57 protein-coding genes, 1 tRNA gene and 1 pseudogene (1 of these 59 running past the window's edge) are annotated in these 57,671 nt (G+C 33.8%); 30 read left to right on the forward strand and 29 right to left on the reverse strand.

Annotated elements, in window-relative coordinates; all coding sequences use genetic code 11:
- From ED556_RS11365 to ED556_RS11375, 3 genes and pseudogenes are all read left to right on the forward strand, one after another.
- Positions 1–1,539 (forward strand): annotated as a pseudogene (locus tag ED556_RS11365) (hypothetical protein); the annotation flags it as partial.
- A gap of 7 nt (positions 1,540–1,546) precedes the next feature.
- Positions 1,547–2,683 carry a gliding motility-associated C-terminal domain-containing protein gene (locus ED556_RS11370; RefSeq protein WP_296323768.1) on the forward strand — a complete coding sequence of 379 codons (1,137 nt, stop codon included), beginning with the start codon at positions 1,547–1,549 and terminating at the stop codon, positions 2,681–2,683.
- A 47-nt stretch (positions 2,684–2,730) separates the two neighbouring features.
- The gene (locus ED556_RS11375; RefSeq protein WP_296323773.1) at positions 2,731–3,498 is read left to right on the forward strand and encodes a M48 family metalloprotease; all 768 of its coding nucleotides are present in this window, start codon (positions 2,731–2,733) and stop codon (positions 3,496–3,498) included.
- A gap of 49 nt (positions 3,499–3,547) precedes the next feature.
- On the opposite strand, the gene ED556_RS11380 is transcribed toward ED556_RS11375, so the two are convergent.
- Positions 3,548–3,943, reverse strand: a complete 396-nt coding sequence (locus tag ED556_RS11380) for an ankyrin repeat domain-containing protein (RefSeq protein ID WP_296323776.1) — start codon at positions 3,941–3,943, stop codon at positions 3,548–3,550.
- A gap of 256 nt (positions 3,944–4,199) precedes the next feature.
- Between ED556_RS11380 and gpmI the strand changes: the two genes are divergently transcribed.
- The 4 genes from gpmI (at position 4,200) to ED556_RS11400 (ending at position 7,803) form a co-directional block, all read left to right on the forward strand.
- Positions 4,200–5,717: a 2,3-bisphosphoglycerate-independent phosphoglycerate mutase gene (gene gpmI / locus ED556_RS11385; protein ID WP_296323778.1), complete on the forward strand. Its 1,518-nt coding sequence runs from the start codon at positions 4,200–4,202 to the stop codon at positions 5,715–5,717.
- A gap of 3 nt (positions 5,718–5,720) precedes the next feature.
- Positions 5,721–6,134: a BT0820 family HAD-type phosphatase gene (locus tag ED556_RS11390; protein WP_296323780.1), complete on the forward strand. Its 414-nt coding sequence runs from the start codon at positions 5,721–5,723 to the stop codon at positions 6,132–6,134.
- A 68-nt stretch (positions 6,135–6,202) separates the two neighbouring features.
- Entirely contained in the window at positions 6,203–7,021 is an 819-nt protein-coding gene (map, locus tag ED556_RS11395; RefSeq protein ID WP_296323784.1) for a type I methionyl aminopeptidase, read from the forward strand.
- Positions 7,021–7,803, forward strand: coding sequence for a class I SAM-dependent methyltransferase (locus ED556_RS11400; RefSeq protein ID WP_296323788.1), 783 nt, complete (start codon positions 7,021–7,023; stop codon positions 7,801–7,803). Before map ends, ED556_RS11400 begins: the two co-directional genes overlap by 1 nt.
- Here ED556_RS11400 and ED556_RS11405 read toward each other — a convergent pair whose 3' ends face one another.
- Genes ED556_RS11405 through ED556_RS11415 form a run of 3 tightly spaced genes read right to left on the reverse strand, consistent with a single transcriptional unit; the run spans position 7,804 to position 10,046 of the window.
- Positions 7,804–8,787 carry an FAD:protein FMN transferase gene (locus tag ED556_RS11405; RefSeq protein WP_296323789.1) on the reverse strand — a complete coding sequence of 328 codons (984 nt, stop codon included), beginning with the start codon at positions 8,785–8,787 and terminating at the stop codon, positions 7,804–7,806.
- A gap of 6 nt (positions 8,788–8,793) precedes the next feature.
- Positions 8,794–9,171 (reverse strand): Na(+)-translocating NADH-quinone reductase subunit F, encoded by a 378-nt coding sequence (locus ED556_RS11410; RefSeq protein WP_296323790.1) that lies wholly within the window; start codon positions 9,169–9,171, stop codon positions 8,794–8,796.
- 23 nt (positions 9,172–9,194) lie between these two features.
- Positions 9,195–10,046, reverse strand: coding sequence for a DUF4846 domain-containing protein (locus ED556_RS11415; RefSeq protein ID WP_296323792.1), 852 nt, complete (start codon positions 10,044–10,046; stop codon positions 9,195–9,197).
- Between the two features lie 65 nt (positions 10,047–10,111).
- Here ED556_RS11415 and ED556_RS11420 point away from each other — a divergent pair, with 65 nt between their 5' ends.
- The 3 genes from ED556_RS11420 (at position 10,112) to ED556_RS11430 (ending at position 12,555) form a co-directional block, all read left to right on the forward strand.
- Positions 10,112–11,551: a DASS family sodium-coupled anion symporter gene (locus ED556_RS11420; RefSeq protein WP_296323794.1), complete on the forward strand. Its 1,440-nt coding sequence runs from the start codon at positions 10,112–10,114 to the stop codon at positions 11,549–11,551.
- Between the two features lie 6 nt (positions 11,552–11,557).
- Positions 11,558–11,941 (forward strand): cupin domain-containing protein, encoded by a 384-nt coding sequence (locus ED556_RS11425; RefSeq protein WP_296323795.1) that lies wholly within the window; start codon positions 11,558–11,560, stop codon positions 11,939–11,941.
- A 161-nt stretch (positions 11,942–12,102) separates the two neighbouring features.
- Positions 12,103–12,555 carry a Na(+)-translocating NADH-quinone reductase subunit F gene (locus tag ED556_RS11430; protein WP_296323797.1) on the forward strand — a complete coding sequence of 151 codons (453 nt, stop codon included), beginning with the start codon at positions 12,103–12,105 and terminating at the stop codon, positions 12,553–12,555.
- A 60-nt stretch (positions 12,556–12,615) separates the two neighbouring features.
- Here the strand turns inward: ED556_RS11430 and nqrF are convergent, their stop codons facing one another.
- Genes nqrF through ED556_RS11460 form a run of 6 tightly spaced genes read right to left on the reverse strand, consistent with a single transcriptional unit; the run spans position 12,616 to position 18,694 of the window.
- Positions 12,616–13,926, reverse strand: a complete 1,311-nt coding sequence (nqrF, locus tag ED556_RS11435) for an NADH:ubiquinone reductase (Na(+)-transporting) subunit F (RefSeq protein WP_296323800.1) — start codon at positions 13,924–13,926, stop codon at positions 12,616–12,618.
- Between the two features lies 1 nt (position 13,927).
- On the reverse strand, positions 13,928–14,650 hold the full coding sequence (nqrE, locus tag ED556_RS11440) for an NADH:ubiquinone reductase (Na(+)-transporting) subunit E (protein WP_296323803.1): 723 nt from the start codon (positions 14,648–14,650) through the stop codon (positions 13,928–13,930).
- Between the two features lie 25 nt (positions 14,651–14,675).
- On the reverse strand, positions 14,676–15,320 hold the full coding sequence (locus ED556_RS11445; RefSeq protein WP_296323806.1) for an NADH:ubiquinone reductase (Na(+)-transporting) subunit D: 645 nt from the start codon (positions 15,318–15,320) through the stop codon (positions 14,676–14,678).
- Position 15,321: 1 nt separating this feature from the next.
- Positions 15,322–16,068 (reverse strand): Na(+)-translocating NADH-quinone reductase subunit C, encoded by a 747-nt coding sequence (locus ED556_RS11450; RefSeq protein WP_296323808.1) that lies wholly within the window; start codon positions 16,066–16,068, stop codon positions 15,322–15,324.
- A gap of 2 nt (positions 16,069–16,070) precedes the next feature.
- On the reverse strand, positions 16,071–17,342 hold the full coding sequence (locus ED556_RS11455; protein ID WP_296323811.1) for an NADH:ubiquinone reductase (Na(+)-transporting) subunit B: 1,272 nt from the start codon (positions 17,340–17,342) through the stop codon (positions 16,071–16,073).
- Complete coding sequence (locus ED556_RS11460; protein WP_296323814.1) at positions 17,342–18,694, reverse strand: Na(+)-translocating NADH-quinone reductase subunit A; 1,353 nt, start codon at positions 18,692–18,694, stop codon at positions 17,342–17,344. The genes ED556_RS11455 and ED556_RS11460 overlap by 1 nt, the downstream gene beginning before the upstream one ends.
- Positions 18,695–18,849: 155 nt before the next feature.
- On the opposite strand from ED556_RS11460, the gene ED556_RS11465 reads away from it, so the two are divergent.
- The 3 genes from ED556_RS11465 (at position 18,850) to apaG (ending at position 21,998) form a co-directional block, all read left to right on the forward strand.
- Positions 18,850–20,097, forward strand: coding sequence for a type IX secretion system plug protein domain-containing protein (locus tag ED556_RS11465; protein WP_296323816.1), 1,248 nt, complete (start codon positions 18,850–18,852; stop codon positions 20,095–20,097).
- An 80-nt stretch (positions 20,098–20,177) separates the two neighbouring features.
- Positions 20,178–21,554, forward strand: coding sequence for an aminotransferase class V-fold PLP-dependent enzyme (locus tag ED556_RS11470; protein WP_296323819.1), 1,377 nt, complete (start codon positions 20,178–20,180; stop codon positions 21,552–21,554).
- Positions 21,555–21,611: 57 nt separating this feature from the next.
- Entirely contained in the window at positions 21,612–21,998 is a 387-nt protein-coding gene (apaG, locus tag ED556_RS11475; RefSeq protein WP_296324542.1) for a Co2+/Mg2+ efflux protein ApaG, read from the forward strand.
- On the opposite strand, the gene ED556_RS11480 is transcribed toward apaG, so the two are convergent.
- Positions 21,995–23,002, reverse strand: a complete 1,008-nt coding sequence (locus tag ED556_RS11480) for a DUF6695 family protein (RefSeq protein ID WP_296323820.1) — start codon at positions 23,000–23,002, stop codon at positions 21,995–21,997. The genes apaG and ED556_RS11480 overlap by 4 nt on opposite strands.
- Before the next feature lie 169 nt (positions 23,003–23,171).
- Between ED556_RS11480 and pruA the strand changes: the two genes are divergently transcribed.
- Both pruA and ED556_RS11490 read left to right on the forward strand, forming a co-directional pair.
- Positions 23,172–24,797, forward strand: a complete 1,626-nt coding sequence (pruA, locus tag ED556_RS11485) for an L-glutamate gamma-semialdehyde dehydrogenase (protein ID WP_296323821.1) — start codon at positions 23,172–23,174, stop codon at positions 24,795–24,797.
- A gap of 105 nt (positions 24,798–24,902) precedes the next feature.
- Positions 24,903–26,654, forward strand: a complete 1,752-nt coding sequence (locus ED556_RS11490; RefSeq protein ID WP_296323823.1) for a T9SS type A sorting domain-containing protein — start codon at positions 24,903–24,905, stop codon at positions 26,652–26,654.
- A 29-nt stretch (positions 26,655–26,683) separates the two neighbouring features.
- Here the strand turns inward: ED556_RS11490 and rsmG are convergent, their stop codons facing one another.
- Positions 26,684–27,310 (reverse strand): 16S rRNA (guanine(527)-N(7))-methyltransferase RsmG, encoded by a 627-nt coding sequence (gene rsmG / locus ED556_RS11495; RefSeq protein WP_296323825.1) that lies wholly within the window; start codon positions 27,308–27,310, stop codon positions 26,684–26,686.
- A 141-nt stretch (positions 27,311–27,451) separates the two neighbouring features.
- Here rsmG and ED556_RS11500 point away from each other — a divergent pair, with 141 nt between their 5' ends.
- Together ED556_RS11500 and ED556_RS11505 are read left to right on the forward strand one after the other, a co-directional pair.
- Positions 27,452–28,555, forward strand: a complete 1,104-nt coding sequence (locus ED556_RS11500; RefSeq protein ID WP_296323828.1) for an acyl-CoA desaturase — start codon at positions 27,452–27,454, stop codon at positions 28,553–28,555.
- A 21-nt stretch (positions 28,556–28,576) separates the two neighbouring features.
- On the forward strand, positions 28,577–29,761 hold the full coding sequence (locus ED556_RS11505; protein WP_296323830.1) for a pyridoxal phosphate-dependent aminotransferase: 1,185 nt from the start codon (positions 28,577–28,579) through the stop codon (positions 29,759–29,761).
- Here the strand turns inward: ED556_RS11505 and ED556_RS11510 are convergent.
- The 5 genes from ED556_RS11510 to trkA form a co-directional block, all read right to left on the reverse strand.
- Entirely contained in the window at positions 29,742–30,005 is a 264-nt protein-coding gene (locus ED556_RS11510) for a hypothetical protein (RefSeq protein WP_296323833.1), read from the reverse strand. The two genes, ED556_RS11505 and ED556_RS11510, sit on opposite strands and share 20 nt — an antisense overlap.
- Before the next feature lie 2 nt (positions 30,006–30,007).
- Positions 30,008–30,274, reverse strand: coding sequence for a hypothetical protein (locus ED556_RS11515; protein WP_296323836.1), 267 nt, complete (start codon positions 30,272–30,274; stop codon positions 30,008–30,010).
- A gap of 92 nt (positions 30,275–30,366) precedes the next feature.
- A complete protein-coding gene (locus ED556_RS11520; RefSeq protein WP_296323839.1) occupies positions 30,367–30,618 on the reverse strand; it encodes a hypothetical protein in 252 nt (83 codons plus the stop codon).
- A gap of 166 nt (positions 30,619–30,784) precedes the next feature.
- The gene (locus ED556_RS11525) at positions 30,785–32,278 is read right to left on the reverse strand and encodes a potassium transporter TrkG (protein ID WP_296323844.1); all 1,494 of its coding nucleotides are present in this window, start codon (positions 32,276–32,278) and stop codon (positions 30,785–30,787) included.
- A gap of 12 nt (positions 32,279–32,290) precedes the next feature.
- Positions 32,291–33,640 (reverse strand): Trk system potassium transporter TrkA, encoded by a 1,350-nt coding sequence (gene trkA / locus ED556_RS11530; protein WP_296323847.1) that lies wholly within the window; start codon positions 33,638–33,640, stop codon positions 32,291–32,293.
- A gap of 133 nt (positions 33,641–33,773) precedes the next feature.
- On the opposite strand from trkA, the gene ubiE reads away from it, so the two are divergent.
- Complete coding sequence (gene ubiE, locus ED556_RS11535; protein ID WP_296323852.1) at positions 33,774–34,505, forward strand: bifunctional demethylmenaquinone methyltransferase/2-methoxy-6-polyprenyl-1,4-benzoquinol methylase UbiE; 732 nt, start codon at positions 33,774–33,776, stop codon at positions 34,503–34,505.
- Positions 34,506–34,509: 4 nt separating this feature from the next.
- Entirely contained in the window at positions 34,510–35,223 is a 714-nt protein-coding gene (locus ED556_RS11540; RefSeq protein ID WP_296323855.1) for a porin family protein, read from the forward strand.
- Here the strand turns inward: ED556_RS11540 and ED556_RS11545 are convergent.
- Positions 35,216–35,944 carry an RNA methyltransferase gene (locus tag ED556_RS11545; RefSeq protein WP_296323859.1) on the reverse strand — a complete coding sequence of 243 codons (729 nt, stop codon included), beginning with the start codon at positions 35,942–35,944 and terminating at the stop codon, positions 35,216–35,218. The genes ED556_RS11540 and ED556_RS11545 overlap by 8 nt on opposite strands.
- Positions 35,945–36,125: 181 nt before the next feature.
- Between ED556_RS11545 and ED556_RS11550 the strand changes: the two genes are divergently transcribed.
- The 3 genes from ED556_RS11550 (at position 36,126) to accD (ending at position 40,869) form a co-directional block, all read left to right on the forward strand.
- On the forward strand, positions 36,126–38,636 hold the full coding sequence (locus tag ED556_RS11550) for a BamA/TamA family outer membrane protein (RefSeq protein ID WP_296324545.1): 2,511 nt from the start codon (positions 36,126–36,128) through the stop codon (positions 38,634–38,636).
- Positions 38,637–38,743: 107 nt separating this feature from the next.
- A complete protein-coding gene (fbaA, locus tag ED556_RS11555; protein WP_296323863.1) occupies positions 38,744–39,811 on the forward strand; it encodes a class II fructose-bisphosphate aldolase in 1,068 nt (355 codons plus the stop codon).
- Positions 39,812–40,011: 200 nt separating this feature from the next.
- Positions 40,012–40,869 carry an acetyl-CoA carboxylase, carboxyltransferase subunit beta gene (gene accD / locus ED556_RS11560; RefSeq protein WP_296323866.1) on the forward strand — a complete coding sequence of 286 codons (858 nt, stop codon included), beginning with the start codon at positions 40,012–40,014 and terminating at the stop codon, positions 40,867–40,869.
- A 59-nt stretch (positions 40,870–40,928) separates the two neighbouring features.
- Here the strand turns inward: accD and ED556_RS11565 are convergent, their stop codons facing one another.
- Positions 40,929–41,774: a hypothetical protein gene (locus tag ED556_RS11565; RefSeq protein WP_296323869.1), complete on the reverse strand. Its 846-nt coding sequence runs from the start codon at positions 41,772–41,774 to the stop codon at positions 40,929–40,931.
- Between the two features lie 262 nt (positions 41,775–42,036).
- Between ED556_RS11565 and rpsO the strand changes: the two genes are divergently transcribed.
- From rpsO to ED556_RS11580, 3 genes are all read left to right on the forward strand, one after another.
- Complete coding sequence (rpsO, locus tag ED556_RS11570; RefSeq protein ID WP_296323872.1) at positions 42,037–42,306, forward strand: 30S ribosomal protein S15; 270 nt, start codon at positions 42,037–42,039, stop codon at positions 42,304–42,306.
- Between the two features lie 179 nt (positions 42,307–42,485).
- Positions 42,486–44,729: a polyribonucleotide nucleotidyltransferase gene (locus ED556_RS11575; RefSeq protein ID WP_296323877.1), complete on the forward strand. Its 2,244-nt coding sequence runs from the start codon at positions 42,486–42,488 to the stop codon at positions 44,727–44,729.
- Positions 44,730–44,803: 74 nt separating this feature from the next.
- Positions 44,804–45,763 (forward strand): hypothetical protein, encoded by a 960-nt coding sequence (locus tag ED556_RS11580; RefSeq protein WP_296323879.1) that lies wholly within the window; start codon positions 44,804–44,806, stop codon positions 45,761–45,763.
- A gap of 89 nt (positions 45,764–45,852) precedes the next feature.
- Here ED556_RS11580 and ED556_RS11585 read toward each other — a convergent pair whose 3' ends face one another.
- Positions 45,853–46,389 carry a hypothetical protein gene (locus ED556_RS11585; RefSeq protein WP_296323881.1) on the reverse strand — a complete coding sequence of 179 codons (537 nt, stop codon included), beginning with the start codon at positions 46,387–46,389 and terminating at the stop codon, positions 45,853–45,855.
- Between the two features lie 136 nt (positions 46,390–46,525).
- Here ED556_RS11585 and ED556_RS11590 point away from each other — a divergent pair, with 136 nt between their 5' ends.
- The 5 genes from ED556_RS11590 to rpe all read left to right on the forward strand — a co-directional run bounded on the left by ED556_RS11590 (position 46,526) and on the right by rpe (position 50,958).
- A complete protein-coding gene (locus ED556_RS11590) occupies positions 46,526–47,521 on the forward strand; it encodes a hypothetical protein (protein WP_296323883.1) in 996 nt (331 codons plus the stop codon).
- A 59-nt stretch (positions 47,522–47,580) separates the two neighbouring features.
- A complete protein-coding gene (locus tag ED556_RS11595) occupies positions 47,581–48,537 on the forward strand; it encodes a hypothetical protein (RefSeq protein WP_296323884.1) in 957 nt (318 codons plus the stop codon).
- A 306-nt stretch (positions 48,538–48,843) separates the two neighbouring features.
- Positions 48,844–49,707: a sigma-70 family RNA polymerase sigma factor gene (locus ED556_RS11600; protein ID WP_008270568.1), complete on the forward strand. Its 864-nt coding sequence runs from the start codon at positions 48,844–48,846 to the stop codon at positions 49,705–49,707.
- A 181-nt stretch (positions 49,708–49,888) separates the two neighbouring features.
- Positions 49,889–50,299, forward strand: coding sequence for a BLUF domain-containing protein (locus ED556_RS11605; RefSeq protein WP_296323886.1), 411 nt, complete (start codon positions 49,889–49,891; stop codon positions 50,297–50,299).
- The gene (rpe, locus tag ED556_RS11610) at positions 50,296–50,958 is read left to right on the forward strand and encodes a ribulose-phosphate 3-epimerase (RefSeq protein WP_296323889.1); all 663 of its coding nucleotides are present in this window, start codon (positions 50,296–50,298) and stop codon (positions 50,956–50,958) included. Before ED556_RS11605 ends, rpe begins: the two co-directional genes overlap by 4 nt.
- On the opposite strand, the gene wecB is transcribed toward rpe, so the two are convergent.
- The 9 genes from wecB to ftsZ all read right to left on the reverse strand — a co-directional run.
- Positions 50,948–52,048: a UDP-N-acetylglucosamine 2-epimerase (non-hydrolyzing) gene (wecB, locus tag ED556_RS11615; RefSeq protein WP_296323892.1), complete on the reverse strand. Its 1,101-nt coding sequence runs from the start codon at positions 52,046–52,048 to the stop codon at positions 50,948–50,950. The genes rpe and wecB overlap by 11 nt on opposite strands.
- 188 nt (positions 52,049–52,236) lie before the next feature.
- Positions 52,237–52,542 (reverse strand): hypothetical protein, encoded by a 306-nt coding sequence (locus tag ED556_RS11620; protein WP_296323895.1) that lies wholly within the window; start codon positions 52,540–52,542, stop codon positions 52,237–52,239.
- A 136-nt stretch (positions 52,543–52,678) separates the two neighbouring features.
- Positions 52,679–53,425, reverse strand: a complete 747-nt coding sequence (locus ED556_RS11625) for a LytTR family DNA-binding domain-containing protein (protein WP_296323897.1) — start codon at positions 53,423–53,425, stop codon at positions 52,679–52,681.
- Entirely contained in the window at positions 53,418–55,163 is a 1,746-nt protein-coding gene (locus ED556_RS11630) for a tetratricopeptide repeat-containing sensor histidine kinase (protein WP_296323900.1), read from the reverse strand. Before ED556_RS11630 ends, ED556_RS11625 begins: the two co-directional genes overlap by 8 nt.
- A gap of 53 nt (positions 55,164–55,216) precedes the next feature.
- Positions 55,217–55,639, reverse strand: a complete 423-nt coding sequence (locus tag ED556_RS11635; RefSeq protein ID WP_296323901.1) for a hypothetical protein — start codon at positions 55,637–55,639, stop codon at positions 55,217–55,219.
- A gap of 145 nt (positions 55,640–55,784) precedes the next feature.
- Positions 55,785–56,609 (reverse strand): zinc-dependent peptidase, encoded by an 825-nt coding sequence (locus ED556_RS11640; RefSeq protein WP_296323903.1) that lies wholly within the window; start codon positions 56,607–56,609, stop codon positions 55,785–55,787.
- A 100-nt stretch (positions 56,610–56,709) separates the two neighbouring features.
- Positions 56,710–56,783, reverse strand: a tRNA-Arg gene (locus ED556_RS11645).
- Positions 56,784–56,797: 14 nt separating this feature from the next.
- Positions 56,798–57,247 (reverse strand): GatB/YqeY domain-containing protein, encoded by a 450-nt coding sequence (locus tag ED556_RS11650; RefSeq protein WP_296323904.1) that lies wholly within the window; start codon positions 57,245–57,247, stop codon positions 56,798–56,800.
- 117 nt (positions 57,248–57,364) lie between these two features.
- Positions 57,365–57,671: the 3' end of a cell division protein FtsZ gene (gene ftsZ / locus ED556_RS11655; protein ID WP_296323906.1), read on the reverse strand. 1,613 nt of this gene lie beyond the right edge of the window; the window shows 307 of its 1,920 coding nt (coding positions 1,614–1,920); the start codon falls outside the window, past its right edge; the stop codon is at positions 57,365–57,367.

Genomic DNA, 57,671 nt, shown 5'->3' on the forward strand with positions numbered 1-57,671 from the left:
GGTGATACTGGAGCACAAGGACCACAAGGCGATGTTGGGCCTCAAGGACCACAAGGTGACGTTGGGCCACAAGGACCGCAAGGAGATTTTGGACCACAAGGACCACAAGGTGATACAGGGCCACAAGGTGATACCGGAGCACAAGGACCTCAAGGTGATACTGGTCCGCAAGGACCGCAAGGTGATGCCGGAGCTCAAGGTCCGCAAGGTGATGTTGGGCCACAAGGACCTCAAGGTGATGTTGGGCCACAAGGACCTCAAGGTGATACTGGTCCGCAAGGACCGCAAGGTGATACCGGAGCTCAAGGACCGCAAGGTGACACTGGCCCGCAAGGGCCACAAGGAGATGTTGGTCCTCAAGGGCCGCAAGGTGACACTGGCCCGCAAGGGCCACAAGGTGATACTGGAGCACAAGGTCCTCAAGGCGATGTTGGGCCTCAAGGACCGCAAGGTGACGTTGGGCCGCAAGGGCCTCAAGGAGATGTTGGTCCTCAAGGGCCGCAAGGTGATACTGGAGCACAAGGACCACAAGGCGATGTTGGGCCTCAAGGACCGCAAGGTGATATTGGTCCGCAAGGACCGCAAGGTGATACTGGTCCGCAAGGACCGCAAGGTGATACCGGAGCTCAAGGGCCACAAGGTGATACTGGAGCACAAGGTCCTCAAGGTGATACAGGAGCACAAGGTCCTCAAGGCGATGTTGGGCCTCAAGGACCGCAAGGTGATACTGGAGCACAAGGTCCTCAAGGCGATGTTGGGCCACAAGGGCCACAAGGTGATACTGGACCACAAGGGCCACAAGGTGATGTTGGGCCTCAAGGACCGCAAGGTGATATTGGAGCACAAGGTCCTCAAGGCGATGTTGGGCCTCAAGGACCGCAAGGTGATATTGGTCCGCAAGGACCGCAAGGTGATACTGGAGCACAAGGACCGCAAGGAGATCCAGCGACTAACATAACTACAACTTTGACTCAAAATACTACAACTGGAACTATCACATATACCAATGAAGAAAGCAATACGGCTACTGCTCAAGTTGTTGGTGCCGAAACAAATAATCAAATAGAGGTTGGAGCGAATGGCGGAGCTTATTTAGGACCAACTGTTTATGTCGGTTCATTTATAATAAATAACACAGGTAGTGAAGTTATAAATGGATTACCATTTAGACCATCACAAATAACCTTTGTTGCACATGCTAATGTTGAAAATTTTGGTTTGGATAATGACAATCAAGTTGGAAATAATAACAGTGGTATCGCCAATGCATATGGTACTATGAATGGTTTTGCAAGAGATGATGGAGGCCCAAGACCAATACAAGGTGTAATTTATGTTGGAGGTAGTGGAAATTCAATTAATGATATCTCTAGATTCTCATCAAATTTATTATGTATTGGATTAAGGTATAGTAACCAAAATGGTGATGCTATAGGTAGAACTTTAGCGGAGCTTACATCATTTGACAGTGATGGATTTACCCTAAATGTCACAAATTTATCAGATAATGTCCTGGTGTTCTTTACTGCCTATAAATAAAATCATTATGAAAAAAAGGATTATTTTATTTTCTCTTTTATCATCTTTAGTAGGTTTAGGTCAACAGGCTTTTCAAAATTCTGGCAACATACAAATACATGCTGAAGGAGAAGTTGGTTTTCATATTGATTTGATTAATAATGGCATTTTTAATGAAAATCTAGGCACAACCGGATTTTATAACACCACTGCTCCATTATCGATTTCTGGTAGAGAAATTCCTCGTTTTTATGATATGGAAGTAGATGTCATTGACAATCTTTTTCTCGACATAAATACTGAAGTTAGTAATAGCTTGGCCTATTTAAATGGTGATATTGTTACACCTCGAAATACGCCTACTATTTCTTTAGATTTTTTAGAAAATGCTTTTTTCATATTACAAGAAGCTGCAAAGAAAACTGATGGTTATGTGAGTTTTAATGGCAATAGAATATTCAGTTTTCCAATTGGTGATGATAATAAAATAAGACCCTTGATTACTACCAATACTACTCCTAACACAGTTGTTAAAGCAGCATATTTTAATGAAGATCCTAATTTTCCTTCGGTATTTACTTCAATATTTGACACGAGCAGAGTGGAATCCGTAGTAAATAGAGTAAGTACGCTTGAATTTTGGGATTTTGACGGACCAAATAATTCTGTTGTTACATTAACTTGGGATAACGAAAGTGAAATAGATCAACTCGTAACCAATCTTTTAAGTCTAAGAATTGTTGGATGGCATATTCAAGATCAAGAATGGAAAGATTTAGGAAACTCAAACTTTACTGGTACCCTTAATACAGGAACTATAAGTTCGTTTGTTTTTAATCCTTCGGATTATGAGATCCTGACTTTAGGATCTTTAGTCACTATTGACGAGTTAGAGGTCTTTAGCTTTTCCCCAAATAATGATGGCGCAAATGATACTTTTGTAATTAGAGGAATTGAGTCTTTTCAAAATGAACTAAAAATATACAATCGCTGGGGTAATATTGTTTTTGAGACTACTAATTATCAAAATGATTGGGACGGCATATCTAACTCAAATAGAAGTATTAGACAAGGAGAAAAATTACCAGTAGGAACTTATTTTTATACACTTCAAATTAAGAGTCCAAATAGAACCACAACTGGCTGGATTTATATTAATTACTAATTTCTTTATGTAACTTTTTGTATTTTGAAATACTAAATCGATAATCAATGAGAAGAGGTAACTTTAAAGTAAGATTATTTATTGGCTTAGCTGTTGTGGCTTTTGCGTTTATTAGAAAATGCAGCCAAGAAGAGATAAATCCTTATACAGGAAAAAAACAAGCAATATCCTTATCGCCAGAACAAGAAATTGCTATAGGCTTACAAAGTGCACCAAGCATGGCTCGTCAGCACGGTGGATTGCATCCAGATAATAGATACCAAGCACTGGTAGACAACGTGGGTAATAAGTTAGTTAATAATAGTATCGCAAAAAACACACCATACAAATACGAGTTTCATTTGTTGGCAGATGAACGGACCATAAATGCATTTGCCCTGCCTGGCGGACAAATTTTTATTACTTATGCGTTATTCGCCAAATTGCAAAATGAAGATCAATTAGCCGGTGTACTTGGTCATGAAATTGGGCATGTCCTCGGAAAACACTCCAATGAACGTATTACTAGTGCTAATTTCTGGAAAGTTATTGCCATGGGTGGTTCAGCAATAGACTTAGGTGGAGTAGCTCAGCAATATGGCCAAGGACAGCTTTTAAAAAATGGCCGCGGCGATGAATTAGAAAGTGACGAGTTAGGCGTTCATTTTATGATTGAAGCAGGTTACAATCCAGAGGAAATGATTGGCGTTATGGAGATTTTAAAATCAGCTGCTGGACCTAACAGAGTCCCTGAGTTTCAAAGTACGCATCCTGACCCAGAAAACAGAATTGAAAAAATTAAAGAGGCCATTAATAAATACAGAAAAGCATCCTAAAAAAGGATGCTTTTCTCACTAACTAACTCAAATAACTGCCTATGTTTACTTAGGCATTTCTTCTTTTAAAACGCTTTAAAAAATCTGCTGCATCTACTGCATTAGTTTTTTCAGCGTGTCTTAATGCTGTAAAGCCCTTATCGCATGTTTCGTGAATTTCAGAACCTGCTGTGATTAAAACTTTTATAGCTTCTACTCTATTAAATTTTGCAGCATAATGAATTGGCAACATGCCATTTGATTTCTGATTGACATCTACTCCATTTTTAATTAACTGCTTTAGCATTACTAAATCGCCTTTTGCAGCAGCAACACATATTGGGCTTACTTTGGTTTCGTTACTTACAACTTCAATTGTATCTGGAGTAGTTTCTAAATTTGTAGCATTTACGTTTACAACTGATAAGCCTAATGCCAAGGCTAAAACTGTTACTGTTTTTTTCATGATTAAAGTTTTTTGATTGAATGAATTATTTTACACCTAAAAGACGACTATCTTTTAAATCTGTTACATCATAAAAACATAAATAACAGTTCTTTAACGATTAGGAAACATATATGTTAAGGCATTCATAATTAATGAGATTAAGAAAATGATATGCGCTCAAAAAGGTAAAACATAAATAATATGATATTTTTTGTGTCTTCAAATTTGATATACTACTCTATATGTTATCTTTGAAATTCAACTTAAAATAACCATGAACAAAAAAGTCATTTTAATGATTTTGGATGGCTGGGGAATGTCTCCAGACCCAAAAGTTTCTGCTATCGACAATGCCCAAACCCCATTTATAGATTCGTTGTACAATTTATATCCACATGCCACTTTACGCACTGATGGGCTGCATGTTGGACTTCCTGAAGGACAAATGGGAAATAGTGAAGTTGGCCATATGAATCTTGGCGCCGGTCGTATTGTGTATCAGGATTTAGTTAAAATTAACCTCGCTGTTAAAAATGATACATTAAAAAACGAAGCGGCATTGGTCGAAGCATTTAAATATGCAAAGGCTAATAACAAGGCTATTCATTTATTGGGTTTAGTTAGTGATGGTGGTGTTCACTCGCATATTAATCATTTATTTGGGCTATTGGATGCCACTATGGTACACGCACTTGACAATGTTTATGTCCATGCATTTACAGATGGTAGAGATGTAGATCCAAAATCTGGATATGGTTTTATTTCAGAATTACAAGAGAAATTGAATGAATCAAATGCTAAACTTGCAACTGTTACTGGCCGCTACTATGCTATGGATAGAGACAAGCGTTGGGAACGTGTAAAAATAGCATACGATGCCATTGTAAATGGTGTTGGAGAGCAATCTTCACATGTTTTAAACTCTATAGAATCTAGTTATGAAGATGATGTTACCGATGAGTTTATTAAACCCATTGTTTGTGTTGATTCTGAAAATAATCCAATAGGATTGCTAAAAGATGATGATGTCGTAATCTTTTTTAATTTCAGAACAGATCGCGGACGTCAACTTACAGATGCGCTCTCACAAAACGATTTTCATGAATATGGAATGCATAAGCTCAATTTACATTATGTAACTATGACTAATTATGATGAAAGTTTTAAAAATATATCTGTAGTTTTCAATAAAGAAAATTTAACAGAAACACTTGGCGAGGTTCTTGAAAAACATAACAAAACACAAATTCGGATTGCTGAAACTGAAAAATATCCACATGTTACCTTTTTCTTTTCAGGAGGACGAGAAGAACCTTTTGAAGGCGAATCCAGAATATTAAGAAACTCGCCAAAAGTTGCTACCTATGATTTGAAACCTGAAATGAGTGCTTATGAGCTTAGAGATGCATTGGTTCCTGAACTTAAAAAAGGGGATGTTGATTTTGTCTGCTTAAACTTTGCAAACGGTGATATGGTTGGGCATACTGGAGTTATGGAAGCTGCAATTAAAGCTTGTGAAGCTGTTGACAAATGTGTTGCTGATGTCATTTCTACAGCCTTAGAAAACAACTATACAACCCTATTAATTGCTGATCATGGCAATTGTGAAACCATGGTTAACCCAGATGGTTCTCCACATACAGCACATACAACAAATCCAGTTCCGATAATTTTAATAGATAAAGACTTAGAAAACATTAAAGATGGAATTTTAGGCGATATCGCACCAACAATTTTAAAATTAATTGGTGTAGAACAACCTAAATCCATGACACAGTATGCATTAGTTTAATTTATGGCTTTTAAAGAGAAACTCATAATAGCAATTGATTTTGATGGTACCATTGTTGAAGATACTTACCCTAACATTGGCAAACCTAAACTATTTGCTTTTGAGACTTTAAAACGCTTGCAAGAAGATGGACATAGACTAATTTTATGGACGTATCGCAATGGCAAAAAACTACAAGAAGCCATTGAATTCTGTAAAAACAATGGCATAGAATTTTATGCCATCAACAAGAGTTTTCCTGAAGAACAATTCAACCAGGAAAGAAGCCCTAAAATACATGCGGATTATTTTATAGACGATAGAAATATTGGTGGATTTATAGGTTGGGGAAAAGTGTACCAACTCTTAACAAATGAGACTCCAAACTTAGAATCTGAATCTAAAAAAAAGGGGTTTTTCTCTTTTTTCAAAAAATAGTTAACCTTCTTATTATCAAAAAAAGAACACTGTTATTTTAGTATCTTTGCGCTCCAATACCTCATAAAATGATTGTTGTAAAAACAAGAGAAGAAATAGAATTAATGCGAGAAGCTGCACTAGTGGTTTCTAAAACTTTAGGTGAAATCGCGAAAGCTGTTAAGCCAGGCGTTACGTCATTAGAGTTAGACAAAATAGCTGAAGAATGTATCCGTGACCATGGTGCTATTCCAGGCTTTTTAGGACTTTACGATTTTCCTAACACGCTGTGCATGAGTCCAAATAGTCAAGTCGTGCATGGTATCCCTAATGATACACCATTACAGGAAGGCGATATTATTTCTATTGATTGCGGTGCTATAAAGAATGAGTTTTACGGTGATCACGCTTATACATTTGCCGTAGGTGAAATTGATGCTGAAATGGAAAAATTACTCCAAGTCACAAAAGAATCTCTGTATGTTGGTATTAGAGAATTTAAATTAGGAAATCGTGTTGGAGATGTAGGTTTTGCAATTCAAAAATATTGCGAAGCTCATGGATACGGTGTTGTACGAGAATTGGTTGGTCATGGTCTTGGACGAAAAATGCATGAAGATCCAGAAATGCCTAACTATGGTAGACGTGGTCGTGGAAAAAAATTTATTGAAGGTATGGTTGTGGCAATAGAGCCAATGATAAACATGGGCACTCATCGTATTAAGCAGCATCGAGATGGATGGACAATTACTACTCAAGACAATAAACCTAGTGCGCATTTTGAGCATGATGTGGCTATCGTAGATGGCAAACCAGAGTTACTGTCTACATTTGCATATATTTATGAAGCTTTAGGTATAGTAAGTACTGAAGAAGATGAGTTTAGACAAAAAGCTTTAGTGCTTTAATGAAACGTCTTTTTAAACTAATATTAAACACTATTCCAAGACCTTTATTAATTAGGTTAAGTTATATTGCTAGGCCAATTTTAGCTGTTTTATTAAAAGGAAATACATTTTTAGACCCTATAGATGGTAAAAGCTTCAGAAGTTTTTTGTCTTATGGGTACGGAAATCAACGCAATAATGTATTATCACCTTCAACATTATCTCTAGAGAGGCATCGATTACTTTGGCTTTACCTTAAAAAAGAAACACGCTTTTTTAATTCTGAAATAGATTCTGATTCAAAGCTAAAAGTACTTCATTTTGCACCAGAACAATGTTTCTTAAAGCGGTTTAGAAAATTAAAGCATATAGACTATACTACTACTGATTTATTATCTCCGATTGCTGATGTTAAAGCTGATATCTGCGACTTACCATTTGAAGATAATAGCTATGACATTATTCTCTGCAATCATGTCTTAGAACATATACCTGATGATACTAAAGCCATGCAGGAATTGTATCGTGTAATGAAACCCAATGGTTGGGGTGTTTTTCAAATTCCTCAAGACTTAGAAAGAGAGACTACTTTTGAAGATAATTCTATTACCGATAAAAAAGAACGCGCAAAAATCTTTGGTCAATACGACCATGTGCGTGTATATGGCCGTGATTATTTTGACAAACTTCGTTCGATAGGTTTTAAGGTAAAAGAAGTTGATTACACATCCAATTTTTCATCAGAAGATATGGCTAAATATTGCCTCGCCAAAGGCGAAATTATTCCTGTAGTATTTAAGTAATTACTGAGGGAAATTATTTAACCCTTTTGATTTAAATCCTCCTGAGTCGTCCAAATAAATAAAATAAACTTTAAGCTCTGGGTGATGCTCTAAAAACTTCTCTGTTTTTTCAACACCCATAGCCTGAAATGTAGTTGCATAACCATCGGCTAGCATAGCATTTGGCGCAATTACCGAAACGCTTAACACGTTTGTTTTTGTTGGATATCCGGTTTTAGTATCAATAATATGGGCGTATCTAACCCCGTTTTCATCTATTTTAAATTTTCTATAGGTACCAGACGTTGCCATACCTTTATTTCCTATTGTAATGGCTTTAGAGTACGATTGTGATTCATCAAAATTTGGATCTTCAATTCCAACACGCCAACCGTTTTCTTTTTCCTTATTTATCCCAGAAGCTCTTAAGTCTCCACCAATATCAACTAAATAATTTCTAACACCTTTAGACTCTAAAAAATCTGCAATAACATCTATGCCATAACCTTTAGCAATTGCATTAAAATCTAAGTACGCATTATCTGGTCTAATAAATTTCTTCGTCGTTTTAAATACTCTATCAAAGCCAACATCTTTCATTAGTTCAGCTATTGTAGCACTATCTGTTAAAAACTTATTTTCGTCCGGTCCAAAATTCCATGCATTTACAACATTGCCAATAGTTGGGTCAAAAACACCTTTAGACTCTTTAAATATTTTCTTTGACGCATTAAATACTTTAGTGAAATGTTCATCGACCTCAACAGGTTCGTTTCTATTCCATTTTGAGATATCTGAATCCGGAATATACGTAGATAATGAATTATTAATTACTGTAAATAAGCTATCAATTTGTTTTTGGTAATTGGTATTTGTTTCAGAATAGTATTGAATATTAAATCCCGTTCCAAAAACTGGCCCACTGTATTTTATATTTTCTGGTTTGTCTTCTTTACAAGAGCCTATAGTAAAAACTAAGACTAGAAGTACTAAAAATTTTCTCATAGTTGTTTAATTAAGATTAGCATCAATGACTTGGATGCCGTTATATTCAATTAAATAGTCTTCATTCAGATAAATTGGTAAATCCTCACCATTTGGATTGCCCAAACCTACTCCAGCATACAACACCTTAGCATTTTTTTCAAAGGCATGCTGCTTAAAGGTTTCCATCCAAACTATATCGTAATTATTGGGATTGTCTGGCAATAAAACAGCCCTTACAATTACAAAAAACCAATCACCGTTTTTATCAATACAGACAAATTGAGGATGCTTCTTGAGTTTGCTATTGATAGCCACAAATTCGAAACCACGAGATTCCAAATCCTTGCCTACATGGTTCATCGCTAAATTATGTAACTCTTGTTTTGAGAGTGCTTTGCTCATTTTTTTTCCAGAGAAGTGATTATCTATTTAAACCTTACAAACTTTGATTTTGTAAAGGTAAAACCTGGGACAGATATTTCCGAATTTAATTGAAGTTTATACCATGGCGAAATAGTAGTATCGTCTAAGTTTCTTAAAAGATGAATACTTTGCGCAGGTGTATTGCCTTGTAATAATAAAAATAGACGCTCTCCTTGGTTATTTTGCACAATATCTGCTATCATAACTATATGGCCTGGAAAACCACCAACAACAAGCATATCTCCAATCTTTAAATCATTAATTGAATTGACTTCATTCAACTCATTATTTAACGACATGGTACCAGAATAGGTGTAAATTAAATTAAGGTATTTATAAAAATTGGTTTTTGAATTATCTACTCTGGCAGTTTTGTGAAACGTCACTTTGTTTCCATTAATTTTTGGGCGATAGCCTTCTGCATATTTCTTCCATGAGCAGTAGTGACCACTAGTAAATTGAAACCCAATTTCACCTTTCTCGTTGGTACTCCAAAGGTATTCACTTCTTAAACGGATAAGCGCATCTGCACATTGTTGTAGCCCATTATTTGGAACATCAATATCAAGCACACCTACATGACCAAGTTGATAGAAATAAGGTGTTCCGTCATAATTTATAACCTTAGCGCCGTATTTTTGTAACTTTTGGTTTCTAATATAATTTTGAAACGAAACAGAATCGTAAGCAACTCTTTTATATCCTTCAGGAGTTTTTACTCTATCAATTATGGTATTGCCATTTTTATTGATGTAACTTGGTGAAGTCACAATAGCCAATGTTGTTTGCCTTATTGGCTTAAACTGCAGTGCAACAATTACTATTGTTGAGACAGCTATTATAAAGATTATCATTTTTTTCATTAGAATGAATAACGCAGAAAGTCTTAAGTTTCGTATTAAATTTCTATTTTTAGAACATGAGTCGTTACCCATATTCTAAACGCTTAGGCCTTATTGTTGGCCCATTACTTTTTTTATTCATTCATTTTTCATCAATAGAGCTCATTTCTCAAACAGCAGATACCGTAATTGCAACAGCTGTTTGGATGGTAATTTGGTGGATTACTGAAGCTGTTTCAATTTCTGTAACAGCATTATTGCCATTGCTGCTTTTCCCATTATTTAAAATTATGCCAATGGCAGATGTTGGAAGTAATTACGGAAGTCCAATAGTTTTTTTGTTTTTTGGTGGTTTTGTCTTAGCACTTGCTTTAGAAAAGGTAAACCTCCACAAACGTATAGCTTTGACTATTATAAAGCTTACTGGAACATCACCTAATCAAGTTATATTGGGTTTTATGATTGCAACAGCCTTTATGAGTATGTGGATTAGTAATACAGCTAGTACAGTTGTTATGCTACCTATTGCCTTGTCAGTTATAAATCTATTGGTTAATGACGACGATGGTTTTACCAAAGCAGATAAAAATTTTGCGCTAAGTGTAATGCTCGGAATAGCGTTTTCGGCAAACGCAGGTGGTATCGCTACAGTAATTGGAACGCCACCAAACTCAGTACTAATTGGTCTTCTAGAAAATGAATATAATATTGAAATATCATTTGTAAAATGGATGTCTTTTGGGTTACCGTTATCCGCTCTATTAATTACTATAATCTATCTGGTGTTAGTAAAACTTCTGTTTCCATGCAAAGGTCTGGTATTTGGGACATCTGCTTTAATTATATCCAAGGAATTAAAAAAATTAGGACCATTAAGTTCAAAAGAAAAGCACGTGCTCATCGTATTTTCTGTAATTGTTTTATTATGGATATTGCGAAGTGTCATTAATTCTATACTTCCTAATTTAGGTTTATCCGATACAATGATTAGCGTATTTGGTGCAATTGCACTATTTGCAGTTCCTCACAGTTTAAAAAAAGGAGATTTCGTAATAGAGTGGAAAGATACTTCTAAGTTAGCTTGGGGTATTTTGATTCTCTTTGGAGGTGGACTTGCTTTAGCAAAGGGAATGTCGGCAAGTGGTATAGTAGATATTATCGCAACATCCATATCTAATGCAAATATTAGTATACTCGTTACAGCATCCTTGCTTATAATTCTTATGCTATTTATGACAGAATTAATGAGCAATGTTGCTCTTACAGCAGTTTTAGCGCCTGTTATAGCTGGTATTGCTATTGGTTTAGAGATTCCTATACTACACTTATTAATTCCGGTTACAATAGCGAGTAGTTGTGCTTTTATGCTGCCAATGGCTACACCACCAAATGCAATTGTATTTGCCAGCGGTTTTATTAAGGTAAATCAAATGGCCAAAGCTGGTGTTATTCTTAATCTTATTTCAGTAGTATTACTCATCCTTCTATTTCAGTTTGTAATGCCGCTTATTTTCTAAAATAAAATGAAACCAAAAAAGTACGTGCTAGTTCTGTGTATAGCTTTTGCAATTTTTAGTGTTAAAAGTTGTAACAATGAATCATCTCTTCCCGACCCATTAGAGGCAGGTTGGAATGGCAAAAAAGTTTGCGAAGTCCTAGAGGAAAATGAAAACTTAAGAGTCCTTAAATGTACGTTCCCACCAAATGTGGGGCATGAATTGCATTATCATGAACCGCACTTTGGCTACACTCTAACTGGTAGTAAATTTAGAATTACTGATAGTACAGGAACTCGTGAAGTTAACGTACCTTCTGGTTATAGTTTTAACAAACCTGAAAAAACTTGGCATGAAGCCTTAAACATTGGTGATAGTACTGCTACATTTTTAATTATAGAATATAAATAATGAACGGATTTGATGTTGTAATGATTATTGCAATTATCCTTTTCGCAAGATTAGGAGTACGATTAGTTGCGCGATACATTAAAATGAAAAAGGAAAATGATACTAAAAGCAATCTTTAGATAGATATAGTTTTTGTATCTTTTCTCTTGAAAAAGAAAATTATGAATACTACTCATCGCTTTGAAGCAGCAATAAAAAAACTATATGAGGCATTTCATAACAACATGCTTAACCCAGAATGTTGTAAACAATGTGCCGTTGGAAATATCTTAGATAATACCGAAAGCTGGAAATATTTCTCTGACGATCATGGTTCTACAAACCTTAATTATATAGGAAGATTTCATCAAAATATCGGAAGGCGATTTAATGGCTATACACCTCTTGAGCTTTTAACTATTGAGTCTATTTTTTTAAAAGCTTGTGGTTATGCCATTCCACTCCATTATAAAAATGAAAAGCCAAAAAATACCACAGATAAAGAAATTCTTTTTAAAGGCTTAACTGCTGTGGTTTCACATCTATGCAGAATAGATGGTATTGCAAATATTATGGACTACTCCAAATTATTTGAATACGAAAAAGATAAAGCTAAATACGAGCTTGCAATATAAATTTCAATAAAAAAGCCTACTTGTTTCCAAGTAGGCTTTTTTTTTATGATATAATAGATTCTATCCTCCGAAATCATCAAATCTGATATGCTCATCTGGAATACCAAAGTCCTCACCCATTTTCTGTACCGCTTGATTCATTAATGGTGGACCACAGAAGTATAATTCTATATCTTCAGGTGCATCATGATGATTTAAGTAATTATCAATTACACAGTTATGAATAAAGCCAACAAAACCATCTCCAGCTTCATCATTAATATCTGATTTCACTTTCCAATTATCTTCTTCTAAAGGCTCAGATAAAGCCATGTAGAATTTAAAGTTAGGGAAATCTTTTTCTAATTTTCTAAAGTGCTCAATATAGAATAACTCACGTTTTGATCGTCCACCATACCAATATGTTACTTTACGACCAGTTTTTATAGTTCTAAATAAGTGGTATAAGTGTGAACGCATCGGCGCCATACCTGCACCACCACCAACGTAAAGCATTTCACTTTCAGATTCATTGATAAAGAATTCACCATAAGGGCCAGAAATTGTAACCTTATCTCCAGGTTTTTGAGCAAATATATAAGAAGATGCTACACCAGGATTTACATCCATCCACGAATTTTTAGAACGATCCCATGGCGGTGTTGCAATACGCACATTAAGCATGATTTCTCTTCCTTCTGCTGGGTAAGACGCCATAGAGTAAGCTCTCTCTACAGTTTCAGAGTTTTTCATTACTAAAGGCCATAGACCAAACTTATCCCATTCTGCCTGAAATTTATCAGCAGTGTCATGTTCTTCTGGGTGAGCAGTAATATCTATATCCGAATATTTTATTTCGCATGGAGGTATTTCAATTTGAATATACCCACCAGCTTTATAATTCATATCCTCAGGTATTTCAACAACGAATTCCTTAATAAAAGAAGCTACATTATAATTTCGGACTACAACAGCTTCCCATTTTTTAATTCCAAAAACTTCTTCAGGAATAGTAATCTCCATGTCTTGCTTTACTTTAACCTGACATGCTAAACGTGCCCCGTGTTGTAATTCTTTTCTTGAAAAGTGAGGTGTTTCTGTTGGTAATGCTTCACCACCACCAGAAAGTACATGACATTCACATTGAATACAAGTTCCACCACCACCACATGCAGATGGTAAGAAGACTTTGTTATTACCTAGTGTAGATAATAATGTACCTCCTGAAGCTACCTCAATTTCTTTTTCACCATTAATTTTAATCTTAACTGGTCCTGAAGGCGATAGTTTTTGTTTTACAACTAGCAATAAGCTAACTAAAACAAGTGTTATCAATAAAAAGGCTGCTACAGTAGCTAAAATTGTTCCTGCTGTTCCTGCTGCTAAAATCATATTAATTAATAGTTTTAGTATTTTCTGCTAATTTCTTAGCATTCTCATTTTGTTCTTCTTCAATATTCAATACTTCTTCAGTCTTTGGAGCTGCTTCTTCATCACCGCCAGTTAACATTCCACCAAAACTTAAGAATCCAATTCCCATCAAACCAGTAATAATAAATGTAATTCCTAATCCACGTAAAGGAGCAGGAACTGCACTATATCTTATTTTTTCACGGATAGCGGCAATAGCTAAGATTGCTAAAAACCAACCTATACCAGAAGAAATTCCATAATTTAATGCTAAACCAAAGGTTTCGATTTCTCGAGATTGCATAAATAATGAACCTCCTAAAATTGCACAGTTTACTGCAATTAATGGTAAAAATATACCTAGAGAATTGTATAATGAAGGTGAGAATTTCTCAACTACAATTTCCACTAGCTGCACCATTGTCGCAATCGTTGCAATAAACATGATGAATGAAAGGAAACCTAAATCGTAATCTGCATATTCTGGACCTAACCAAGACAAAGCTCCAGGTTGTAATAAATATTGGTCTAGAAGCCAGTTTAAAGGCACAGTAATCGCTAATACGAATATAACAGCTGCACCAAGTCCCACAGCTGTTGAAACTTTTTTAGAAACCGCTAAGTAAGAACACATCCCTAAGAATACGGCAAAAACCATATTATCTATAAAGATGGATTTGAAAAATAATTCTATATGCTCTATCATTTTTATGCTTTTTATTTAGAAGTATCTAATCTTCTATTAATGCTTTATTTCTACTACGTTGTACCCAAATAATTAATCCAACTATTATTAATGCCATTGGCGGCATTAACATGAATCCGTTGTTTTCGTAACCAATGGAATAAACTCCGGTTTTTTCAATTGGGTCTCCTAGTACAGGAACACCAAAAAGAGTTCCGGCACCTAATAATTCTCTAAAGAATCCAACAATGATTAATATTACTGCATATCCTAAAGCATTACCAACACCGTCTAAAAACGATTTCCATGGACCATTACCTAATGCAAAAGCTTCAAAACGCCCCATGATAATGCAGTTAGTAATTATCAACCCTACGAAAACAGAAAGTGTTTTACTAAGTTCGTATGCAAACGCTTTAAGTACTTGGTCAACTATAATTACTAAAGACGCTACAACAATCAATTGAACAATAATTCTAATTTTTGATGGTATAATGTTTCTAATTAAAGAAATTACTACGTTACCAACTCCTAATACAAATAATACAGCAATACCCATTACTAGAGAGGCTTTTAACTCAGCCGTAATTGCAAGTGCAGAACAAATTCCTAATACTTGAATTGTAATAGGGTTGTTATCCGCTAATGGATCAGTTATTAATTTTGCATCCTTTTTTGAAAGTAATCCCATATTATTTTAATGTTTTAAAGAATGGTAAATACAATTTTAAATCGCTTTTAATCATTGCCGAAACACCATCTCCTGTGATTGTTGCTCCTGCTAATGCATCTACTTCATGATCGTCTTTGATTTCATTTTTTGGGTCATTATTGCCTTTTGCGACTTTAATACCTTTAAATGTACCATCGCTGCTCAACAGCTTTTCACCATCAAAATCATCCATAAAGTAACGTTGCTTTATGTTAGCACCAAGACCTGGAGTTTCTCCTTTATGGTCAAAAAATGCACCTTTAACAACCATATTATCATCCATAGCCACATAACCCCAAATAGCATCCCATAGTCCTTTACCTCGTATTGGTGCAATGTAAAATGTCTCGCCATCTTTTTCACCAACAAAAAGTGGTAGGCGTCGTACACCTCCATTTTTTGCTTTAGCTTGTTCTTTTTTTACATCTATTAAGTAGGCTTCATTATCCTCTTTGGTCGAACCATTCTCAATAACTAATTGCTTTTTGATGTATTTTGAAAATTCATCAGAAACTATATCAGTAGAAACAAAAGTAATATCACCAGAACCTTCATTGCCATTAACTCCCATGGCATAAAGAATGTTCTGCTGTTTTTCCATTCTTTCATTTTCTGTAATTAATGGTTTTGATTGTGATGCTACAAATGCAAGTAGAGTTCCCACAATTAGAACCATTGCAACTGCAAAAAAGACAGTGTACGAATTTTTTTCTGTATCTATTGCCATAACTACGCTACTTTAGCTTTTAAACGTTTCATTCTTTTCTTAACATTACCTTGAACCACATAGTGGTCGATTGTAGGTGCAAAAACATTCATCAATAAGATTGCTAAGAATACACCTTCTGGATAAGCAGGGTTAAACACACGAATCATAATTGAAATAAATCCAATCAAGAATCCGTAAATCCATTTCCCTTTATTGGTTTGTGCAGCGGTAACTGGATCTGTTGCCATATACACTGCTCCAAATAATATACTTCCTATGATTAAATGTTGCCAGAAAGGTACACTCATTAGTCCGTAAAACTTACTAGACTCGCCTATCCAACCAGCATCAACAACACCATTGAAAATTAAGCCCATTGTTAAAGCACCTATTAACGTACTTAACATGATTCTCCAGCTTCCTATTTTTGTGAAGATTAAGAATAATGCACCAATGATAATTAAGAATTTTGAAGTTTCTCCAACGGAGCCTGGAATTATTCCCCAGAACATATCCCAAATAGAGTAAAGTTCTGAAGCTCTTTCTCCATAAGTCGTTACCATATCAGCAGCACCATTACCACCTTCAATAGTTAGTGTTTGACCAGATTTAGCATAGTAGCCAAGTATGGTCTCCCCAGAATATGCATCTGGACTACCAGCAGCTTCAGTAGCACCATGAACCCAAACTTTATCACCAGACATCCATGTTGGATATGCAAAGAATAGAAAAGCTCTAATGGTTAGTGCTGGATTTAAGATATTCATTCCTGTCCCACCAAACACTTCTTTACCAATTACTACTCCGAATATTACTGCTACAGAAAGCATCCATAACGGTATATCTACTGGTACAATTAAAGGCACTAGCATACCTGTTACCAAGTAACCTTCTTCAACTTCATGACCTTTGATTATTGCAAATACAAATTCTACTGCAAGTCCAACACCATAAGACACTATTACCAATGGCAATACTTTCCATAGGCCTATAACTAAATTGTCCCAGGTCCAGAATGAAGCACCTAAAAAACCATTAGCTTCTTCTATTAAACCTTGCGCAAGGTAATGTTGGTAACCTGCATTGAACATACCAAATACTAAACATGGCACTAAAGCCATTATTACAGTATTCATGGTACGTTTTAAATCGTCTGCTACCTTAATATGAGTACCATTATGAGTGGTCTCATTTGGCGTGTATAAGAATGTAAAAAGGGCATTAAAACCTGGAAGCCACTTCTTGTCTTTATTCTTTACTTTAAAGTTATGTAAATTCTGTTTTAAACCCATTATCCTATCTCTTTAAGCATTAAGTCTAATCCTTCTCTTATAATCTTTTGATGTGGTTGTTTTGATACGCAAACAAATTCTGTAAGTGCAAAATCTTCTGGTGCTACCTCATACATTCCAAGAGCTTCCATTTCATCTAAATCTCTATACATACAAGCTTTTAAAATTTGTAATGGATAAATGTCTAATGGAAAAACCTCTTCATAAGAACCAGTGACAACAAATGCACGATGCTCACCATTTGTATTGGTATTTAAATCGTACTTTTTCTTAGGGCTTAACCAAGAAAATGTCAATGCTCTGGTTGTAGATATTTTATTAAAAATCGGTTTGTTCCAACCAAAAAATTCATAATCATCACCTTCAGGAATAACCGAAATCACATTACTGTAATAGTCAAGATTTCCATCAGGAGCTACTTCCTTTCCGCTCAACACATTACCAGAAATTATTCTGTCATTACCATCTTTATCTACGCCATTATCGTATACCATAGTTGCAACCTCAGCACCGATTTTAGTTCTAAAATATCTAGGTTTTTTAACAGAAGAACCTGCTAATGCTACAACACGTTCTGCATTAAACTTCCCTGTTAATAATAACTCACCAATAATTACTAAATCTTGTGCATTAACTGTCCACGCAACTTCACCTTTATTAATTGGATCAACTTTATTAATTAATGTACCGACATTTCCTGCTGGGTGTGGTCCAGAAACTTTATGAATTGTTACATTATCTAATTTAGCTAATGGAGACTCTGAATTCTTACCAACTGAGATATGAACGCCACCTGCCGTAAGCTTAGATAATGCTGTAACTGCTGCTTGAAGCTCTGCTTCTTTACCAGTTAAAGTATAATCTAAATCAGCTGCTAAAGGAGCGCTTGCATAACCAGAGATGAAAATTGCCTTAGGCGTACTGTCAGCCTTTGCAATAACATCGTAAGGACGTTGCTTTATAAATGCCCAACATCCTGAAGCTAATAAGTGCGCTTTAATTTTCTCAGCATCAGAAGATAAATCAAACTTTCCGTGGTCTAAATGTGCTTGTTCTTTGTCTGCATTAATTTTTATTGCATCAATGCGACGTCTTGGTCCACGCTGTATTTCAACAACTTCACCAGAAACTGGAGAAACAAAATTCATTGCTTCGAAATCTTTGTTATAAAACAGTGTTTCACCTGCTTTAACACGTGTACCTTCTTTTGCAACAAGTTTTGGGATAATACTGTGGAAATCTTCAGGTCTAATTGAATAGGAGTTGCTTATAATGGCATTTTCAATTGCTTTTTCAGCCTCACCAACAAGTTTTATATCTAGACCTTTTTTAATTCTAATGTCTTTTGACATATTTATTAGAGATTAGTTATCTAAAAATCCGTGCAAATTTACGAATTAATGGGCAAATAAATTTTCTAATTAACAGCAACATTTATTATTTATAATCATTTTAAATAAGTGATAGGCATGGATTTTGATTATCTTTGTAACAACGATTTAACAGTATGTTTAAAAAATTATTTTTCGCTCTATTCTTTATAGCAATTGCTAATGTAAGTTTTGCACAAGTTGAGGAGATTTTACCTCCAGATTTCATAAAAACAATAACATTTAAAGGTAGTACTAGCCAGGCTCAATTACCCATTTTACGACTTGGTGAACCTTTTAGTTTAGAATTTGATGCGCTAACAGGTAATGAAGAAGATTTTTATTATCGAATTGATTACTTCAATTACGATTGGACACCTTCCCAATTAGTAAAAGGCGAATATCTTAGAGGTGTTGATGATGTTCGCATCATAAACTATTTAAACTCTCTGAATACTTTTCAGATGTACTCGCATTATGATATACAAATTCCTAATCAACAAACTCGTGGCCTATTAAAATCTGGGAATTATATGATTACGGTTTATGACGATTATGATGAAGTTATGTTTTCCAGAAAGTTTATGATTGTAGAAGACGTTGTAAGTGTAGGTGTGGAAGCTAGGCGAACACGAAATTTTGAGACCATCAACGAAAAGCAAATTGTAAATATTAAAGTAAACTCTGGAAGTTTAAACCTAAATAATCCTTTAGAAACTATAAAAACATTAGTAATACAAAACAATAATTTAGCAACCGCTATAACTAACATTAAGCCTCAATTTACCGTTGGTAACGAACTTATTTATAGATACGACAATGAATTATCATTTTGGGGAGGCAATGAATATTTGAATTTTGAAACTAAGAATGTTAGATCCGCCAGTTTGGGAATTAGATACATTGGTTTAGAAGATTTATATCATAGTTATTTATTTACTCAAATAAGCAGAAGAGATAGGCCATATACTTGGAATCCTGATGTTAATGGTAACTTCCTAGTTAATGCCATTGGTGTTGACAATTTAGACACCCAAGCAGACTATACTTTAGTACACTTTAGTCTTCAAGAGCAAGAGTTTACAGATAGAGATGTTTATGTGTATGGCAACTTCAACAACTTTGCCTTAGAAGATATGACTCGGATGACCTATAACAGAGAAGCTGGACAATATGAATGCATCTTAAAGCTAAAGCAAGGGTTTTACAACTATAAATTTGTAACATTAGATTTAGATGGAAATCTAGATGAGGGTGCAATAAGCGGAAATTTTTGGCAAACCGAAAACAACTATAAAGTATTGATTTACTATAGGGACTTGGGTGCACGTTTTGATAGGCTTATTGGCTTTGGTGAAACCAATTCTGAACGTATTAGAAATTAATTTTCTTTTCACTTAAAAAATATTGTAAGTATATTAGTTACTTTTGAGACAAAGTACCTGTAACTTAGTATATATTTGACATGCACCAAGACCTTCAATTATTTTCGGACCTATGTGATTTTCTGTTTGAAGAAGAAAAAAATAATCCGGTAGCCCAACCATTACCAACAAATGAGCTTTTTCATAAATTAGATTTATCCTTAAATAAAGATGGCGTTATTGATAGTGACTTAAAAGCTTCGCTTAAATCTATTATAGAGTTTACTCCAAAAACAGCTTCAAGATCTTTTTTTAATCAATTATTTGGTGGTCGTTTAGGTAAAGCAGCATTAGGAGATTTATTATCCGTAATGCTTAACAACAGCATGTATACCTATAAAGTTGCAGGACCTCAAGTTGGTGTCGAAAAAGAAATTATAAAACAGATTTGCCAATTATCAGGCTATCCAGAAAATAGTGGTGGCACAATGGCACCAGGTGGTTCAATGACAAACTTTATGGCATTGCTAATGGCTAGAGATTCTAAATTCCCTAGCATAAGAACCCAAGGTATCACTCAAAAAGTTACGCTTTACACTTCAGATGCGTCACACTATTCAACAGCTAAAAATGCGGCATTATCTGGAATAGGTAGGCAGAATGTTAGGCTTATAAATACCAATCATAAAGGTGAAATGGATGTAGAACATCTTGAGCAAACCATCAAAGAAGACTTGAACAATGGTTATGAGCCTTTCTTTGTAAATGCAACTGCTGGTACAACTGTTCTTGGTGCATTTGATGATGTATTAGCTATCAGCCAAGTTTGTAAGACTTATAATTTATGGCTTCATGTAGATGGCGCTTATTGCGGAAGTGTAATTTTTAGCGATAATTACAAGCATTTAGTAAATGGCATAGAACACACGGACTCATTTAGTGTAAATGCACATAAAATGCTTGGCACACCTTTAAGCTGCTCTATTATAATTACAAAAAACAAAGCACATCTTCATAATTCTTTTTCTAATGATGCCGAGTATCTTTACCAAACAGAAGGTGATGATTTTAATCTAGGAAAAACGTCACTTCAGTGTGGAAGACGAAATGATGCCTTAAAGCTTTGGACACTCTGGAAATCTGTCGGAACAAATGGTTTGAGAGAAATTGTTGAGCACCAATTCGAACTTGCGCAATTTGCAAGAGATTACATTAAAAGTAATCCAGATTACAGTTTACACAGTTTTGAAGATTCAATATCTGTATGCTTTAATTACAAAGACATTCCTGCAAGTGCACTTTGTACATTACTTTATGAAGATGCAAAACTAATGGTAGGTTTTGGCAAATTTAACGACAAAGAGTTTGTACGTATGGTAACCATAAATACTGTACTAAGAAAAGAAGATATTATCAATTTCTTTAAAACCATAGAAACCTACGTTGCAAAGAATATGTTAAAAAACATAGCCTCATAGCATTAGGTATTTTATGTAACTGAAAAATAGCTTATCTTCGTGATGAACAAAAAAGCAATGGTACAACAAGTTACAAGCGGAATTAAGATTTCTGTTGAGACTGATTTTGAAGGTACATTTTATAAAAATTATAAGATGAATTTTGCATTCACTTATAAAATTACCATCGAAAATCAAGGGAAAGATGTTGTTCAACTCAACTCTCGATACTGGAAGATTAAAGACGCACTAAATAATATAGAAATTGTTCGAGGCGACGGTGTTATAGGTCAGAAGCCTATTCTTCAACCAGGTGAATCGCACACGTACAACTCTGGTTGCTTATTAACTTCCCCTTTTGGTAGTATGCAAGGGCATTACAATATGATTAACTTTTCTAACTCTAAAAAGTTTAAAGTATACATACCTTCTTTTAAATTAAGTGCTCCTTTTTCGCTTAACTAATTTTCAAAATTTTCTAGATAATTAAATCGGAAGGTTTTTTTGTGTTGTTCAATATGAAAGAACTTACAGTTTGAATAATGTACAAATTGGTATTTTAGGTTAATATCGAAGTTTATATCATTTACCTCATAAACACCATCACAATCAATATTACCATATGGTGATATCCGACGAAATCTGTATTTATTTTCTATCTCCAAACTATATATTTCGAACCAAGCACCAGCAGCAATACCGCCAAGCCATTGTGCATGATTGGCTTTTATATTATTCTCTTTTGGGACTAATGTACCAACCAAGCTTGGTTTGTACCCTTTTAGAACGTCTAAAAACAGGCGTCTATTTTCACTACTTACCGAAGATGTAAATTCGCTTATTTCGCCTTTATCTGAAACTTTGTAAACAAAATTTTCTGTATCGGCGTTGACAACATTTCCAATAGTACTTGGTGTAAACCACTTAGATTTTATCAGCGCTTGTTTTAAATCGTCATCGGTAGTAGAAGCTATTAAGGTATCGGTTACAAAACGTGCGCAATTGCAAGCTTCCTTTAAAAAAGCAGCATATCGTATAAAATCTTTGTTTTGCTCATTTGTAATATGATTACGAGCCAATTTATAGTTTATTTTATTACATACTGAAGCATATAGTGCACCATCACCATGAGTTAATTTTGGGTTAGTAGCCAAAAATTTAAGTATCTCCGCAAGGTTAGTAATTGTATCATCTTTAATTTCGGCCTTAATAGGAAAATTTAATTCAAAATCTGTCTCTCTTCCTCTTACTCTTCCATCAGGAGAAGAAGTAATATATCTACCAAAATCATGATACTCGAGCACACCAGTTTTTTTATCAATTAAGACCAACGCTGCATGGCCAGCTCTTACATGCTTTTTATTACCAATAAAAGCAAATCTTAAAAATTTAGAATACCATTCTTCGGCATGCGAAACAATTGTTTCAGGGTAAGCCATGGCAATGATAAAGGCATTATTTTCTTGCATATACGAGCACTAAAATTCTAAATTAATGATGTCTGTATTAAAGCGCACAACTTACAAAAAATTATATCAAAAATATATTAGAGCCTTGCGAATTGATATAGAGAATCTCTGCTAAAAATTGTACCTTTGGGCTTTCAAAAAATTAAAACTATTTAAAACTTAATTTATCATGGCAAACGGATTCTTTAATGTCCCAATAGCAGTGAACGAACCTGTAAAATCTTACGCTCCGGGTTCTCCAGAACGCGAGGCAGTTGCTGCTGCTTACAAATCTATGTTTAACAGTAAGGTTGAAGTTCCATTATATATAAACGGAAAAGACATTAAAACAGGAAATACCCGAACAATGTCTCCACCTCATGACCATCAGCACATTGTTGGCGAATATCATCTTGCCGAAAAAAGTCATGTTGAAGAAGCAATAGCTACAGCACTTGAAGCACGTAAAAGTTGGTCTCAAATGCCTTGGGAACAACGTGCTGGAATTTTCCTTAAAGCTGCAGAATTAATCGCGGGACCATACCGCGCTAAGATTAATGCTGCCACAATGATTGCACAGTCTAAAACTATCCACCAAGCTGAAATTGATGCTGCATGTGAGTTTATAGATTTCTTACGCTTTAATGTTCAGTTCATGACAGACATTTACATGGACCAACCCGAAAGTAATAGCGATGCATGGAACAGAGTTGAGTATAGACCATTAGAAGGATTTACTTATGCAGTTACACCATTTAATTTTACTGCAATTTCTGGAAACCTACCTGCATGTATGGCCTTAATGGGTAATGTTGTAGTTTGGAAACCAAGTGATAGTCAGATTTATTCTGCTAAAGTTATTATGGATGTATTTAAAGAAGCTGGTGTACCAGATGGTGTTATAAACGTTGTTTTTGGAGACCCAATTTTGATTACTGAAACTGTATTATCTAGTCCTGATTTTTCAGGATTACACTTTACCGGCTCTACCTTTGTTTTTAAAGAATTATGGAAACAAATTGGTAACAACATCCACAACTATAAAACCTACCCAAGAATTGTTGGTGAAACAGGCGGTAAGGATTTTATAATTGCTCACAAGTCTGCAGATGCAAAACAAGTAGCAACAGCAATTTCAAGAGGCGCTTTTGAATTTCAAGGTCAAAAATGTAGTGCCGCTTCTAGAGCCTACATCCCAAAAGGAATTTGGAGTGATGTAAAAAAGTATTTAGTAGATGATATCTCATCTTTTAAAATGGGTTCACCTGAAGATATGAGCAATTTTATTACTGCTGTGATTCATGAAGGTTCATTTGATAAACTTGCAAAATATATTGATGCTGCAAAATCTGATGCAAATGCTGAAATTATTGCTGGCGGTGGTTATGATAAATCTAAAGGTTACTTTATTGAGCCTACAGTAATTGTAACATCTGACCCTAAATACACAACAATGTGTACAGAGCTTTTTGGTCCAGTAATTACAATTTATGTTTATGAAGATGATGCCTATTCTGAAACATTAAAACTAGTTGACGAAACAAGTGAATATGCATTAACTGGTGCTGTTTTATCTACAGATAGATATGCTGTTGAAGAAGCTACTAAAGCATTACAAAATTCGGCAGGTAACTTCTATATTAATGATAAACCAACAGGTGCAGTTGTAGGACAACAACCTTTTGGTGGTGCAAGAGCATCAGGAACAAATGATAAGGCTGGTAGTGCTCAAAACTTACTACGTTGGGTATCTCCTAGATTAATTAAAGAAACCTTTGTGACTCCAGTAGACTATAGGTATCCATTTTTAGGATAAGATTTTTAGCCAAATAAATTTTAAAAACCCTTGATGCATATTGTTTTAAGGGTTTTTGTTTTTAATTATCTTTAGGTCATTATTAATGTTGATTAATTCCAAAATATGAAAAAAAACTACTTCCTCTTACTTATACTATCCTCATTTTTTGCCTTTTCTCAAGTAACTCCAATCACTTCAAGCTTAACGGCTGATTTAACTGGATATGCAGGTGCAACTGAATTCGCTGGGCAAGGAGAATATGAAGTCTTTTTAGGCAATGACAACATATTAGACAAACCTATTATTCTTATCGATGGTTTTGATCCAGGCGATAGTAGACCAATTAATGGGTTTACAGATATGGGTGGTTCTTATGTACCTGGAATATATGATTTATTAAATTTTAATGATGGTTCAGGCACATCAAATTTAGCTGATGACATTAGAGCTATGGGCTACGATGTTGTTATATTGAATTTTCCTGTATATACTAATCCAACTGATTCAAACTTAATGGTAGATGGTGGTGCAGATTTTATAGAGCGTAACGCATTAATTTTAGTTGAATTAATTCAGCAAATAAATACAGATAAAGCAGCTAATAATCCAGAACAAAATGTAATTATAGGTCCAAGCATGGGCGGCTTAATATCTAGGTATGCTCTTAATTACATGGAAAATAATATGTTCGATGCAGACACAAGACTTTGGATTTCTTTTGATTCTCCTCATCTTGGTGCAAATGTTCCAATTGGCTTGCAACATCAGTTTAATTATTTAGCATTTAACTCTACAGCTCCAACTGCTGAAGTACAACCTATTATAGACGATGTACTTAACTCACCAGCTGCAAGACAATTATTAATTGATCACTTCGAACCACATTTGGATACGGTTATTAATGACGGTGTGACTTTCGACAATACACTCACATTACCTATTCCACATCCATATAGAACACAGTTTGAAACCAACATCAACAGCCTTGATGGTGATGCGAGTTCTATAGATTTTCCGGCGAACGTTAGAAAAGTAGCTATTACTAATGGTAGTGGAGAAGGCACAGCATATAAAGCAAAAGATGGTATAACAGATGTAACTCCTGGGTTTACTATTGTAGATACCACTTTGCCTGTACAAGTTGGGATTTTTACTGTTAATGTAGATATTGATATAAACATGACACCTGTTAAAGGTTCAGCTCAACAAGTGAGTCGATTCTTTACCACAGTAGTTTTGACTACCATTGAATCTATTGCTAATTCTGGTACAACAAATTTTGACGGTGTAGACGCCGCTCCTGGTGGTTTGTTTGATTTATCAGGACTTTCTGGAGATGTACCTATGGATGGTATTGCTGGAGATTTTCTTGATGCTTTAACTATTGATAAGTTTAGTTTTATTCCTACCGTGAGTGCATTAGCCTTAGAGATTACTGATGAAGGCAATAATGCTGATAATGTAGATTGGTTTCATGATATAGATATAGCATCAACCAGAGCTACTACAAACAATACTCCTTTTGATAATACATATCTCGCTATACTAAATGAGGACCATGTTGAATTAAATTCTGGGAATGTTACTTTTGTTTTAGATGAAATACTAAATGCTACATTTAGCAGCAACGATTTTGATGAAACTACTTTTAAGGTTGAACGAAATCCAATCAGAGATGAAATAATTTTATCATCAAACACACCTCAAGATGCATCAATAAAAGTGATTGACTTTTCTGGTAAAACCGTTTTTAACACCAAGACGGTATTAAATAACAGAACATCAATACCTGTACAATTAAATTCAGGGTTTTATATTCTGAGAATTGACGGTGAAGACAACACGCAATTCATCACTAAGTTTATTGTTGAATAGAATAAAAAAGCGCCTCTCAAGGCGCTTTTTTAACTGTATTTCATTGGTAGGTATACCACTTTTTTTGTTTCGAAAAACTCTTCTTCAAAATAATCACTAATAGGGAAAAGCTTAACTTTACTATACTGTACTAATTCTTGAGACAAGTCTCCACCTTTTAAGTACAATATGCCATTTTTAAGCGTATTATTTTGTTGTCTTAAAATTTTACCTTTCACCCATTTAGTAAACTCAGGCATTCTAGTAACAGCTCTACTTACTATAAAATCAAACTTTTCGTCAATAGCTTCAACACGACTATGGGTTGTTTTTATATTTTTAAGCTCTAATGCCTCTGCAACTCCATTAATGACCTTTAGTTTTTTATTGATACTATCTACTAAATGAAATTTACACTCTGGAAAAAGGATAGCTAATGGTACGCCTGGAAATCCTCCACCTGTTCCAACATCTAATATGGATGAGCCTTTAGCAAATGGCATTACCTTAGCAATAGCCAGAGAATGTAATACATGTCGTAAGTATAGCTCGTCAATATCTTTGCGAGATACAACATTAATCTTTGCATTCCACGCTTTGTAAAGTGGTAAAAGCGCCTCAAATCGTTGAATTTGAGTTGATGTTAATTCAGGAAAATATTTTAGAATTAGCTCCATAAAAGTATTTTGGCAAAAATAGTTATTTTAATATTCAATTATTTTTGAATACAATATCAACGCTTAGATTAAATGGTTATCTTTGGGCTTTCAATATAATTAATGAAATTTGGCTTCGTTAGGTATTAAATCATAACGCTTATGAACACCCAAAAGACGCTTACATTTTCTAGAAGAGATTCTGCAAAATTCTTCAGAACTCTAAACAAACGTGTTAATAATTATTTTAAAGAGAATAATATTAAACGCACAGGAAACTACAAACTATGGATTAAAACTATAGTTATGTTTGCCATGTTCTTAACTCCTTATTTTTTATTGTTAACGTTAGACATGCCTACTTGGATGCAAATTTTACTTACTGTTGTTATGGGAGTTGGAATGGCTGGAGTTGGTATGAATGTCATGCACGATGGTAACCATGGTTCATTTTCTAATAAAGAATGGATTAACCGTTTAATGGGAAGTAGCATATATATACTTGCTGGAAACGTATACAATTGGAAAGTGCAGCACAATGTACTGCATCATACCTATACTAATATTCATGGCCACGATGAAGATTTAGAAGCCGGACGCATCTTACGCTTTACTAAGCACTCTAAATGGCGTAAACACCATAGATTTCAGCATTACTATTCTATATTGCTTTACGGTTTACTAACCATTAATTGGGCAATTACTACAGATTTTATGCAAATGTATCGCTACATGAAACGTAAACTGTCTTATGGAAAACTCCCAAACCCAGTTATGAACTGGAGTAAGCTTGTGATTACCAAACTTATTTATGTAAGTATGTGGATTATTATTCCTATTGCACTGACAGATTTGGCTTGGTACGAAGTCTTAATTGGGTTTTTAATTATGCATTATATTGCCGGATTAATTTTGAGTATCGTATTTCAGTTAGCACATATTATGGATGAAGCTGAAATGCCAATACCTGAAAAAGATGGCACCATGAAAAACACCTGGGCTATACATCAGTTAAAGACTACAGTGAATTTTGGTGCTAAAAATTGGTTGGTAAATTGGTACACTGGTGGATTAAATCATCAGGTTGAACATCATATTTTTCCAAATATTAGTCATATCCATTATGGTAAGATTGCTAAAATTGTAAAAGAAACAGCAAAAGAATTCAATTTACCGTATAAAGAATATAAAACTACTAGAAAAGCAATTATAGCACATTTCCGTTTTTTAAGGGAAATGGGAATGAAGCCGGCGTTGCAATCTTAAAATTTTTCAATTACCAATTCAATGAACCAACTTTCTGATAGAATTAATAGTCTATCTACTTCTGCAACATTAGCAATGGCTGCTAAAGCCAGAGAATTAAGAGAACAAGGAAAAAATATAATAGGTCTAAGCTTAGGAGAACCAGATTTTAATACACCAGATTTTGTAAAAGCTGCTGCGAAAGATGCAATAGATCAAAACTATAATAGCTATACGCCAGTTGATGGTTATGGAGAATTGAAAGATGCAATTATCACAAAATTTAAACGTGATAATGCTTTAGAGTTTGAAAAATCTCAAATTGTAGTTTCCACTGGCGCTAAGCAATCACTATACAACATTGCTTCTGTAATGTTGAATGAAGGTGATGAGGTTATTTTACCGTGCCCATATTGGGTGAGTTATAGTGATATCGTAAAGTTAAATGGTGGCGTACCTGTTGAAGTAAAAACATCAATTGACAATGACTTTAAGATGACTGCTGAACAATTAGAAGCAGCCATAACACCAAAGACCAAAATGATTTGGTACAGTTCACCTTGTAATCCTAGTGGTTCAGTATATAGTAAAGCTGAGTTAAGAGCTATTGCAGATGTGCTTCAAAAGTACCCAAATATATTTGTGGTGTCAGATGAAATCTATGAGCATATTAATTTTGTTGGCGGTCATTGTAGTATGGCTCAATTTGATGACATGTACAACAGAACCATTACTGTAAATGGTGTGTCTAAAGCTTTTGCTATGACTGGCTGGCGTATTGGATATATTGGCGCCCCAGATTGGATTGCTAGAGCTTGTAATAAAATACAAGGGCAAATTACTAGTGGCGCTAACTGTATTGCTCAGCGTGCTGTTATTGCAGCATTAGAAGCCTCACCTGATAAGGTTAAATATATGATTGATGAGTTTAAAGAAAGACGTCAACTTATCTTAGGTTTACTATCAAAAATCGATGGTATATCTTGTAATGAACCTGAAGGTGCTTTTTATGTATTCCCAGATATTTCGTCTTACTTCGGAAAAACATTAAATGGACAAACCATCAACAATGCTTCAGAATTTGCAATGTATTTACTAGAACACGCAAATGTTGCTACAGTTACTGGAGATGCATTTGGTAATCCCAACTGCATTCGTATTTCATATGCAGCATCTCAAGAACAGATTATTGAAGCAGTTGATAGAATTAAAACAGCTTTAGCATAATATAGAGCATACCTAAACTCAACACAACCAGAATACAAATCATTGTTATTCTGGTTTTTTTGTGCTGTCTTTTAAGTTGTGTTCTAATAGCTTCCAGTTGTTCTGGTGAAGCAGTAGGCAGTTCTAATTTCGTCTTAGGTTTTTTCACATATCCACCTAACGATTTTCTAAAGTGCTTTTTTTTGTCGAGCATTATTCGCTTATTACTTTTAAGCGTGCTCTGCATTGATTCTCCTAGTGGCATGATTAGAATGTTATATTAATTACACTAAAGACTAAAAATCCTATAAAAGTGATTGAAAATAGTGTTAGCAAAATTGCATTAAACCACCACAACGATCTTTCCTTTTTTAAGCGCTTTCTTATATCACGCAATTGCTTTTCAGAAGCTTTTGGTAAGTTATACTCGGTTTTTTGATTACTATTACTAATTAAGCTAAACTTAAATTTATCGCGTTTTTTAAGTTGTTTAAGATTATTCTTAATACTTGTATTCATTGAGTTTCCGTGCATGGTAAATCGTTTTAAATAGTTAAATTAAATTCACAAAAAATGCCTCTCATTAAAAATGAGAAGCATTTAGAATACATTTAGAGTATGCTAACTTAAAACATCATTGTTAATGCAATTACAAATACTGATAATTTTAGTAAAACTCCGATAGCGTTTACGCTGTTATATCGTTTGAATTTAATTCGTTGTCTCATTCCAAAAACAGATGGCTTTGAAGAATTGATGAAGTTCTCTTGAGCAGCTGCCTTATAATTAGAGTTTAACATTGGTTCGTTTGAATACACAAACCTCGTTCTGGGTTCGGGTAATGGTTCAGTTTCAAATGTGTTTACTACAAGTTCCATGATTGATGAATTTTTAATTGGTTACGCTAATATGACGACACTATTTTAAAAATGTTACACGATATCTCTCACATAAGTGCTTAAAAACCAACCATAAAACTCTGGAAATATCAGTATTTATAGAGGCTAGATTATTTTGAGGAAATTTTTCAAAAAGATGAAAAAATTATCTATTTCTCCAGAAAAAAGGTGTCAATAATATAAGGACAGTAAATAATTCTAAACGTCCTAAAAGCATTAAAAAAGAAGCCCACCATTTTCCTAAAGGTGGCAATGCAGCATAATTATTTACTGGACCAAAATCGCCTAAAGCGGGTCCAACATTACCTAGACTTGAGGCCGATAAACCAATAGCGGATTCAAAATCTATTTGAAACATTGAAAATACTAAGGCGCCTATTATAAAGAAAATCATATAAGTGATGAAAAACCCTAGTATGTTAAATACAATATTTCCAGAAACTGATTTTTGGTTATATCGTACAGGTAAAATTGCATTTGGATGTAGCGCTCGCTTAAACTCTAAGAACCCATTTTTTATTAATACTAGATGTCTTACGACCTTAATACCACCAGCAGTACTTCCTGCGGAACCTCCTAAAAACATTAACCCAAAAAAGAAAACTGTTAAAAATGGGGTCCACATGGTATAATCGGCAGTAACAAAGCCTGTCGTAGTGACAATAGCTAAAACCTGAAAAAGCCCATGCCTAATAGCGCTCTCTAACTCTCCAAATACCATTGGATGATTCACTGAGGATTCCGACACATCAGCTCTAAAATAAATGAGTAAAGCAGCAATGATGGTAAATACTATTATGAATTTGAAATAAAGTTTAAACTCTTCATCTTTGATAATTTTTTGCACCTTTCCTTTGAATGCGAAATAGCTTAAGACAAAATTTGTTCCTGCCAAAAACATAAAAATCATAATAATATATTGAATAGCTGGAGTGTCATTCCAATGTGCAATACTTGCATTTTTTGTTGAAAAACCACCTGTAGATAGAGTACTTAAAGCATGATTAATGGCATCGAAAAACGACATTCCTGCAACTTGCAATAAAATAGTTTCAGCGGCTGTATACCCAAAGTAAATAAGCCATAAGCGCTTTGCTGTATCTGTAATTCTTGGGTGCAGTTTATCACCACCAGGACCTGGCGCTTCAGCAGCAAATAACTGCATGCCACCTATACCTAGTAAAGGCAGAATAGCTATAGCCAAAACTATAATTCCCATACCACCAATCCAATGGGTCATGCTGCGCCAAAATAATACACCTTTTGGAACACTTTCAATATCATTAAGTATACTTGCTCCAGTTGTTGTATAGCCAGACATGGTCTCGAAAAACGCATCGCAGAATGTTGGAATGGCATTGGTAATTAAGTAAGGTAAGGTTCCTGATAAAGACATCACAATCCATCCCAAGGCAACCACAATATAACCTTCTCGTTTGTTCATCTCCTTACGGTGATTCCTCGTATGAAACATTACAAAACCACCTATGAGAAGCGTCGTTATGCCTGATAGCAATAATTCTTTAGTAACACCATCTTGATAAATAACACTAATTAATGTGGCTATCAAAATAAAACCACCATTAAATAAGAGTAGTAATCCTAAAAAATGGAAAATGATTTTATAATTAAGTTTCATTTTAGCCATAGACTATGCAAAAAACTTTTCAACCTCAGCAATAGAACGCGGTAAACAGCAGACTACTACTCTATCACCAGCTTCAATTTTAAAATCTCCAAGTGGAATAAGGCCTTCTCCATTACGGATAACACCACCAAAAATTGCAGACCTTGGAAAATCGGCATCCTTTATTTGTTTGTTGGTAATCTTAGAGTTTGGCTTTACAACAAACTCTAATAATTCAGCATTCATATTGGTTAATTTGGTCATTGCAACTACTTCACCTTTTCTGATATATCTAAATATATTATTTGCCGCTAAGAGCTTTTTATTGATTAGTGTATCAATACCAATAGACTGAGATAATTGGTAATAATCCATATTTTCAACCAAAGCGATGGTCTTTTTTACCCCTTTAGATTTTGCCAATAAGCAAGACATAATATTGGTTTCAGAATTTCCAGTAACTGAAATAAAGGCATCCATATCCGATATATTTTCTTCTTCAAGAATATCTACATTTCTACCATCACCACAAATCACCAACGCATTAGGTAATTCATCGGCTAGTTCTTCTGCTCTTTGCTTATGGTTCTCTATAAGTTTTACATTAAACTTGCTTTTACAAAGGTCTTTTGCAGTTTTAGAACCAATAGAACTACCGCCGAGAATCATGACATCCTTAATACCCATTTTTACTTTACCCGAAAGCTCAAAAAGTTCTTCATCACCACCTTTTGATGTAACAAACACTACTTTATCACCTTCCTTAAAGGTTGTATCACCTCTAGGAATTATGGTGTATTGTGTACCGTAACGCTGAATCGCAATAGGAATAAAATGTAATTCTGAATACAGCTCGGCCGCTTCTTTAACTGTTTTACCTACAAAAGTTGCCGTACGCGATAAACGTAGACCTAGCATGGTTAATTTACCATCTTCGAACTCATAAGTATCATTAAACCCATATTGGTTAAGTAAGAGTTCAATCTCACCAGCAGCTAAAGATTCTGGTGAAATAAGTTCGTCAATTCCAAATTTTGAAAACCCAAGGTCTTCCTTATTATCTATAAACTCTGTATTAGATATCCTAGCTATAGTACGTTTTGCACCTAATTGCTTAGCCAAAACGCAAGCCGTTATATTCGTTGTTTCTGAGGACGTAACGGCAATAAAAAGCTCAGCGTTTTCAATACGCCCATCTTTTAATGTAGCAATTGATGTAGCATCACCCTTAATAGTTCTTATATCTAAGTTTTCACCTGCGTAACTTAAACTATCTTTTTGGTTATCTATTAAGGTGATTTCTTGAGACTCGTAGGACAGTAATTTTGCCAAATGAAATCCGACTTCTCCAGCTCCGGCAATAATAATCTTCATTTACATGTATTTGTAAAAAGTATACAAATATACATTTATTTTAAGCTCTACACGTGTTTTAAAATCAATATAATTAAAGAGTTATTAAACATTCAACTTTGAAGAATACATTATATTTGCAAAAATTTTTTTAATGCCAAAGACCGTAAAACCATACAAAGACAGTGACTTGAATAAGAAAGAACAGGTTACCAAAATGTTTGATACCATTTCTAAAGAGTATGATGACCTCAACAGGGTAATCTCGTTTGGAATTGATGTAAAATGGCGAAAAAAAGTTGTGAAAATTGTGGCCGATAGCACTCCGGAAACTATTTTAGATATCGCCACCGGAACCGGTGACTTGGCTATACACTTATCTAAAACTTCGGCTAAGGAAATCGTAGGCTTAGATATAAGTGATGGTATGCTTGAGGTTGGGCGACAAAAAATAAAAGAAAAACAACTAGATGGTATTATTAAAATGGTAATCGGCGACTCTGAAGATTTACCTTTTAAAGACAATACTTTTGATGCCATCACTGTTGCCTTTGGTGTTAGAAATTTTATGAATCTAAAAAAAGGCCTTGCCGAAATATTACGCGTGTTAAAACCTAATGGAGTATTTGTTATTTTAGAAACATCTGTTCCTACAAAGACACCATATAAACAGGGATATAAATTGTATTCTAAATATATTTTACCTACTATTGGCAAGATGTTTTCAAAAGACCGAAGTGCTTATAAATATTTGAGCGAATCTGCTTCAGTTTTTCCTTTTGGAGAAGAGCTAAACAATATTTTAAGGCAAATTGGGTTTATTAATGTCAAAGACCAACCACAAACGTTTGGTGTTGCAACAATCTATACCGCATCGAAGGGTTAAGTATATGAAGAAATTAATTATAGCTTTTACTATTATAATGAGCTTTAATTGTAGTTATGCACAATTATTTTCGAGAGAAAAAGTAGCTAACTTACAGACAATGGATAAAAAAGTATTGTCTTGGGGTTACTTCTTAGGTTTTAATAGTTATGATTTTAAATTTGAATATGAAGAAGACCGTGCTGATATCCTTGTGGATGCAACTACTGGTTTTCAGGTTGGTTTAACTGGCGATTTAAGACTTAACGATTACTTTAACTTAAGGTTTGAACCAGGTGTATACTTTACAACCAGAACACTACTATATGATCAAAGTTATTTTGCTGGGCAAACTTTTAATCCATCAGATTTATTAAGAGAAGTAAAATCGACGTACATACATCTACCTTTATTAGTAAAATTCTCAACAAAACGAATTAATAATTTTAGACCATTTATTGTTGGCGGTGTGTCTACAGCCATAAATTTGGCGAGTAATGAAAATAATCCAAGTGATAATAGCGGTGGCGAGTTTAGGATGACTTCCAATAATTACTTCTACGAAATAGGCTTTGGGATAGACTTGTATCTCCTATACTTTAAATTTACACCTTCAATCAGAGGTGTTTTTGCTATTAATGATGAAATTGTTAGAGATATTGACCCAAATAGTCCCTGGACTGGTAACGTAACCTCTATGAAAACAAGGGGTATTTTTATAAACTTTACGTTTAGATAAGCTCTCGTTTAAATTCACTTAGACAAATTGCAGTTGCTGTTGCAACATTTAAACTTTCGGTAGCTTTAATAGTCCCAAATCTTGGTATTGCTATCCGTTTTGTTACTAAACGTTCAATAGACTCAGATATACCGTTGGCTTCATTGCCCATAATTATAATACCTTCTTGAGGTAATGGACTTCCGTAAATAGTATCCCCATCCATAAAGGTTCCAAAAATAGTAGTATCCAATTCTGAAATGAAATCTTCTAAATCTACATAACTTACATTAACACGAGTTAAAGACCCCATGGTTGCCTGAACAACTTTTGAGTTATAGCAATCTACTGTACTTAAACTGCATACTAAATCTTTTATTCCAAACCAATCACAAAGCCTAATAATAGTACCTAAATTCCCAGGATCGCGTACATCATCTAAAGCTAAAATCAACTGATTTGATGTCACATCTTTTGATTTAGGAATCTCGAAAATTGCCAAAGCGGTATTCGGGTTTTTCAGTTGACTGATACGCTTTAATTCGGTATCAGATATCAAGTTTACTTTATCATCAGACACCTCAAAAATTGATTGGACGGTGTACAATTCTTTTAATTGAAATGAAGAATTTAGAAACTCTGTAATCCCTTTAATACCTTCGACCGTAAATAAACCATGTTGAGCTCTGAATTTTTTTTGAGCTAAACTTTTAATTAATTTTATCTGACTCTTTGATAACATTAAAATGTACTTACTTTTGTTTTTAATATATCATTAGGCAAATTAATACATTTTGGACTAATTATTGCGTCGTTTTTGATATCAAAAAAATACTTTCAATTTGAACCCTAAATACCAAAAACTGGTTTTTAAAAACAAAAATCTTTGTATTACTAAAATAATACTAACTTTTAGTCTTTTGGTGTTTTTATATTCTTGCAATACAGTTAAACGTATCGCTGATAATGAGTATTTGCTTGTTGAAAATAAAATTAAAGTTGACGGAAGTGTTACCAAGAAAGAGCGTGTAACAAATATTCCTATACAAAAACCAAACTCTGGAATTGGTCTTTTTCCTTTAAGGCTTCATATTTATAATCTTGCCAGGCCTAATATCGATTCTATCTTACAAGAAAAAATACTGAACGATTCGTCTAAAGTTAAACGGAAGACCAATGTGCTTTCAAAAAAACAGTTTGATCGAGAATTACAAGCTCGTAAAAACTTCAATAGTTGGCTAAAACGCACTGGTGAAGCACCAACTATTTTAGATGAAGATAAAGTTAAAAAGACAAAAAATAGATTAAGAGCCTATTACTATAAGCGCGGATGGCTGTATAATGAAGTTGATTATACAATAGAAAAAGACTCTAATAAACGTGCTAAAGTGACATATTCAGTAACTAAAAATAATCCAAGCACCTTAGACTCACTTACGACCACTATACAAACACCAGTAGTTGATTCGATATATCAAGCCACAAAAAATGAATCTTTATTAAAATTTGGTGAACAATACGATGCGGATAATTTTACAAATGAACGGTCAAGAATAAACACCGTAATGCGTAATTCTGGACTTTACTTTTTTGGTCAAGATTATGTACGATTTGAGGTGGACACCTTTAAATCTAGAAGCAAGTTTAATGCTGAATTATTTATAGATAATCGCGTAATACGTGCTGAAGATTCTACCAGAATTGAACCCTTTAAAGTCTATAAAATAAAAGAAGTAAACATTTTTACCGATGCTTCAAATGCGAATATGATTCAAGGTAAAACTATTACTGATAGCACAAACTATAACGGATATAATTTATACAGTTTCGATAAGCTTAAATTTAAGCCTAAAGCCTTGACCGATGCTGTTTTTATTAAAAAAGGTGATATCTATAGAGATATTGATAGAACTAGAACATCTCGATACTTAAACCAACTTCAAATGTTTCTATATCCAGGTGTTAATTATGTCGCTAATGAAGCAGATTCTACCCTAACGGCTAACATCTTTCTTTCACCAAGAAAAAAATACGAATTAGGCATTTCATTTGACGTCTCTCAAAGTAATATTCAAAAAGTTGGGTTTTCATTTAGTACTGGACTCAAAATAAGAAACATTTTTAGAGGTGCTGAAACACTAGATATATCAGCTATTGGATCTATTGGTGCCTCAGAAGATATTAGTGATACTGATAATACATTTTTTAATATCAATGAGTTTGGTGGATCTGTAAGCTTAACGATTCCTAGGTTATTCTTTCCAATAAATACAGAAAAGATCATACCAAAAACCATGTCACCAAACACCATAATAAATCTTACTGCTACTAGTCAACAAAACATAGGTCTTGACCGCCAAACGCTGTCTAGTATCTTTGAATATAATTGGTTTCCATCACAAAAAGTAACCAATAGCTTAGAACTTTTTAATGTGCAATATGTAAGAAACCTTAACCCTGAAAATTACTTTGGTGTATATACCAATTCTTTTAACAGGTTAAATGAAATTGCAACAACTATTGGTTATATAAATGCTGGGGAAACTCTTCAGGTACCTAATACTAATGACTTCTCGCCTGCCGATATGTTCATAGACGATGTTCTTAATGGTAATACCTCTTTGACTCAAGTTGATGATGCATTTATTGATGTCAATAACATTAACCAAAGACAAGATAGATTAACTGAAAATAACTTAATAATCTCATCTAGTTTTGATTATACCAGAGATACTCGATCTGATTTAACAGACAATGATTTTTCTAGATTTAAATATCATGTGGAACTTGCTGGTAACTTAGCTTCAGGTATTGCTAGCCTTGCCGGTCTTGATAAAAATACCGATGGACGATATGAGCTTTTCAATGTTCCGTTTTCTCAATATTTTAAAACTGAAATCGACTATGTAAAATATTTTGGCTTTAGAGGAAAGAAAAACATTCTTGCGTTTAGAAGTTATTTTGGAGTTGCAATCCCCTTTGGAAACTCAAATAATATTCCGTTTGTAGAAAGTTTCTTCGCTGGTGGACCAAATGATAATAGAGCTTGGACAGCATATGATTTGGGGCCAGGAAGATCTCAAAACACTAATGAGTTTAATGAAGCTAACTTAAAATTACATTTTAGTTTAGAACAACGTTTTAACCTTTTTGGAAGTTTTGATGGTGCTTTATTTATCGATGCCGGAAACATTTGGAATGCATTTGATAATGTTGTTGATGACCCAGAATCTACGTTTACAAATTTAAAATCTCTAAGAGATATAGCTGTTGGTAGTGGATTTGGATTACGCTATGATTTTAGATTTTTTGTGCTTCGCGGTGATGTAGGTTTTAAAACTTACGACCCATCATTACCTATGGGCGACCGTTGGTTTACCAATTACAATTTTAGTAATGCCACTTACAACATAGGTATTAACTATCCTTTTTAAATAGAACTAGATTTACGCTATCGTTTTCGTGAATAATGCTTAATATATGGGCAACAATTAAGTAATTTATGTATTTTTGAATCCTATAATTTTTCAACCAAAAAAAGATGAGTCATAACATTAAACCTGGTGTTGCTACAGGATATGAAGTACAAGAAATTTTTAAACTAGCAAAAGAAAAAGGATTCGCATTACCAGCAGTAAACGTCATTGGTTCTAATACTATAAATGGGGTATTAGAAACAGCGAAGGCTTTAAACTCACCTGTAATTATTCAATTTTCTAATGGTGGTGCTCAGTTTAATGCCGGAAAAGGATTAAGTAATGAAAATCAAGCCGCAGCTATTGCAGGTAGTGTGGCTGGTGCAAAACATGTTCATCTAATGGCCGAAGCTTATGGTGTTCCTGTTATTTTGCATACAGATCATTGTGCTAAAAAATTATTACCATGGATTGATGGATTATTAGATGCTAGTGAGCAACATTTTAAAGAGACAGGAAAATCTTTATTTAGTTCACACATGATTGATCTTTCTGAAGAACCTCTAGAAGAAAATATTGAAATCTGTAAAGCATATCTCGCTCGTATGAGCAAAATGAATATGACTCTCGAAATAGAGTTAGGAATTACAGGCGGAGAAGAAGATGGTGTAGATAATAGTGATGTAGATGAGTCAAAACTATATACGCAACCAGAAGAAGTGGCTTACGCATATGAAGAATTGAGTAAAGTTAGTGACCAATTTACAGTTGCAGCTGCATTTGGAAATGTACATGGTGTTTATAAACCAGGTAATGTTAAATTAACTCCAAAAATTCTTAAAAATTCTCAAGAATATATCTCTGAAAAATACAATTTACCTCACAACCATATCGATTTTGTTTTCCATGGTGGATCTGGTTCAACACTTGAAGAAATAAGAGAATCTATAGGATACGGTGTTATCAAGATGAATATTGACACCGATATGCAATGGGCATTTTTAAGTGGTGTAAGAGATTACGTAGATGATAAAAAAGACTACTTACAAACTCAAATTGGAAATCCTGAAGGTCCTGATTCGCCAAACAAAAAGTACTACGACCCAAGAGTTTGGCTAAGAAAAGGTGAACAAGCTTTTGTTGAAAGACTTAAAAAAGCATTCGAAGATTTGAACAATGTAAATACATTATAAAAACCAAATCCATTAAGGTCAAAAACCCATCATTTATGTGCTAGCATTTTTGATGGGTTTAATATTTATAATAATACTTAAGTCGTCTATTTTAGTGTTTGATTAATTAGTATTAATTTTGCCTTTAACTAACTAATTAAAACTTTCGATTTCAAGATGCATTAGCATCTTAAATTGCAAATCTAAAATCTAAGATCAACATGGCTTGGTTCAAAAGAAAAGATAAAGGTATACAAACCTCGACCGAAGAAAAAAAGGACACACCCAAAGGACTTTGGTATAAGTCACCAACTGGGAAAATAATTGACACCAAAGAACTTGAAAAAAATTATTATGTAAGTCCAGAAGATGGCTATCATGTTAGAATTGGTAGTAGAGAATACTTCGACATACTATTTGATGATAATACATTCACAGAGCTTGATGAAAATTTAACTTCAAAAGATCCTTTAAAGTTTGAAGATTCTAAAAAATATACTGAACGTCTTAAAGCTGCTCAGGCCAAAACAAACTTAAAAGATGCTGTGCGCACAGCTGTGGGCAAATCTAAGGGTAATGAGTTGGTAGTCGCCTGTATGGATTTTTCATTTATTGGTGGCTCAATGGGAAGTGTTGTTGGTGAAAAAATTGCCCGTGCCGCTGATCATGCACTTAAAAATGAAATTCCATTTTTAATGATTAGTAAATCTGGAGGTGCACGTATGATGGAAGCTGCATTATCATTAATGCAGTTAGCAAAAACTTCTGCGAAGCTAGCACAATTGGCGGAAGCAAAAATACCATACATATCATTATGTACTGACCCAACTACAGGTGGAACAACAGCGTCATTTGCAATGCTGGGTGATATCAATATAGCTGAGCCTGGAGCATTAATTGGATTTGCTGGACCAAGAGTTGTAAGAGATACAACTGGTAAAGAATTACCTGAAGGATTTCAAACTTCAGAATTTTTATTAGAGCACGGTTTTTTAGATTTTATATCGCATCGAAAAGATTTGAAAAACAAAATTAATCTCTACATAGATTTAATAAAAAATCAACCGTTAAGAGCATAAAAAAAGCGAGCTATTAAGCTCGCTTTTTTAATTAAACTCAAACCAAACAAACCACTTACTTAATTAAGTGTAATTGTTATTTCTGTTCCATTATTAAAGGTAAATAAGGCTTGATTATCACAATCACCTTCACCATAGTCAAAGATACCTCCAAAGTTTGTGCGTTGAATATCTACAGTACCACTAACGAAGTAAGTGCAAATCACTTCTCTTCTTAATGGTGTTAGAACCTCGTATGTATGTGTATTACCATTTACAAATGTTGTCGTCCAGTTGCCAGTAACTTCAAATACATTGTCACTAAAAATGCCACTACCAAATCCTTCAACCCATTCTCTAATCTTTGTACCAGATCTGGAAGCTTGCACTCCATTTGGCCAAATTACAGTTAAATCTAAGGTATGGGTAAATTGAGGATTACCATTCTCATTTTCTTTTTCTTTCAAAATTGTTCTACTGCCTATAATATTTTTATTATCGAAAAAGAAATCAATTAAGTCATAGGTAATCAATATCTCTTGCGCTTCAATATCTCTTGTATAAGAGAATACTATTTGTCCTTGAAGTATATGTCCTCTTACCAAACAGCCTTCGCTACCAAAATCTATGGTAACTTCTCTAAAGCCTTGTTGTGCAACTACAGTTATGGTAACACAATCTGGTAATCCAGGAGGTTGTACTCGACCATTAGGATTTGCTTCATCAAATTCAAATACTTCTATAACCACGTCTTCTAAAGAGGCGCTAGCAGCATCTACTTCTGCAGCTCGAGCAAATTCTAAAGTATCTTGTGATGTGTCGTCTACAATTTGTATCTCTTCGTTGCTGTCCGAACAAGAGTTAAAGATCAATCCCACTAAAAATAGGGCAATAAAGGGTTTTAAAATGTTACTAAAATGTCTCATTGTCTAATAATTTAAGTTGTTAATGAGGGAGATTTTTTGCAACTAATCTTTGTGCGCACAAAGATTGATGGATGCAATTTTTATTTCAATTTTTCTGTTAACATATCTTTAAGACCAAGCCAATTGAAAAAGGTTTAAAATTAAGTCCAAAAAAAATCTAAATATTTATACTTTAGAGTTGTAGATACTTTATTTTTCCTATATTTGCCGCCTGAAAGAAAGACTTTCAAAATACATAACAATCATTTACAATAATATTAGCATGTATATTACAAAAGAGAAAAAAGAAGAGATCTTCGCAAAATACGGTAAAGGAAAAACCGATACTGGTTCTGCAGAAGGACAAATTGCATTGTTTACTGAACGTATTAACCACTTAACAGAGCACTTAAAAAACAATCGTAAAGATTATAACACAGAGCGTTCGTTAGTAAAATTAGTAGGTAAGCGTCGTGCATTACTTGATTATTTAACTAAGAAAGATATCTTAAGATATCGTGCTATAGTTAAAGAACTAGGTTTAAGAAAATAAAAAAAGGAGGCTTTTTAGCCTCTTTTTTATTTAATACATACGCATTCGAAAGCGTCAAAAAATCGAATTGAAGAAGCTACTTATAGTTTTTCATTGGTCAATACACAACTACACAACAACACAACGACCATTGTTTAACAAGGCTAGGCATTTTACGCCTTAGCAAGAATAAAAAATTTATGATTCCAAAGACATTTAAAGAGGTCATAGACCTTGGTGATGGTAGAGAAATATCTATCGAAACCGGAAAATTAGCCAAACAAGCTCATGGAAGCGTTGTGGTGCAGTCAGGAAAGTGCATGCTCTTATGTACAGTTGTTTCCAACTACCATCAAGCAGACGTAGACTTTTTACCTTTAACAGTAGACTACAGAGAAAAATTTGCTGCAGCTGGTCGCTATCCAGGTGGTTTTTTCAAACGTGAAGCGAGACCAAGTGATGGAGAAGTATTAACAATGCGTTTAGTAGATCGTTGTTTAAGACCATTATTCCCAAAAGATTATCATGCTGAAACACAAGTTATGATTCAGTTAATGTCTCATGACCCAGAGGTAATGCCAGATGCTATGGCAGGTTTAGCTGCCTCAGCTGCGATTCAATTATCAGATATTCCTTTTGAAACTGCTATCTCAGAAGTTAGAGTAGCACGAGTAAACGGTGAGTTTGTTATTAACCCATCTTTTGCTCAACTTGAAGAATCTGATCTTGATATGATGATTGGTGCTTCTGCAGATTCTGTAATGATGGTCGAAGGTGAAATGGATGAAATTTCTGAAGAAGAAATGGTTGAAGCTATTAAAGCCGCGCATGAAGCCATTAAGGTTCAGTGTGCTGCACAATTACGATTAGCTGAAGCATTTGGTAAAAAAGAAACGCGTGAGTATGAGCCTGAAGTCGAAGATGAAGCCTTATCTGAGAAAGTTCACGATATGGTATATGATAAAGTATACGAAGTTGCTAAAACAGGGTCTTCTAAACATGAGCGTGGACAAGCATTTAGTGATATTAAAGAAGCCGTATTCGCTTCTTTTTCCGAAGATGAACAAGACGAGCTTGGTAAATTAATTCACAAATATTTTTCTAAAGCGCATAAAAAAGCAGTTAGAGATTTAACACTTAATGAAGGTTTACGTTTAGATGGTCGTAAGACTACAGACATTAGGCCTATTTGGTGTGAGGTAGATTATTTACCATCTACTCACGGCTCAGCTATATTTACTCGTGGAGAAACTCAAGCTTTAGCTACAGTAACTTTAGGAACAAGTAGAGAAGCTAATGTGATTGATATGCCATCTTACGAAGGTGAAGAGCGTTTCTATTTACATTACAATTTTCCACCGTTTTCAACTGGTGAAGCTAGACCAATTCGTGGTACATCTCGTAGAGAAGTTGGTCATGGTAACTTAGCACAACGTGCATTAAAAGGTATGGTACCAGAAGATTGTCCTTATACTGTAAGAGTAGTATCTGAGGTATTAGAATCTAACGGTTCGTCTTCTATGGCAACGGTTTGTTCTGGTACAATGGCGTTAATGGATGCAGGTGTGCAATTAAAGAAACCTGTTTCTGGTATTGCGATGGGATTAATTTCTGATGGAGACAAATATGCAGTACTTTCTGATATACTAGGTGATGAAGACCATTTAGGTGATATGGACTTTAAAGTAACAGGTACTGCCGATGGTATCACAGCTACCCAAATGGACATTAAAATAAAAGGATTGTCGTATGAGATTTTAGTAAAAGCGCTTATGCAAGCTCGTGATGGTCGTTTACACATTTTAAGTAAGCTTACCGATACAATTGCTGAGCCAAATGCAGAAGTTAAAGAGCACGCTCCTACTATGGTGACTACACGTATTCCTAATGAATTTATTGGTGCATTAATTGGACCAGGTGGAAAAGTAATCCAAGAGTTACAAAAAGAAACTGAGACTACTATAGTTATTAATGAGGACCCAGTTACTGAAGAAGGAATTGTAGAAATTCTTGGTGTAGGTTCTAAAGGTATTGATGCTGTAATGGCAAAAATTGATGCCTTATTATTTAAGCCAGAAGTTGGTAGCGTATACGAAGTAAAAGTAATTAAGATGCTAGACTTTGGTGCTGTAGTAGAATATACAGATGCTCCAGGTAATGAGGTTTTACTTCATGTTAGTGAATTGGCTTGGGAACGTACAGAAAATGTTTCCGATGTGGTTAAAATGGGAGATATTCTCGATGTGAAGTATTTTGGTATAGATCCAAAAACACGTAAAGAAAAAGTTTCTCGTAAGGCTATTTTACCAAAACCTGAAGGTTGGCAACCACGTCCAAAACGTGACAACAACAATCGTGGTGGTAATAATCGTGGTCGCGATAATCGTAATAGAGACAATCGCAGAGACGATAGAAAACCTCGAGAAGATAAAAAAGAAGATTAATAAAAACTTCTTTTTAAATATTATTTGTAAGGTCTTTCTTATTTTTACAGAAAGACCTTTTTAATTTAATCTCAATGAAAAAAAATCACCTAATAAGCTTACTTTCACTCATCATAATATCTTGCAGCACTAGTAATGATATAGTTGAAGCACCTAGATTAACAAGTTATATATCTCAATTTCATTTTGAACAACTTGACCCAATTTTGGGCTTGAGATCAAATTTAGATTCAATAAATTATCTAATAGAAGATAATAAATTTAGATCTGGAAGTGGAAAAAATATTAATCTTCTTACAGGTGAGGAAATTGAATTAGGTTTTGACTATTTATATGACAACAATAGATTATCAAAAGTAGAACAGACACGAAATGGGGTCTTGCACAGGTCATATTTTTACAATTATAATTCTAATGGTGATTTGTCCGAATATATAAGATTTACGCCTTCATCGTCAAACTACAGAAGAATTGCCTTTAATTATACTAACGATACAATTTATGCAACAAGAGATTATAGTACTGACGGTATAACATACAATAATATAGATAGAGAAATAAAATATGTTATTGATAATAATGATAATTGTGTTTTCTATGAGTACAAGCTAGTCAACTTTAATTTTACTTCTACTGATTTTTATGAATATGAAAATGATAATTTGACTGTCGAAGCATTTTTCAACTCTAACCCTAATAATTCTGGCATTATCAACCAATTTAATTATAACTTAAATACAGTCACTAATACTTTAAACGTAATCAGTGAAGCAAGCTTCTCAAAAAAGACATTGATGCTACTTCACCCTTTAGATAATAAATCTGTAAATCAAATTCAAGCAAGAAAAATAGCAAAAAATCCTATTACAAATTTCACAACAACATTTGTTAATAGTAACTTCAGCGTAGATCACACAACAAATGAAGAAAATTTTGCTACTTTGAGTGAATACGTATTTGGTCAATTTGGTGCTACTGGATCCCTCGTAACTAGAACAACTATAACTGACGAATTCATTTTTTCACAAGATTAGATAAACAAAATTGTATTTTAATCCTTATTAATTAATAAGCATAAAGCCCATCACAATTGTGATGGGCTTTGTTTTTATTATTAAAATATCTAAAATCGCACTCCTAAACTTGCACCAAACCATTGATTTGTATCAAAACCGTCAAATTCAGTAACCGACATAATAACCCCATCTTCAGACGATATGGTAAAATAATCTTCTGTAACATTAGTAACATAAGGTGTAACGTGTACCCTACAAAAAAAGTTGTTCCAAAAATTTCTCCTGTACCCTATACTTGTAAATATGTAAACAATATTGCTATTGGCAAGATTACTAGGAAATTTAGATTCTACTATTGTAGCTCCAATTCCAAAATCTAAACCATCATCCTTTTTTAAGTTCAATAAATAATGAAATGAAATTGGGACAGTATATCCAGTATCACTTGAGCCTAAAATCCCTAAATCAGTCCAAAACCCTATTCCAAGTCGCGCATAAAGCTTTGGTGTTTTTGTTAGTTGCCTTTCGTAATTTATTGACCCAAAGAGTCCATTTCCGCCTAATTCCATAAACACAGCATTTCGCTGTGCGTATAAACCAAGTGTTAAAAAAGCTAGAGTACTTATAAAAAACAGGTTTTTCATTTTTAACTATTTTAAATATTACAACAAACATAATTTGCAATAATTGATATTTTAGATTAAGTTCTACAGATTAAATCTTTAAATTTTTGTGTTTTTTACAATTAATTATATAATTTAATAATCTTAAACTGAAAATATGCAAGAAGAATTCATTAAACAGCTTAGGGCTAAAATCTCAGATAATATGTCTCTAACCGAGATCGTTAGAGATATTTTAGATATTAATTATGATGCTGCTTATAGGCGAGTAACCGGAAAAACAAGTATAAGTCTTGAAGAAGCAGTAAAGCTTTCCAAACATTTTAAACTGTCTTTAAATAGTTTGTTCGAGGTTGGCTCCCAAAGCACAATAGTTACTGATTTATCGCCAAGACCAATAAATGAAAAAGGATTAGAACTTTGGTTTATACAATCGCTACAAAATGTTAAGCCATTAGTCAAGGTGAAAAAAGCAGAAATCATTTGGTCAGGCAAGGATATTTCATTGTTCAGAACACTTACAGACTCTTTCCTCACGCGCTACAAAATGTATGTTTGGCTCAAAGATTTAGATGTAGACATGGCTAAAAGCAAAATAACTTTTGATGAATGGGTAACAAAAATTCCTAAATCACTTCTTGAAAGTGCCTTTGAACTAAGCGAAGTCTACAACCATATTAATATTACTGAATTATGGAGCGACACCACCATTAATGGTACATTACAACAAGTACTGTATTACTTCGAAGCTGGTATGGTTTCTAGAGATATGGCACTAAAGATATGTAAAGATATACATCAAGTAATAAACCAAATAGAGGAACATACTATTAATCAAAGTATGAATAACAACACCGAAAAACATTTTAAGCTTTATAAATGCGACTTGCACACACTTACGAATACAGTTATGGTGGTAACACCATCACAAAAAGCGTTCTTTACGCCGTTTACGGTGTTAAGTTATTTTAAAATAGAAAATGAAGCAACTTGCAATATGATGTATGAGTTTTTAAATAAGCAAATGTCAAACTCTAAGCTTTTGGCTACTGCTGGTGAAAAAGATAGAGCCTTATTTTTTAAAACAATTCATAATAAAATTACACTTGCTACAGAGCGAATAAATCTTGATTACAAAATGAACTTTTTATAATTAATTAAAAAAAGTACGCAACCTTTTTAAGTTTTTCAGTCTATAAGGTAAACAGCCTTATGAAAAACATTTTCACAAAATACTTAATGTTACCAATTTTAATATTTTCATGTTCAAACGAAAGCATTGATATTGAAATAGAACCTAACAACCCTCAGTTAAAGAACTACATTTTTAGAACTTATAATGTTACAACAAGTCCCAATACAATAATCTTGGAACGAAGCTTTAACCTTGATGACGATAGAATCATAAATTCAACCAATACAAGTAGTCTTACTACCGATGAAACAACGGCAGAATATGAGTATTCTAATAATCGTATTTCTAGAATTTCTCAATATATTAATGGAACTATTGTATCAATTAAAAACTTCAGCTACAATGTCAATGGTAACCTCATTGAATACCAAAAAGAAAATATAGACAATAGCCAAAGCAGTTTTTACACTAAAATTGTTTTTACACATACTGCAGATACCATATTTGGTGTATCTAAAGGAAGCCAGGATGGTATTAATTTTGATACTGATTTAGCGACAACCAAAATTGTTTTAGATGCAAATAAAAATAAAACCTATCAAGAGATTTACACGTTTAATAACAATCAGACATCGTATACCAATTACACTTACGACAGCAATAATAACATGATTATTTCGAATGAATTTAAAGATTTAAACGGCACTTTTTTTCCTACACTTTCATTTACCTATGCATATGAAAGTACCATAAACACTCTCGGAAAAATATATGAAGAAACTTTTGGTAGAGCAACCTTAATGTTATTAAATCAGCATAGAGAGTTAAATACTTCTGCTATTAATTATTATAACGCAAAATATATTGCAACGAATTGTTTTGAATCCGTTACTACTAATTTCTTCGGAAATAGTCTTTCTGCTGAATTTGAGAGTGATTCAAACTCAGAAAATTACAGTACCTACAGCAATTATAGCACACTTGATAGCGGATCTTTAATTGCTAGATTTAGTTATGACTATATATTTGAATAATTAAAACTATCTGAAATAGATTGAATTTAGATAAACTGATAAAAGATTGCAAAAGGCAAAAATTAAGTGCCCAAAATCAGTTATACCATTTATTCTGTGAAACCATATTTACACTATGCTTAAAGTATTGTAAGAATAAGGACGAAGCCCAGGACAATCTGCATGATACTTTTATTGTAGCGTATAATTTATGATCGAAACGAATTATAAAAAATATTTTAATCTTTTTGTAACATTTTTGTAATCTCTCGCGTATAATAATAGTAACCTATTGTTACGTTTAATTGTACAAATCGTAAAAATTACATGAGACAACTTAAAATTACAAAGCAGGTAACTAACCGTGAAACCGCGTCATTAGATAAATATTTACAAGAAATTGGTAAAGTAGATTTAATTACTGCGGATGAAGAGGTAGAGTTAGCACAGCGTATTAAGGCTGGAGACCAAATCGCTTTAGAAAAATTAACTAAAGCTAATTTACGTTTCGTAGTCTCTGTTGCTAAGCAATACCAAAACCAAGGGTTAACTTTACCAGATTTGATTAACGAAGGTAATTTAGGGTTGATTAAAGCTGCGCAACGTTTTGATGAAACACGCGGTTTTAAATTTATCTCTTATGCTGTTTGGTGGATTCGTCAATCTATCTTACAAGCGTTAGCTGAGCAATCTCGTATTGTGCGTCTACCTTTGAATAAGATTGGATCAATCAATAAAATTAATAAAACCTTTGCCTTTTTAGAGCAAAGTCATGAGCGCCCACCTTCTGCTGAAGAAATTGCAAAAGAACTGGACATGACCATTAATGATGTAAAAGAATCTATGAAAAATTCTGGTCGTCATGTATCAATGGATGCACCATTAGTTGAAGGTGAAGATTCTAACCTTTACGATGTATTACGTAGTGGCGAGTCTCCAAACCCCGATAGAGACTTATTACACGAATCTTTAAGAACAGAAATTGAGCGTGCATTAGAAACACTTACACCTCGTGAAGCAGATGTAATTCGTTTGTATTTTGGTTTAGGAAACCAACACCCAATGACACTTGAAGAAATTGGTGAAACATTCGACCTTACGCGTGAACGTGTAAGACAAATTAAAGAGAAAGCAATCCGTAGGTTAAAACACACCTCACGAAGCAAAATATTAAAGACTTATTTAGGATAGTAAGACTTGTGTTTTAATATTCAATTAATTTTTGTTAGATTAGAACACGATTTACGACTAAATTACAGTAACAACAGTTACAAAACATAACTGTTCGTTTTTTGATTGATGAAAGAACCCACGGCTGATTACCGTGGGTTCACTTTTTTTTGTAACTTTAGTTATAATCCTCCAACAATCAATGAAAACAATCTGTTACGTAAGTAATTTTTCAAAAAACTTAACCAAAGAAAGTATCGATAACCTCATAAATCTCGTTGATACTAGAAACAATGTGAATGATATTACTGGTCTATTAATTGTACGTAATAAGCAATTTTTTCAAATACTTGAAGGCCGAAAAGCAAAAGTAGACACCCTTTTTAATAAGATAGAAAAAGACTCAAGACATAAAGGTGTAATAAAGCTCTTAGATGTAGAAATAGATGGTCAAATTTTTAAAGACTATAATAGTGGGAAATTTGAAACTTTTCAGAAATATGCCAACATGAAAAAGTTATATTTGTACTTCAATTGGATTAAGAATGCAGAATATTTACCTGCAAATGAAATAATTCAGTTAACGACTAACTTTCTAAAACAAAACCCATGAGCAAATGCTTAATTGCACCATCAATGCTAGCCTCAGATTTTGGCAACTTACAACGTGATACAGAAATGGTAAATAACAGTGATGCCGATTGGTTTCATATTGATGTTATGGATGGCCATTTTGTTCCAAATATTTCTTACGGAATGCCTGTGATTAAAGCCATAAAAAAGCATGCAACTAAGCCCTTAGATGTGCATTTAATGATTGAAAAGCCTGAACGATATATTGAAGCGTTTGCAGATGTTGGCGCGGACATTATTACAGTGCACTACGAAAGTACCGTGCATCTTCATCGTACATTGAGACAAATAAAAGCTGCAGGATGTAAGGCGGGAATTGTATTAAACCTCACTACTCCAGTCTCTGTTTTGGAGGATATTTTGCCCGAGTGTTATATGATTTTGCTAATGTCGATTAATCCAGGATTTGGAGGTCAAAAATTTGAAGATATCACATACAATAGAGTGAAAAAGCTTCGTAAAATGATTGATGAAAGGAATTTAGACACCCTTATTGAAATTGATGGTGGTGTTACAGACAAAAATATTAAAGCATTAGTGGATGCTGGAGCAAATGTGTTTGTTGCAGGTAGTCATGTTTTTAGAAGTGAAGATCAACCAAAAACTATTGCAAATCTAAAAGCTCTAGCTAATTCTTAATTAGCTTATTTGTAATAACATCTACAATACGTTTTGCAGCTTTACCATCCCAAAACGGAATATCATTTCCTGATTTCCATTGATTATTAAAAAGTAAATCCATATACTTTTTTAAATCCTTTGGACTTGTACCAACAAGCTCATTAGTACCATGAGTTATGGTCTCCGGACGTTCAGTATTATCCCTTAATGTAAGGCAAGGCACATTCATTATCGAAGCTTCTTCAGTTATACCGCCAGAATCCGTAATAACCGCTTTCGCATTTTTCACCAAATAATTAAATTCTAAATAACTCAATGGTTCAACAATATGTAATCTATTGTTTTTAATATTAAGGCTAGACAATATTTTTTGAGTTCTAGGATGTGCCGGAAAAACAATCGGTAATTCTCTACTTTGAACTAGAATCTCATTAAGCATAGCTTCTAATTTTTGCTCTTGATCAACATTAGCTGGTCTATGCATAGTTAAAACTAAAAAAGAGTTATTTTCTAATTTTAACTTATCCCAAACTATGGGTTTAAAAAAATGAGATTGATTAGCTATCAGGGTATCTATCATTGTATTACCTACTAAAAAAAGCTGGTCTTTAGACTTACCTTCTTCACGTAAATTTCTATTTGCTAATTCTGACGTAGTAAAGAAATAATCGGCTATACTATCGGTTACGATCCTGTTTATCTCTTCTGGCATAGTCAAGTCTCTAGACCTTATACCACCTTCGACATGGGCAACAACGATATCATACTTTTTAGCAACTAATGTACAAGCCATTGTTGAAGTTACATCACCAACTACAATTACCAAATCTGTCCGATGTTTTTGCAATTCATTTTCAAAAGCAAGCATAATACTAGCTGTCTGCTCAGCCTGTGTACCACCTGCACAACCAAGATTAGTATTGGGCTCAGGAATTGACAACTGCTCAAAGAAGCTTTGAGACATATTTTTATCATAATGCTGACCAGTGTGAACAAGTCTATAACTTAGAGCCGCACCGTTATCGCGTGCAATTTTAAGCTCTTTTAGTATTGGAGCAATTTTCATAAAATTTGGGCGAGCCCCAGCAACTAATGTAATAGTATACATATATACTTAAATAATTACGATAGGTATAATACCAAAATTAAACTTTTAGAATCATTTATAGATAAAAAATAAAAAAACCAGAAGATTTCTCTTCTGGTTGGATTGGTGAAGTTGAAGTTTTTAATTAAATCCCCCAATAGTAATTACTATAACTTCGGTCACCTACTTATAAAGCAATTGGCTATTTTTTAAAACGAGCATACTACGCCCGATTCCTTAATATTGAGTATACTACCTTCACTGCATGAGCAGAACCTGGTTAGAATTTTACCATCTGGGTAAACAACCGTTACTATAATTGCAAAGCATTTAGAATTACAGTTACCAGCTGAACCATTAATAATACTACTATCTATTTTTAATATCCCATTATTGTCTGGATCCCTTAAAATGGATTGTACTTTTTCAGTTACATCATAACCTGAAGCAACATTAGATTGAAGAGTCTTACATGAATAAATTGCTGAGTGTACTTTGTATCTATAATCAGACATAATAATGGGGGTTTTACTATTATTTGTTTCAAATGTAATTTGAAACACTTTTTAATTATAGATAAATGGCATGAGCACACTATTTATGCTCATGAAATTAGAAATTTATGGAATAAGATGTAACGTAGTTTTTTAACTACTTTAAAGTGATTACCTTTTTGATAATATCTTTGTAATTATCACTCAAAGTGACTTTATGATTACCAGAAGTAATAATGAGATTGTCTACTGGTACTATTTCTTCAATCTTTTTAACATTTACAATAAAATTACGATGCGTTCGGTAAAAAACTGTGTCATCGAGCAATTTTAAAATTTTAGTTAATGAGATGAGAATAACGAACTTTTCTTTTGAAGTAATAATATTGCAGTACTTATCCTCTACTTCGATATATATTATTTCATCTACTAAAACTTTCTTTAGAGATTTCCCTTTTTTAATAAACAAATAATCATCACTAATTATGGTATTTTCTTCATCACCTTGAAACACATCTGTTTGTTTGTAAAACTTCTCTAAAGCCATCTCAATGGCGTAAAGTAACTCGAGTTCATTAAACGGTTTTAATAAGTAACTATATGGATTTGTAAGTTTAGCACGTTCAAAAATTTGTCTATCGGTGGCACTAGTCAAAAAAACAAAAGGTTTTGCACCATCTGGGCTAAGGGCAATTGCTTCAGCAATATTAATTCCTTCAGGTGCGCCGTTTAAAAAAATATCTATAATTAAAAGGTCTGGCCTAGCAGTTTGATACATTGTGATTGCTTCCTTAAAGGTATCAACTACAGCAAGCACATTATAATTATTATCTTTTAGGGTTTTAACGAGTTTCTCTGCTTCAGCAGGTGTATCTTCTACAATAAGTACATTTACATTATCCATCTGCAATTACTTTGGGAAAAGATACGATGATTTTTGTTCCTTTTCCTAATTCACTTTCAATATTAAAAATGCCTTTATTTTTCTTTATCATTGATTTGCAAAGTTGCATTCCTAAACCTGTTCCTATAATATCTTCATTCTCTTTTTTAGATAATAGAGTTGTTTCTTTAAGTAATTCCAAACGTGTTTGTTCGGACATTCCCAAACCATTGTCTTCAATAATTAAATTGATATACTCATCATTTTCTGATTGACTGTATATACTAATTTTCCCATTTTCTTTAGTAAACTTTATAGCATTATCCATCAGGTTTCTTAAAACAATTTTAAAAGACTCTTGGTCCACTTGTATTTTTTCTTTTTTAGAAACGTCGTTCTTAAAATCTAAATTCTTTTCAAAAATTAAAGCTTGATAATTATAAGCAACGTGTTCAACTAGATGGAACAATCTATGGGGCTCAATATTAAAATAGGATTGCTTTGTTTGTAATAAGGCCCAATTTAGTAGGTTATCTAGCAGGTTATATGCGCCATTTACTATTGCACTATTAGAGTTTAGTTGCACATCTAGTTCTTCTATATTTTTTGTTTTAAGACTATTAATAAGACCTTTATTGCTTGTCTTTAGCGCATTAACAGACGACCTTAAGTCGTGACTTACAATTGAAAATAGTTTATCCTTGGTAGCATTTAATTGGTCGAGTTCCTCATTTTGGTCAGAAATAATCTTATTGGTTTTTACTTTTTCTCTATAATAATATACACTAACACCTAATAATGCCAAAAGTATTAAAGCAGATATGATTACGCCGTTACGCTGTGCTGATTTGACTTTATTCTCCGCTTCTAAAATACTTACACGTTTTTCTCGTTTTTCAACTTCAATCTTCTTTTCAAGCTCGGCAATTTCCCAAACACGATCGCTATTCCAAATAGAGTCTCTTAACACATTTGCTTGGTTTAGGTACTTTAACGATTTTTCATAATCCTTTAGCGCTTCATAAACTGCAGATAAGTTATAATTAACACGTTGTCTGGCATTGATATTTGTACTGTCCTTTTTTTGAAAGGTATTAAGAGCTTTCAAGAAATATTCTCTTGCCTTTCTGTCTTCATATTTCTCAAAATAAAGATTACCAAGGTTACTATAATTTGTAGCAGCTTCATTAAAATTACTAGTGTTTACGTAGATTTTTAATCCTTTTTTATAATACGCTTCTGCTTCTTTATAATTCTCATTAAGCAAATAACTATTCCCTAAAGCGCTGTATAATAGTGCCTTCTTTTCTTCACAAGAAGACCCATCTAATAATTCTTCTGCGTTTTTATAATTGAGGTTTACTTTACCAAAATCTCTTAGACCAGACATGTAGATATTTCCCATGGCCAAGTAGGTATAAAAGGTTAGGTTTCTTGGAGGTTCTTTTGATAAAAGCAATTGAAATGTTTCGATACTTTTTCTAAAAGCTTTATTCTTTCTATGAAGTTCTCCTTCGATAAAAAGTGTAAACACTTCTAAATCTTTATCTAAGGTTTTTTGAGACTCTTGCTTTAATTCTTTTATGAGCTTATAGGATTCATCTAAAGAATTTTTTGATAAGTAGTTATAGGCTTGTTTAAACTTATCTGATTTTACGAAAGCATTGATAACTTCTTCTTTTGTACAAGGGCTATTTTGTGAAGTGCTAACAAAAGAAAAGCATACTAAAAGTAGAGGGAAAATAAATTTAGCAGACATAACACTAAAATAGGTTATATCTGCTAAACTGTTAGTGTTTATTTGAATGTATTTTAACCTCCGTTAGCAATAACTTTAGTTTTGCGACGAGGATCACCAAATCTAACAGCGTTATCATCCGGTTGCCCTTCTTCATCAACGGTAACATTAATGACGGCCTGATTGTTTACTATATTCAGACCGGTGCTTAAAGAAAAAGAAATCTTAACGACCTGTGTATAAGTACTACTTAAAGGTATACTTTTATTATAGGAAGGAATAATTAATACGTCATTTCCATCTGTACCAACAGAAGCTGTTATGGTAGGCGCTCCATCTGGATATACATTGTTATGAAATGGGGCTATTACCGTAACATTAACGGAATTGTTTGAGATTCCATCGCAATAAACTAAAGGCGTTTCTAAACTCTGAAAGTCTTTTCCACTCTCTATTAGAGAACTGAATGCGTTTTGAACTGTAATTGTTTGTGACATTTTAGCATAGATTTTAGGGTTAATAAGTGTCTAATATATAGAAAAATCTGACATATCATCGATAAAATGTAACATATATCCGATTTTGTGTAATAAGTGGGTATATAACTGGAACAAAACCCAAAATGTAGAGAACTAATACATTTTAATAATTGGCGAAATTAAAATTGAGCATACGTCTTACATAATTATATATTTCCGGAAATTTAGTCTTAAATTCCATAGGTGTTTCTATAAAGCACTCTATTAATACTGCTACAAATTCAAACTCATTTGTGTATGCGTACTCCCTAAAATACCGCGTTGAAATAAGGTCTCTGCGTATATCTTCATTTGCTCTTAAGTATCGTTTTAATGCCATAAAACAATCTCTAAATATCATAGCACTAACATCACTAAATTTATAACTATTAAGGTGAATAGCATGACCAAATTCGTGTATGCCAAGATTTAAATTATCATTGGCATCATCATAGCCTTCTACAAAATCCTTCCATGATAATGCTATAATGCCTAATTGTGGATTAACTTCACCCTTGTGAAGTTGTTCATTCATTCTTGAATAAAAAGCTTCTGGATACACCAATATGGTTCTTATTATAGGCAACAAATAGCTTCTAAATCCAAAAGTAAGTTTTACTGCTGTGGCGGCAACTAAAACTTTAATTTCATCGGTTAGTTCTAAATCCTGACGTGTATGAAATTGCTTTTCATTAATAAAAGTTGCAACGCGATGCTCAAAAATTCTCCTGTCCTTCGAAGATAATTTATTATAGAACGAAAATTGGTTTCTTAAAATGTACAACTGCGATTTAGTGAGCCTTCGACGAATTAAAATAAAATTAATATAGAAAGGTCTATTTTTAGTTTCGGCATAAGTCTGTTCTGCAAAGCGATATATATACCGAAGAACAATAAACCCAATTAAGGTTAAAAAAAGTATATTGAAAATTAGCCCTGAATTGGCCATATATTTTGGGACATGTTGTAAGTAAATATATGATTTTTTATTTCAAATAAAGGAGACCAAAAAAGCAAGCGTAAAAATTAGCTTGCTTTTTATTACTTCGTGACCACGGTAGGATTCAAACCTACGACCGCTGGAGCCGAAATCCAGTGCTCTATTCAGCTGAGCTACGTGGCCTATATTTATTAATATTAAGACATTAATTTACCCTTAACTATGGTAGAAATTGTTTTACCATCTGCTTGTCCCGCAAGCTGTTTATTTACAATACCCATAACTTTTCCCATATCTTTCATTCCTTGCGCTCCAACCTTAGCTATCACATTTTCAACCACTTTTGTTATAGCATCTTCATTAAGCTGTTCTGGTAAAAATTGACTTATAACTTCTGCTTGAGCTAATTCTGGGTCAGCCAAGTCTAATCTGTTTTGCGCTGTAAAAATTGCAGCACTGTCCTTGCGCTGTTTTACAAGCTTTGACAAAATTTTAATTTCGTCATCCTTAGTTAATTCCGAATTTCCTCCGGAGGTTTGCGCAAGTAGAATCTCGGATTTTACAGCTCTTAACGCTGCCAAAGCTGTTTGATTTTTATCTTTCATTGCTGCTTTCATTGCAGTCATCACTTCTGCTTGTAAACTCATATTATAAAATTTTATGAACTGCGAAGATACTAAACTATTAAAAAAACAAACCCGAAAAATTGAGGGACTTTTCGGGTTTAAAGACAGTACATAGTTTGTACTTCAATAGATTAACCATTAATCGACATTATCATGTAAAAAAGAATTATTACTTCTTAATTGTATGTCGTCATTATCATCTGTTCCTACAGATAACCGTGAGGTATCTGTATCTGAATTATTGTGAGAATCATCAAGATTAACACCTTGCCTTTTGTAAGCAGGCTCTTTTTCTATTTCATCAATCTTCGCATTATTGAACTTATAATTAAAGTCCTTCATTTTTTTGCGACGTTCATTTGCTCTTGCCTTTAAGATTTCTGATATAGGACTATTCATTGGGTCTATCTCTTCTGAAGCCTCCTCGTCTAACTCTTCAACTGGC

Source organism: Winogradskyella sp. (genome assembly GCF_003712105.1).
Taxonomy (GTDB): Bacteria; Bacteroidota; Bacteroidia; order Flavobacteriales; family Flavobacteriaceae; genus Winogradskyella.

Coding starts and splice junctions, on each gene's coding strand:
- ED556_RS11505 (WP_296323830.1), top strand. CDS start 28,577: ATGAACCAACTTTCTGATAGAATTAATAGTCTATCTACTTCTGCAACA.
- ED556_RS11380 (WP_296323776.1), bottom strand. CDS start 3,943: ATGAAAAAAACAGTAACAGTTTTAGCCTTGGCATTAGGCTTATCAGTT.
- ED556_RS11640 (WP_296323903.1), bottom strand. CDS start 56,609: ATGGCCAATTCAGGGCTAATTTTCAATATACTTTTTTTAACCTTAATT.
- ED556_RS11450 (WP_296323808.1), bottom strand. CDS start 16,068: ATGGCAATAGATACAGAAAAAAATTCGTACACTGTCTTTTTTGCAGTT.
- pruA (WP_296323821.1), top strand. CDS start 23,172: ATGGCAAACGGATTCTTTAATGTCCCAATAGCAGTGAACGAACCTGTA.
- ED556_RS11480 (WP_296323820.1), bottom strand. CDS start 23,002: ATGCAAGAAAATAATGCCTTTATCATTGCCATGGCTTACCCTGAAACA.
- ED556_RS11370 (WP_296323768.1), top strand. CDS start 1,547: ATGAAAAAAAGGATTATTTTATTTTCTCTTTTATCATCTTTAGTAGGT.
- ED556_RS11590 (WP_296323883.1), top strand. CDS start 46,526: ATGCAAGAAGAATTCATTAAACAGCTTAGGGCTAAAATCTCAGATAAT.
- ED556_RS11630 (WP_296323900.1), bottom strand. CDS start 55,163: ATGTCTGCTAAATTTATTTTCCCTCTACTTTTAGTATGCTTTTCTTTT.
- ED556_RS11420 (WP_296323794.1), top strand. CDS start 10,112: ATGAGTCGTTACCCATATTCTAAACGCTTAGGCCTTATTGTTGGCCCA.
- ED556_RS11600 (WP_008270568.1), top strand. CDS start 48,844: ATGAGACAACTTAAAATTACAAAGCAGGTAACTAACCGTGAAACCGCG.
- ED556_RS11625 (WP_296323897.1), bottom strand. CDS start 53,425: ATGGATAATGTAAATGTACTTATTGTAGAAGATACACCTGCTGAAGCA.
- ED556_RS11405 (WP_296323789.1), bottom strand. CDS start 8,787: ATGAGAAAATTTTTAGTACTTCTAGTCTTAGTTTTTACTATAGGCTCT.
- ED556_RS11545 (WP_296323859.1), bottom strand. CDS start 35,944: ATGTTATCAAAGAGTCAGATAAAATTAATTAAAAGTTTAGCTCAAAAA.
- ED556_RS11465 (WP_296323816.1), top strand. CDS start 18,850: ATGTTTAAAAAATTATTTTTCGCTCTATTCTTTATAGCAATTGCTAAT.
- ED556_RS11375 (WP_296323773.1), top strand. CDS start 2,731: ATGAGAAGAGGTAACTTTAAAGTAAGATTATTTATTGGCTTAGCTGTT.
- ED556_RS11515 (WP_296323836.1), bottom strand. CDS start 30,274: ATGCACGGAAACTCAATGAATACAAGTATTAAGAATAATCTTAAACAA.
- ED556_RS11400 (WP_296323788.1), top strand. CDS start 7,021: ATGAAACGTCTTTTTAAACTAATATTAAACACTATTCCAAGACCTTTA.
- ED556_RS11525 (WP_296323844.1), bottom strand. CDS start 32,278: ATGAAACTTAATTATAAAATCATTTTCCATTTTTTAGGATTACTACTC.
- nqrF (WP_296323800.1), bottom strand. CDS start 13,926: ATGATTTTAGCAGCAGGAACAGCAGGAACAATTTTAGCTACTGTAGCA.
- ED556_RS11500 (WP_296323828.1), top strand. CDS start 27,452: ATGAACACCCAAAAGACGCTTACATTTTCTAGAAGAGATTCTGCAAAA.
- ED556_RS11520 (WP_296323839.1), bottom strand. CDS start 30,618: ATGGAACTTGTAGTAAACACATTTGAAACTGAACCATTACCCGAACCC.
- ED556_RS11620 (WP_296323895.1), bottom strand. CDS start 52,542: ATGTCTGATTATAGATACAAAGTACACTCAGCAATTTATTCATGTAAG.
- ED556_RS11650 (WP_296323904.1), bottom strand. CDS start 57,247: ATGAGTTTACAAGCAGAAGTGATGACTGCAATGAAAGCAGCAATGAAA.
- trkA (WP_296323847.1), bottom strand. CDS start 33,640: ATGAAGATTATTATTGCCGGAGCTGGAGAAGTCGGATTTCATTTGGCA.
- rsmG (WP_296323825.1), bottom strand. CDS start 27,310: ATGGAGCTAATTCTAAAATATTTTCCTGAATTAACATCAACTCAAATT.
- ED556_RS11565 (WP_296323869.1), bottom strand. CDS start 41,774: ATGAGACATTTTAGTAACATTTTAAAACCCTTTATTGCCCTATTTTTA.
- rpe (WP_296323889.1), top strand. CDS start 50,296: ATGAGCAAATGCTTAATTGCACCATCAATGCTAGCCTCAGATTTTGGC.
- gpmI (WP_296323778.1), top strand. CDS start 4,200: ATGAACAAAAAAGTCATTTTAATGATTTTGGATGGCTGGGGAATGTCT.
- ED556_RS11635 (WP_296323901.1), bottom strand. CDS start 55,639: ATGTCACAAACAATTACAGTTCAAAACGCATTCAGTTCTCTAATAGAG.
- ED556_RS11455 (WP_296323811.1), bottom strand. CDS start 17,342: ATGGGTTTAAAACAGAATTTACATAACTTTAAAGTAAAGAATAAAGAC.
- map (WP_296323784.1), top strand. CDS start 6,203: ATGATTGTTGTAAAAACAAGAGAAGAAATAGAATTAATGCGAGAAGCT.
- ED556_RS11585 (WP_296323881.1), bottom strand. CDS start 46,389: ATGAAAAACCTGTTTTTTATAAGTACTCTAGCTTTTTTAACACTTGGT.
- wecB (WP_296323892.1), bottom strand. CDS start 52,048: ATGTATACTATTACATTAGTTGCTGGGGCTCGCCCAAATTTTATGAAA.
- ED556_RS11540 (WP_296323855.1), top strand. CDS start 34,510: ATGAAGAAATTAATTATAGCTTTTACTATTATAATGAGCTTTAATTGT.
- ED556_RS11425 (WP_296323795.1), top strand. CDS start 11,558: ATGAAACCAAAAAAGTACGTGCTAGTTCTGTGTATAGCTTTTGCAATT.
- ED556_RS11390 (WP_296323780.1), top strand. CDS start 5,721: ATGGCTTTTAAAGAGAAACTCATAATAGCAATTGATTTTGATGGTACC.
- ED556_RS11490 (WP_296323823.1), top strand. CDS start 24,903: ATGAAAAAAAACTACTTCCTCTTACTTATACTATCCTCATTTTTTGCC.
- ED556_RS11575 (WP_296323877.1), top strand. CDS start 42,486: ATGATTCCAAAGACATTTAAAGAGGTCATAGACCTTGGTGATGGTAGA.
- ED556_RS11580 (WP_296323879.1), top strand. CDS start 44,804: ATGAAAAAAAATCACCTAATAAGCTTACTTTCACTCATCATAATATCT.
- ED556_RS11595 (WP_296323884.1), top strand. CDS start 47,581: ATGAAAAACATTTTCACAAAATACTTAATGTTACCAATTTTAATATTT.
- nqrE (WP_296323803.1), bottom strand. CDS start 14,650: ATGATAGAGCATATAGAATTATTTTTCAAATCCATCTTTATAGATAAT.
- accD (WP_296323866.1), top strand. CDS start 40,012: ATGGCTTGGTTCAAAAGAAAAGATAAAGGTATACAAACCTCGACCGAA.
- ED556_RS11445 (WP_296323806.1), bottom strand. CDS start 15,320: ATGGGATTACTTTCAAAAAAGGATGCAAAATTAATAACTGATCCATTA.
- ED556_RS11460 (WP_296323814.1), bottom strand. CDS start 18,694: ATGTCAAAAGACATTAGAATTAAAAAAGGTCTAGATATAAAACTTGTT.
- ubiE (WP_296323852.1), top strand. CDS start 33,774: ATGCCAAAGACCGTAAAACCATACAAAGACAGTGACTTGAATAAGAAA.
- ED556_RS11510 (WP_296323833.1), bottom strand. CDS start 30,005: ATGCCACTAGGAGAATCAATGCAGAGCACGCTTAAAAGTAATAAGCGA.
- ED556_RS11470 (WP_296323819.1), top strand. CDS start 20,178: ATGCACCAAGACCTTCAATTATTTTCGGACCTATGTGATTTTCTGTTT.
- rpsO (WP_296323872.1), top strand. CDS start 42,037: ATGTATATTACAAAAGAGAAAAAAGAAGAGATCTTCGCAAAATACGGT.
- apaG (WP_296324542.1), top strand. CDS start 21,612: ATGGTACAACAAGTTACAAGCGGAATTAAGATTTCTGTTGAGACTGAT.
- ED556_RS11430 (WP_296323797.1), top strand. CDS start 12,103: ATGAATACTACTCATCGCTTTGAAGCAGCAATAAAAAAACTATATGAG.
- fbaA (WP_296323863.1), top strand. CDS start 38,744: ATGAGTCATAACATTAAACCTGGTGTTGCTACAGGATATGAAGTACAA.
- ED556_RS11410 (WP_296323790.1), bottom strand. CDS start 9,171: ATGAGCAAAGCACTCTCAAAACAAGAGTTACATAATTTAGCGATGAAC.
- ED556_RS11415 (WP_296323792.1), bottom strand. CDS start 10,046: ATGATAATCTTTATAATAGCTGTCTCAACAATAGTAATTGTTGCACTG.
- ED556_RS11605 (WP_296323886.1), top strand. CDS start 49,889: ATGAAAACAATCTGTTACGTAAGTAATTTTTCAAAAAACTTAACCAAA.